At 61.7% G+C, this 54708-nt stretch carries 58 protein-coding genes and 2 pseudogenes (1 of these 60 cut by a window edge); 26 read left to right on the top strand and 34 right to left on the bottom strand.

What is annotated here, in order from left to right; translation table 11 throughout:
• From pheT to infC, 7 genes are all read right to left on the bottom strand, one after another.
• Positions 1-1282, bottom strand: partial view of a phenylalanine--tRNA ligase subunit beta gene (gene pheT, locus RG540_RS21960; RefSeq protein WP_038592468.1) — the 5' portion only. 1142 nt of this gene lie to the left of the window's left edge; the window shows 1282 of its 2424 coding nt (coding positions 1-1282); its start codon is at positions 1280-1282; its stop codon lies off the left edge, out of view.
• Between the two features lie 43 nt (positions 1283-1325).
• Positions 1326-1601, bottom strand: coding sequence for a DUF2442 domain-containing protein (locus RG540_RS21955; protein WP_038592465.1), 276 nt, complete (start codon positions 1599-1601; stop codon positions 1326-1328).
• Complete coding sequence (locus RG540_RS21950) at positions 1576-1818, bottom strand: DUF4160 domain-containing protein (protein WP_038592462.1); 243 nt, start codon at positions 1816-1818, stop codon at positions 1576-1578. Before RG540_RS21950 ends, RG540_RS21955 begins: the two co-directional genes overlap by 26 nt.
• Before the next feature lie 3 nt (positions 1819-1821).
• A complete protein-coding gene (gene pheS, locus RG540_RS21945) occupies positions 1822-2904 on the bottom strand; it encodes a phenylalanine--tRNA ligase subunit alpha (RefSeq protein WP_038592459.1) in 1083 nt (360 codons plus the stop codon).
• A 155-nt stretch (positions 2905-3059) separates the two neighbouring features.
• A complete protein-coding gene (gene rplT / locus RG540_RS21940) occupies positions 3060-3464 on the bottom strand; it encodes a 50S ribosomal protein L20 (protein WP_037079680.1) in 405 nt (134 codons plus the stop codon).
• A gap of 39 nt (positions 3465-3503) precedes the next feature.
• Positions 3504-3707 (bottom strand): 50S ribosomal protein L35, encoded by a 204-nt coding sequence (gene rpmI / locus RG540_RS21935; protein ID WP_007751830.1) that lies wholly within the window; start codon positions 3705-3707, stop codon positions 3504-3506.
• 198 nt (positions 3708-3905) lie between these two features.
• Entirely contained in the window at positions 3906-4442 is a 537-nt protein-coding gene (infC, locus tag RG540_RS21930) for a translation initiation factor IF-3 (protein WP_038548290.1), read from the bottom strand.
• A gap of 181 nt (positions 4443-4623) precedes the next feature.
• Between infC and RG540_RS21925 the strand changes: the two genes are divergently transcribed.
• From RG540_RS21925 to RG540_RS21915, 3 genes are all read left to right on the top strand, one after another.
• Complete coding sequence (locus RG540_RS21925) at positions 4624-5427, top strand: alpha/beta hydrolase (RefSeq protein ID WP_038592456.1); 804 nt, start codon at positions 4624-4626, stop codon at positions 5425-5427.
• Positions 5428-5557: 130 nt separating this feature from the next.
• Positions 5558-6172: a transglutaminase-like cysteine peptidase gene (locus RG540_RS21920; RefSeq protein ID WP_038592453.1), complete on the top strand. Its 615-nt coding sequence runs from the start codon at positions 5558-5560 to the stop codon at positions 6170-6172.
• 140 nt (positions 6173-6312) lie between these two features.
• The gene (locus tag RG540_RS21915; protein ID WP_162182807.1) at positions 6313-7893 is read left to right on the top strand and encodes a sensor histidine kinase; all 1581 of its coding nucleotides are present in this window, start codon (positions 6313-6315) and stop codon (positions 7891-7893) included.
• Between the two features lie 143 nt (positions 7894-8036).
• Here the strand turns inward: RG540_RS21915 and mbfA are convergent, their stop codons facing one another.
• Positions 8037-9020, bottom strand: a complete 984-nt coding sequence (gene mbfA / locus RG540_RS21910) for an iron exporter MbfA (protein ID WP_038592448.1) — start codon at positions 9018-9020, stop codon at positions 8037-8039.
• A 240-nt stretch (positions 9021-9260) separates the two neighbouring features.
• Between mbfA and RG540_RS21905 the strand changes: the two genes are divergently transcribed.
• Positions 9261-10367, top strand: coding sequence for a TRAP transporter substrate-binding protein (locus tag RG540_RS21905; protein ID WP_038548272.1), 1107 nt, complete (start codon positions 9261-9263; stop codon positions 10365-10367).
• Between the two features lie 54 nt (positions 10368-10421).
• Here the strand turns inward: RG540_RS21905 and RG540_RS33035 are convergent.
• Positions 10422-10676 (bottom strand): annotated as a pseudogene (locus RG540_RS33035) (helix-turn-helix domain-containing protein); the annotation flags it as partial.
• A 35-nt stretch (positions 10677-10711) separates the two neighbouring features.
• Between RG540_RS33035 and RG540_RS21900 the strand changes: the two are divergent.
• The 6 genes from RG540_RS21900 to RG540_RS21875 all read left to right on the top strand — a co-directional run bounded on the left by RG540_RS21900 (position 10712) and on the right by RG540_RS21875 (position 14108).
• A complete protein-coding gene (locus RG540_RS21900; protein WP_080725002.1) occupies positions 10712-11299 on the top strand; it encodes an SDR family NAD(P)-dependent oxidoreductase in 588 nt (195 codons plus the stop codon).
• A gap of 160 nt (positions 11300-11459) precedes the next feature.
• On the top strand, positions 11460-12566 hold the full coding sequence (locus RG540_RS21895) for a TRAP transporter substrate-binding protein (protein ID WP_038592445.1): 1107 nt from the start codon (positions 11460-11462) through the stop codon (positions 12564-12566).
• A gap of 357 nt (positions 12567-12923) precedes the next feature.
• Positions 12924-13133: a cold-shock protein gene (locus tag RG540_RS21890; RefSeq protein ID WP_007770461.1), complete on the top strand. Its 210-nt coding sequence runs from the start codon at positions 12924-12926 to the stop codon at positions 13131-13133.
• A gap of 126 nt (positions 13134-13259) precedes the next feature.
• Positions 13260-13547, top strand: a complete 288-nt coding sequence (locus RG540_RS21885; RefSeq protein WP_038592443.1) for a hypothetical protein — start codon at positions 13260-13262, stop codon at positions 13545-13547.
• Positions 13548-13602: 55 nt separating this feature from the next.
• Positions 13603-13845, top strand: coding sequence for a 30S ribosomal protein S21 (rpsU, locus tag RG540_RS21880; RefSeq protein WP_037079713.1), 243 nt, complete (start codon positions 13603-13605; stop codon positions 13843-13845).
• A 41-nt stretch (positions 13846-13886) separates the two neighbouring features.
• On the top strand, positions 13887-14108 hold the full coding sequence (locus RG540_RS21875; protein WP_038592440.1) for a hypothetical protein: 222 nt from the start codon (positions 13887-13889) through the stop codon (positions 14106-14108).
• Between the two features lie 60 nt (positions 14109-14168).
• Here RG540_RS21875 and RG540_RS21870 read toward each other — a convergent pair whose 3' ends face one another.
• Both RG540_RS21870 and RG540_RS32900 read right to left on the bottom strand, forming a co-directional pair.
• Positions 14169-15383 (bottom strand): MFS transporter, encoded by a 1215-nt coding sequence (locus RG540_RS21870; RefSeq protein WP_038592437.1) that lies wholly within the window; start codon positions 15381-15383, stop codon positions 14169-14171.
• Positions 15384-15583: 200 nt separating this feature from the next.
• Positions 15584-15754, bottom strand: a complete 171-nt coding sequence (locus RG540_RS32900) for a hypothetical protein (RefSeq protein ID WP_167551681.1) — start codon at positions 15752-15754, stop codon at positions 15584-15586.
• 188 nt (positions 15755-15942) lie between these two features.
• Here RG540_RS32900 and RG540_RS21865 point away from each other — a divergent pair, with 188 nt between their 5' ends.
• The 4 genes from RG540_RS21865 (at position 15943) to RG540_RS21850 (ending at position 19747) form a co-directional block, all read left to right on the top strand.
• Complete coding sequence (locus RG540_RS21865; RefSeq protein ID WP_038592434.1) at positions 15943-16551, top strand: TetR/AcrR family transcriptional regulator; 609 nt, start codon at positions 15943-15945, stop codon at positions 16549-16551.
• A gap of 57 nt (positions 16552-16608) precedes the next feature.
• Positions 16609-17802, top strand: coding sequence for an MFS transporter (locus RG540_RS21860; RefSeq protein WP_038594444.1), 1194 nt, complete (start codon positions 16609-16611; stop codon positions 17800-17802).
• Between the two features lie 111 nt (positions 17803-17913).
• The gene (locus RG540_RS21855) at positions 17914-18987 is read left to right on the top strand and encodes an alpha/beta hydrolase family protein (RefSeq protein ID WP_038594441.1); all 1074 of its coding nucleotides are present in this window, start codon (positions 17914-17916) and stop codon (positions 18985-18987) included.
• Positions 18988-19126: 139 nt separating this feature from the next.
• Complete coding sequence (locus tag RG540_RS21850) at positions 19127-19747, top strand: HAD-IA family hydrolase (RefSeq protein ID WP_038592431.1); 621 nt, start codon at positions 19127-19129, stop codon at positions 19745-19747.
• A 49-nt stretch (positions 19748-19796) separates the two neighbouring features.
• Here the strand turns inward: RG540_RS21850 and RG540_RS21845 are convergent, their stop codons facing one another.
• The 3 genes from RG540_RS21845 to RG540_RS21835 form a co-directional block, all read right to left on the bottom strand.
• The gene (locus RG540_RS21845; protein ID WP_046600492.1) at positions 19797-20159 is read right to left on the bottom strand and encodes a hypothetical protein; all 363 of its coding nucleotides are present in this window, start codon (positions 20157-20159) and stop codon (positions 19797-19799) included.
• A gap of 135 nt (positions 20160-20294) precedes the next feature.
• The gene (locus RG540_RS21840; protein WP_038592428.1) at positions 20295-20816 is read right to left on the bottom strand and encodes a GNAT family N-acetyltransferase; all 522 of its coding nucleotides are present in this window, start codon (positions 20814-20816) and stop codon (positions 20295-20297) included.
• Between the two features lie 26 nt (positions 20817-20842).
• Entirely contained in the window at positions 20843-21418 is a 576-nt protein-coding gene (locus RG540_RS21835) for a helix-turn-helix domain-containing protein (RefSeq protein WP_038592425.1), read from the bottom strand.
• A gap of 175 nt (positions 21419-21593) precedes the next feature.
• Here RG540_RS21835 and RG540_RS21830 point away from each other — a divergent pair, with 175 nt between their 5' ends.
• The 4 genes from RG540_RS21830 to RG540_RS21820 all read left to right on the top strand — a co-directional run bounded on the left by RG540_RS21830 (position 21594) and on the right by RG540_RS21820 (position 26205).
• Positions 21594-22847: an MFS transporter gene (locus RG540_RS21830; protein WP_038592422.1), complete on the top strand. Its 1254-nt coding sequence runs from the start codon at positions 21594-21596 to the stop codon at positions 22845-22847.
• Positions 22848-22928: 81 nt separating this feature from the next.
• Positions 22929-24755, top strand: coding sequence for a translation elongation factor 4 (gene lepA / locus RG540_RS21825; RefSeq protein WP_038592419.1), 1827 nt, complete (start codon positions 22929-22931; stop codon positions 24753-24755).
• A 105-nt stretch (positions 24756-24860) separates the two neighbouring features.
• Positions 24861-25040: a type II toxin-antitoxin system CcdA family antitoxin gene (locus RG540_RS31780; RefSeq protein ID WP_244446703.1), complete on the top strand. Its 180-nt coding sequence runs from the start codon at positions 24861-24863 to the stop codon at positions 25038-25040.
• A 217-nt stretch (positions 25041-25257) separates the two neighbouring features.
• Positions 25258-26205, top strand: coding sequence for a flagellin N-terminal helical domain-containing protein (locus RG540_RS21820; protein ID WP_038592416.1), 948 nt, complete (start codon positions 25258-25260; stop codon positions 26203-26205).
• Between the two features lie 168 nt (positions 26206-26373).
• Here the strand turns inward: RG540_RS21820 and RG540_RS21815 are convergent, their stop codons facing one another.
• Both RG540_RS21815 and RG540_RS21810 read right to left on the bottom strand, forming a co-directional pair.
• Complete coding sequence (locus RG540_RS21815) at positions 26374-26625, bottom strand: hypothetical protein (protein ID WP_038592413.1); 252 nt, start codon at positions 26623-26625, stop codon at positions 26374-26376.
• A 140-nt stretch (positions 26626-26765) separates the two neighbouring features.
• Positions 26766-27254: a MarR family winged helix-turn-helix transcriptional regulator gene (locus tag RG540_RS21810; RefSeq protein WP_038592410.1), complete on the bottom strand. Its 489-nt coding sequence runs from the start codon at positions 27252-27254 to the stop codon at positions 26766-26768.
• 124 nt (positions 27255-27378) lie between these two features.
• On the opposite strand from RG540_RS21810, the gene RG540_RS21805 reads away from it, so the two are divergent.
• The 4 genes from RG540_RS21805 (at position 27379) to RG540_RS21790 (ending at position 32038) form a co-directional block, all read left to right on the top strand.
• Positions 27379-29313: an FAD-binding monooxygenase gene (locus tag RG540_RS21805; RefSeq protein WP_038592406.1), complete on the top strand. Its 1935-nt coding sequence runs from the start codon at positions 27379-27381 to the stop codon at positions 29311-29313.
• A gap of 137 nt (positions 29314-29450) precedes the next feature.
• Entirely contained in the window at positions 29451-30104 is a 654-nt protein-coding gene (locus RG540_RS21800; protein ID WP_038592403.1) for a TetR/AcrR family transcriptional regulator, read from the top strand.
• A gap of 19 nt (positions 30105-30123) precedes the next feature.
• Positions 30124-30999, top strand: a complete 876-nt coding sequence (locus RG540_RS21795; protein ID WP_038592400.1) for an amidohydrolase family protein — start codon at positions 30124-30126, stop codon at positions 30997-30999.
• A gap of 25 nt (positions 31000-31024) precedes the next feature.
• Positions 31025-32038: a Bug family tripartite tricarboxylate transporter substrate binding protein gene (locus RG540_RS21790; protein WP_080725001.1), complete on the top strand. Its 1014-nt coding sequence runs from the start codon at positions 31025-31027 to the stop codon at positions 32036-32038.
• Between the two features lie 303 nt (positions 32039-32341).
• On the opposite strand, the gene RG540_RS21785 is transcribed toward RG540_RS21790, so the two are convergent.
• From RG540_RS21785 to RG540_RS21740, 9 genes and pseudogenes are all read right to left on the bottom strand, one after another.
• A complete protein-coding gene (locus RG540_RS21785; RefSeq protein ID WP_038592394.1) occupies positions 32342-33148 on the bottom strand; it encodes a crotonase/enoyl-CoA hydratase family protein in 807 nt (268 codons plus the stop codon).
• Positions 33148-34005 (bottom strand): hydroxymethylglutaryl-CoA lyase, encoded by an 858-nt coding sequence (locus RG540_RS21780; protein WP_038592391.1) that lies wholly within the window; start codon positions 34003-34005, stop codon positions 33148-33150. Before RG540_RS21780 ends, RG540_RS21785 begins: the two co-directional genes overlap by 1 nt.
• Complete coding sequence (locus RG540_RS21775; protein WP_038592388.1) at positions 33998-36013, bottom strand: acetyl/propionyl/methylcrotonyl-CoA carboxylase subunit alpha; 2016 nt, start codon at positions 36011-36013, stop codon at positions 33998-34000. Before RG540_RS21775 ends, RG540_RS21780 begins: the two co-directional genes overlap by 8 nt.
• A 258-nt stretch (positions 36014-36271) precedes the next feature.
• A complete protein-coding gene (locus RG540_RS21765) occupies positions 36272-37879 on the bottom strand; it encodes a carboxyl transferase domain-containing protein (RefSeq protein WP_038592382.1) in 1608 nt (535 codons plus the stop codon).
• On the bottom strand, positions 37879-39042 hold the full coding sequence (locus RG540_RS21760) for an isovaleryl-CoA dehydrogenase (RefSeq protein WP_038592379.1): 1164 nt from the start codon (positions 39040-39042) through the stop codon (positions 37879-37881). Before RG540_RS21760 ends, RG540_RS21765 begins: the two co-directional genes overlap by 1 nt.
• Positions 39043-39184: 142 nt before the next feature.
• On the bottom strand, positions 39185-39547 hold the full coding sequence (locus RG540_RS21755; protein ID WP_038592376.1) for a hypothetical protein: 363 nt from the start codon (positions 39545-39547) through the stop codon (positions 39185-39187).
• A 92-nt stretch (positions 39548-39639) separates the two neighbouring features.
• A complete protein-coding gene (locus RG540_RS21750) occupies positions 39640-40500 on the bottom strand; it encodes a C40 family peptidase (RefSeq protein WP_038592372.1) in 861 nt (286 codons plus the stop codon).
• Between the two features lie 35 nt (positions 40501-40535).
• On the bottom strand, positions 40536-40877 hold the full coding sequence (locus tag RG540_RS21745; RefSeq protein WP_038592369.1) for a MarR family transcriptional regulator: 342 nt from the start codon (positions 40875-40877) through the stop codon (positions 40536-40538).
• An 85-nt stretch (positions 40878-40962) separates the two neighbouring features.
• Positions 40963-42353, bottom strand: a pseudogene (locus tag RG540_RS21740) (leucyl aminopeptidase family protein).
• Between the two features lie 140 nt (positions 42354-42493).
• Between RG540_RS21740 and RG540_RS21735 the strand changes: the two are divergent.
• The gene (locus tag RG540_RS21735) at positions 42494-43327 is read left to right on the top strand and encodes a tetratricopeptide repeat protein (protein ID WP_038592366.1); all 834 of its coding nucleotides are present in this window, start codon (positions 42494-42496) and stop codon (positions 43325-43327) included.
• Positions 43328-43665: 338 nt separating this feature from the next.
• Here the strand turns inward: RG540_RS21735 and RG540_RS21730 are convergent, their stop codons facing one another.
• The 9 genes from RG540_RS21730 to RG540_RS21690 form a co-directional block, all read right to left on the bottom strand.
• Positions 43666-44643: a type II secretion system F family protein gene (locus tag RG540_RS21730; RefSeq protein ID WP_038592363.1), complete on the bottom strand. Its 978-nt coding sequence runs from the start codon at positions 44641-44643 to the stop codon at positions 43666-43668.
• Positions 44644-44655: 12 nt separating this feature from the next.
• Positions 44656-45669, bottom strand: a complete 1014-nt coding sequence (locus RG540_RS21725; protein ID WP_038592361.1) for a type II secretion system F family protein — start codon at positions 45667-45669, stop codon at positions 44656-44658.
• A gap of 13 nt (positions 45670-45682) precedes the next feature.
• Complete coding sequence (locus tag RG540_RS21720; protein WP_038592358.1) at positions 45683-47170, bottom strand: CpaF family protein; 1488 nt, start codon at positions 47168-47170, stop codon at positions 45683-45685.
• A 15-nt stretch (positions 47171-47185) separates the two neighbouring features.
• Positions 47186-48481, bottom strand: a complete 1296-nt coding sequence (locus RG540_RS21715; RefSeq protein ID WP_038592355.1) for an AAA family ATPase — start codon at positions 48479-48481, stop codon at positions 47186-47188.
• A 21-nt stretch (positions 48482-48502) separates the two neighbouring features.
• Positions 48503-49183, bottom strand: coding sequence for a CpaD family pilus assembly protein (locus tag RG540_RS21710; protein ID WP_038549951.1), 681 nt, complete (start codon positions 49181-49183; stop codon positions 48503-48505).
• 51 nt (positions 49184-49234) lie between these two features.
• A complete protein-coding gene (locus RG540_RS21705; RefSeq protein ID WP_038592351.1) occupies positions 49235-50776 on the bottom strand; it encodes a type II and III secretion system protein family protein in 1542 nt (513 codons plus the stop codon).
• 13 nt (positions 50777-50789) lie between these two features.
• Positions 50790-51602: a Flp pilus assembly protein CpaB gene (gene cpaB, locus RG540_RS21700; protein ID WP_038594435.1), complete on the bottom strand. Its 813-nt coding sequence runs from the start codon at positions 51600-51602 to the stop codon at positions 50790-50792.
• Between the two features lie 114 nt (positions 51603-51716).
• Positions 51717-52229 (bottom strand): A24 family peptidase, encoded by a 513-nt coding sequence (locus tag RG540_RS21695; RefSeq protein ID WP_038549947.1) that lies wholly within the window; start codon positions 52227-52229, stop codon positions 51717-51719.
• Between the two features lie 139 nt (positions 52230-52368).
• Positions 52369-52557 carry a Flp family type IVb pilin gene (locus tag RG540_RS21690; protein ID WP_038548170.1) on the bottom strand — a complete coding sequence of 63 codons (189 nt, stop codon included), beginning with the start codon at positions 52555-52557 and terminating at the stop codon, positions 52369-52371.
• A 419-nt stretch (positions 52558-52976) separates the two neighbouring features.
• Between RG540_RS21690 and RG540_RS21685 the strand changes: the two genes are divergently transcribed.
• The 3 genes from RG540_RS21685 (at position 52977) to RG540_RS21675 (ending at position 54698) form a co-directional block, all read left to right on the top strand.
• A complete protein-coding gene (locus RG540_RS21685; RefSeq protein WP_038549945.1) occupies positions 52977-53369 on the top strand; it encodes a pilus assembly protein N-terminal domain-containing protein in 393 nt (130 codons plus the stop codon).
• 100 nt (positions 53370-53469) lie between these two features.
• Complete coding sequence (locus RG540_RS21680; RefSeq protein ID WP_038592349.1) at positions 53470-54105, top strand: TadE/TadG family type IV pilus assembly protein; 636 nt, start codon at positions 53470-53472, stop codon at positions 54103-54105.
• A complete protein-coding gene (locus RG540_RS21675) occupies positions 54105-54698 on the top strand; it encodes a TadE/TadG family type IV pilus assembly protein (RefSeq protein WP_046600376.1) in 594 nt (197 codons plus the stop codon). The genes RG540_RS21680 and RG540_RS21675 overlap by 1 nt, the downstream gene beginning before the upstream one ends.
• Positions 54699-54708 lie beyond the last annotated feature (10 nt).

The following is a 54708-nucleotide window of genomic DNA, read 5'->3' as shown; positions in this document are numbered from 1 at the left end:
TATGGCGGCTCTCCTCGGTCGAGACTTCGAGGCCGGTCAGGCGTTTCACTTCCGCATAGGGGAAATCGACGATCTTCGGCTGATATCCCTTGTAACCGACGACTTTCGCTTCCGCGGCGACGCCGCCGCAGAGTTCCAGCACCAGCTGGGTGGTGCGGTCGAGGCCGAGGACCATGTATTCCGGATCGACGCCGCGCTCGAACCGGTAGCGGGCATCGGTGATGATGCCGAGCGAACGGCCGGACTTGGCAATGTTGATCGGGTCCCAGAGCGCCGACTCGATCAGCACGTCGACTGTGTTCTCGTCGCAGCCGGAATGTTCGCCGCCCATGATGCCGCCGATCGATTCCACGCCGTTGTCGTCTGATATAACGACGTTATTGGGGTTCAGCTTGTATTCACGCGTATCGAGCGCCAGCACCGTCTCGCCGTCCAACGCGCGGCGCACCGTCAGGTCGCCCTTCACCTTGGCGGCGTCGAAGACGTGCATCGGCCGGCCGTGGTCGAAGGTCATGAAGTTGGTGATGTCGACCAGCGCATTGATCGGGCGAAGGCCGATCGCCTTCAGCCGTTGCTGCATCCAGAGTGGGCTCGGGCCGTTCTTGACGCCGCGCACCAGGCGAAGGCCGAAACCGGGGCAGAGCCGCTCGTCGTCGAGAATGATCTTGAGACCGACGGAGGTCTGGCCTTCGGTCTTGAAGTCCGGCTTCGCATGAGGTTTCAGCGTGCCGAGGCCAGCCGCGGCCAGATCGCGGGCGATGCCGTGGATCGAGGTGCAGTCCGGGCGGTTCGGCGTCAGGTTGATCTCGATGACCGGGTCGTCGAGGCCGGCATAAGAAGCGAACGGCGTACCGACCGGCGCGTCCTCGGCCAAATCGATGATGCCGTCGTGATTGTCGGACATGTCTAGCTCTTTTTCCGAGCACATCATGCCGTGGCTTTCGACGCCGCGGATATTGCCGACTGCCAGCGTCACGTCGATACCCGGAACGTAAGTTCCAGGTTTCGCGAATGCACCGATCATGCCGGCGCGTGCGTTGGGGGCGCCGCAGACGACCTGCACCGGCTTGCCGTCGCCGGCATCCACCATCAGCACCTTGAGGCGGTCGGCGGACGGATGTTTTTCGGCCGACAGCACCTTGGCGATGACGAACGGCTTATAGGCCGCCTTGTCGTCGACATCCTCGACTTCGAGACCGATCGCCGTCAGGCGGTCACAGATTTCATTGAGGGTCGCATCCGTTTCCAGATGATCCTTCAGCCAGGAGAGTGTGAATTTCATTGTCTTTGTTCTCGTCTCAAAATCATAGGAGTATCGTGCTCGATTAAGCAGCCTTCTCCGGAGCCTTGGCTTTGGGATATTTCCAACCAGCCAACATGCCGCGGATGGATAGATCCTCATCGACATCCGGCCAATGAACCCCGGCAAGCATGAGCTCGATATTATTCCTCTGTGCCGGCGAGGCGTCATAAAGGCTCGGATACCACCAAAGCGGGGTTATCACTTCACGTCCGTCCGCGAGCCGGACGTGCACATTGTGCAGATCGCACCATGCCTCGACGGGTCGTTCATTTTCAGGATACAGACTTGGAGAATTCATCCCATGCCTCCACAAACTGGCCGTGGTGATCTGTAACAACTTCCATAATACGCTTGAGATCTCCGGCGTTAAAGCCCTTCGCCTCGACCAGTTCGATAGGCTCCAACCAGATCTTCGCAGTGCCACCGTGTCCTGCAACATGGATATGCCGCGGCTCTCCCATGTCGAAACCGTAGAAATGGAAACGGAGGCCGTATTTGCGAAGAACGGTCGGCATCTTTTACTGACTCAGGCCGCCGAACAAAGTCGGCATGTCGAGCGGGCGGAAACCGTAGTGGTTCATCCAGCGGACGTCGGCGTTGAAGAAGTCGCGCAGGTCCGGCATGCCGTATTTCAGCATGGCGATGCGGTCCAGCCCCATGCCCCAGGCGAAACCCTGGAATTCGTCCGGATCGAGTCCGCCGGAGCGCAGCACATTCGGGTGCACCATGCCGCAGCCGAGGATTTCCATCCAGTCGCTGCCCTCGCCGAACTTGATGATCGGGCCGGAGCGGTCGCACTGGATGTCCACTTCGAAGCTCGGCTCGGTGAACGGGAAGAAGGACGGGCGAAAGCGCATGGTGACGCTGTCGACCTCGAAGAAGGCCTTGCAGAATTCTTCGAGGATCCAGCGCATGTTGCCGACATGCGACTTGCGGTCGACGACAAGGCCTTCGACTTGATGGAACATCGGCGAATGGGTCGCGTCACTATCCTGGCGATAGGTCTTGCCGGGAATGATGATGCGGATCGGCGGCTTCTGCACTTCCATCGTGCGGATCTGCACCGGCGAGGTATGGGTGCGCAGGACCTTGCGCTCGCCATTCTCGTCGGGCTGGAAGAAGAAGGTGTCATGCATCTCGCGGGCCGGATGACCTTCCGGGAAATTCAGAGCCGTGAAATTGTAATAGTCGGTCTCGACATCCGGACCTTCGGCGATCGAGAAGCCCATGTCGCCGAAGATGGCGGTGATTTCGTCGACGATCTGGCTGATCGGATGGATGCGGCCGCGTTCGGCCGGCGAAGAGCGCACCGGCAGCGAGATGTCGATCGTCTCGGCCTTGAGGCGCGCTTCGATTGCCGCGTCCTTCAGCACCGACTTCCGCTCGGTGATGGCGTCGGTAATCTCGTTCTTCAGCGCGTTGATCGCCGCACCGCGGGTCTGGCGCTCTTCCGCCGACATCGAGCCCAGCGTCTTCAGGAGCTCGGAGACCGAGCCCTTCTTGCCAAGCGCGCCGACGCGCACGGCCTCGATCGCCGCCTCGTCACTGGTGCCGGCGATTTCCGCCAGAAGCGAAGTTTTCAGGTTTTCCAGATCGGACATGGTTTCTTCCGTTTGATGCTCGGCGAGATCTATTGCGAGGTCGTGACGGCTGTTTGTCGGAATGACGTGCGCAGTGCAAAAGAAAAACCCGCGCCAGCCGTAACCAGCGCGGGTTTCCCAAAATCAGTAAAGCTAATTAGCTTGGGAAGCGCTGGTTAACGAACCGCGCTTTCAAACTCGTTGGTGGTGCCGGCTTCCTTGAGGTAATCAAGCGCCTTCTTGGCAGCAGCAACCAGAGCGCCGAATGCTTCCGGCTCATGGATTGCCATGTCGGAGAGGACCTTGCGGTCGACTTCGATGCCAGCCTTGTTGAGACCGTCGATGAAGCGGCCGTAGGTCAGGCCGGATTCGCGGACGGCAGCGTTGATACGCTGGATCCACAGAGCGCGGAAATTGCGCTTCTTGACGCGACGGTCGCGCGTGGCGAACTGACGCGAACGATCGACGGCAGCCTTGGCGGCCCGGATCGTATTCTTGCGGCGGCCGTAGAAGCCCTTGGCTGCCTTCAAAGTCTTGGTGTGTTTGGCGCGGGAAGTGACGCCCCGTTTTACGCGTGCCATGTCATGATCTCCTTAACTGATCCAAAAGTGACGAGGGTCTCAGAGACCGTTCGGCAGGTAGTTCTTGATAACCTTCTTGCCATCGGGTTCGGCAAGGATCATCGTTCCGCGTGCATCGCGGATGAACTTGTTGGACCGCTTGATCATGCCGTGGCGCTTGCCAGCGGCTGCTGCAACGACTTTGCCGGTCGCGGTGATCTTGAACCGCTTCTTGGCAGCCGATTTCGTCTTCATCTTGGGCATTTTGCTACTCCAGTTTTGTATCGAAACCACAGACGATGCTGGTTTCAAGCATTTAGAACAGCCACGGCATGCCCTGCCGGACCGTTCGGAACGCGCGCTTATAACCGCAGTCGGTCAAAAGCGCAATGGGAAAGAAGACATGACGAAAATCCGGCGGCCAAGCCAGCCGGTCCGTCGAAAAGGCATCCGGTGCGGCGCTTATTTCGGCGCCAGCACCATCATCATCTGGCGGCCTTCGAGCTTCGGCTCAGCTTCCACCTTGGCAATTTCCAAAGTATCGTCCTTCACCTGAAGCAAAAGCTTCATGCCGAGTTCCTGGTGGGCCATTTCGCGGCCGCGGAACTTCAGCGTCACCTTGACCTTGTCGCCCTCTTCAAAGAAACGGTTCATCGCCTTCATCTTCACGTCATAGTCATGCGTGTCGATGTTGGGCCGCATCTTGATTTCTTTGATTTCGACGATCTTCTGCTTCTTGCGGGCTTCTGCCGCTTTCTTCTGGTTCGCATATTTCAGCTTGCCCAGGTCGAGGATCTTGCACACTGGCGGCTCGGTGTTCGGCGAGATCTCAACGAGATCAAGGCCGGCGTCCTCAGCCATCTTGAGAGCCTGCTCGGTCGGAACGATACCAAGGTTCAAGCCTTCGGCATCGATAAGCTGGACCTTGGGAATGCGAATTTCCCGGTTGGAGCGCGGCCCGTCCTTAACAGGGGCATCGGTTTTGAATGGTCTGCGGATGGTCGTATTCTCCTAGATTGTTTCGGACCGCAGCGACACATTGACAGCGTCCGGCTTGCGGCCGACGGCAATGTCGTGATCGCTACGGCGAAGTCAATAGCATAGCCGCGCGAAAAAATCACCTGCTGTCCTATGCCTAAGAATCTGTTTTATAAGCGCGGCAAAACCTCAGGATTTCGCCATGACCGACGCAGCCAACCTCACCCGCAAAACGATCACCGTAGGCGCCGGAACGCTTGCGCGGGGGATCGCGATCATCCATCGGGCCGCGCGCAAGAAGACGTCGGGACCGGCCTTCGTCTGGCTCGGCGGCTACCGGTCGGACATGACCGGCACCAAGGCCGTCGAACTCGACGCGCTCGCCGGCGAACTTGGGCTCTCATCCATTCGCTTCGATTATTCCGGCCACGGGGCGTCCGGCGGCGCCTTCCGCGACGGCACGATCTCGCGCTGGCTGGAAGAGGCGATCGCCGTTCTCGACGATATCAGGCCGAAACGCGTCATCCTAGTCGGCTCCTCGATGGGCGGCTGGATTACGCTGCGCCTCGTGCAGGAACTGAAGAAGCGGAAGAGGGCCGCGAAGGTCGACGGCATCGTCCTGATCGCACCAGCGCCGGATTTCACGGCGGAACTGATCGAACCAATGCTTACCGAGGTCGAGCGGCAGTCGCTTAGCGAACGCGGCTATTTTGAGGAGCGCTCCGAATACAGCACCGAACCCAATATCTATACGCGCGACCTGATCGAGGATGGCCGCAAAAACTCGGTGATGACAGGGATTATCGAGACCGGCTGCCCGGTCCATATCCTGCAGGGCATGAAGGACCCGGACGTGCCCTACGCCCACGCGCTGAAACTCGTTGAGTTCCTGCCGGCCGACGATGTCGTGCTGACGCTGATCCGGGATGGCGACCACCGGCTTTCCAGGCCCCAGGATATCGAAAAATTGAGATCCGCAGTCTCGGCCCTAATACTTAATGATTAAATTTTGGGCTGATACAAAAATGTTGCAGCCTTAACCATAATGCGAACGGTGACACGTTAACAAAAGTCATCGATTGACTCTTTCTCCCGTACGCCCTTAACCTTTCATTAGGATTTGAAGGGACGGGTCCATGAAGATAGCCTTGCAGGCGCGGCGTTTCGCCGTGATCCTAGTTAGCGTACTTGTACCAGTGAGTGCTGCAGTTCCGGCTCCAAGACCAATGGCCGCCATGGTCACGGGCGCCGTCACCTCCCAGCCGATCGGCCATTACGAATTCTGCCAGAAATATGCGGCGGAATGTTCGATCAAAAGCCGTTCCGCTCCTTCCCCCAAAGTCAGCGCCAAAGGCTGGGCTACAGTCCGTCAGATCAACCGGGCCGTGAACGCCCGCTACATCGCCAAGACCGACCGGGAAGTCTACGGCCGCGAAGAGGTCTGGAGCTATCCGACGAATTTCGCCGACTGCGAAGACTATGCACTCGAAAAGCGCAAGGAACTTGCCGCTCAGGGCTTTGCCCTTTCCGACCTCCTGATGACCGTCGTCCGCAAGCCGGACGGCGAAGGCCACGCGGTGCTTACGTTGCGCACATCCGATGGCGACTTCATCCTGGACAACCTCGATAACGAGGTGAAGCCCTGGTTTGCGACATCCTACACCTTCCTGAAGCGTCAAGCCTCGTTCAACACGGGACGTTGGGTCACCATCGAAAACGGCCGCGACCTGCTTGTCGGCGCGTTGAAATAAGTCACACACTTAAGTACAAGTTAATATTCGCCTGCAACCGTAGAGGCTGCGGGCGAATGTTTTTGGTATCGGCATATCGGAAGACGTTTCCTCAATGCAGCCAACCTGCTAGGAGGGAATCTCTGAAACCGGAGCGGGTTGTGCGTGACGAGGTGAAAACAGGTTTGCCACGCGCGGCCCGTGTAACGAGGCCTGCCCTCCCGATCCTGCTGACGGGTGTGTTTGCCCTTGTCCTGCTGGCAGTCGCCGGCCTTATTGTCCTCGAAAACTACCGAAATGCCCTGAAGGAAGGCGAAGCTCGCGCCCTTTCGTCCGCGCATGTGGTCGCCGCCCACCTCGAATGGATGATCGAGGCGAGCGACCAGGCCCTGCGGCGCATCGAAACCGAGGTGGGCGACAGGCCCATCGATGCCTCGCCCAATCTTGCGGCCGACCTGTCGCGGGCTGTCGGCCAACTGCCGGCCGGTTTTCAGTATTCGCTTCTGGACGATGCCGGCGTCATCCGCTTTTCCAGCGCAGGCGGGGATGTCATTGGAAATGTATCCGACAATCAAAGCGAACGCGCCTATTTCGCGAGGCTGAAGGATGGCCAGGAGCTGACTTTCACCCGGCTGCTCGACAACGAACGTGCCGGCAAACCATCCTTCACCGTCGCACGGCGGATCGACCGGGACGGGATTTTCCGGGGCGTCGCCAGCATTACCATCCCGAACGAGAGCCTGGACGGTTTCTGGGCCTCGATGGGGCTTGGGCCGAACTCCACGATTCTGATCATCAGGGACGACGGCTGGCTGATTGCTCGACGTCCGGCGACAACGCGCCCGATCGATCTCAGCACGACCGCATGGTATCCGATGACGCGTCAAATGCCCTCCGGCTTCTACCATAGTCCGGTCTCGCCGATCGACGGTCATGCCCGCATCGTCGCCTTCTGGAAGGTCTCCGGTTGGCCGCTCATCGCCCTTGCGGCAATCGCACAGGAGGAAATTCTCGACCAGTTCTGGCGCAATCTCTTTTCGGACACGCTGGTCATGCTGCCGTTGATGGCTCTGCTGGTCCTCGGCGCCTTCTGGATCAACCGCCTTCTCTACCGGACCGCCGTCCGCAACGAGGAACTGGAGCAGGCGGTGGAGCGCAACCGTTTCCTGCTGCGGGAAATTCATCACCGGGTGAAGAACAATCTCCAGGCGGTGCTGGCGCTCGTGCGGCTGCAGGCATTGCCGGTCGATGCGCGCGACGACATGACGAGGCGCATCGCGGCGATGATCGCCGTGCACGAGCAAATCTACCAGAACGACCAGTTCGAACAGGTCGAGGTGGCGCCCTATGCCACCAAGCTGATCACCGACATCGCCTCGGGCTACGAGACGCCCGTCGTGCTCGATCTCAGGCTGCAGACGCTCACTGTCGATCGCGAACAGGCTTTGCCACTTGGGATGATCATCAACGAGGTCGTTTCCAACTCGTTCAAATATGCCTTTATCGGTCGTCAAAGCGGCAAGCTCTCGGTCGAACTCCGCGAAGACGACGACAATCTGAGCCTCGTCATCCGCGACGACGGTCCCGGCATCGAGGCCTTCAATCGGACCGGCGGCATGGGCAGCAAACTGATTGCCAATTTCGTCAAACAGCTCGGCGGGCATTTCACTACCCACAACGACGGCGGCGCGGTGTTTTCGCTCGAGGTGCCCCGGGTCAGGGTGCCGCAACAGGCGGCGTGAGGCCTCCTCAGCAGATTCCTGACCGCGCGTTTGAGCTCAGGGAATGTGCCGCACCGGATCCCGGCCCTTCGCTTTGGGCTCAGGGCGTTCGAAGCTGCAATCGATTCACCGGATCGATTGCTCGGGCTCCGCCCGATCGCTTCTCACCCATTCCCGATCAAGATACCTGCGGCCAGCACCAGCGATCCGCCGAACACCACCTGGACGACGGCTCTCAGGAAGGGCGTTTCCATGTAGCGGTTCTGGATGAAGGCGATCGCCCAGAGTTCGAAGAAGACGATGATCGCGGCGACGATCGTCGCGGTCCAGAAATGCGGGATGAGGTAAGGCAGCGTGTGGCCGAGGCCGCCGAGCGCCGTCATGATGCCGGAGGCAAACCCACGCTTGATCGGCGAACCGCGTCCGGAAATCTTGCCGTCGTCGTGGGCGGCTTCGGTAAAGCCCATGGAAATGCCGGCACCGACTGAGGCCGACAGGCCGATCAGGAAGGTCGACCAAGTGTCGCCGGTCGCAAAGGCCGCTGCAAAGATCGGCGCCAGCGTCGAGACCGAGCCGTCCATCAATCCTGCGAGACCGGGTTGCACATAAGTGAGGATGAACTGGCGGCGGGCGGTTTCGTCTTCCTCGGTCTTCACGTCGTCGGTCACGTGCTTGTCGCCGAGCATGCGGGCGATATCCTCGTGCCCCTGTTCGGCAATCGCCAGATCGCCGAGCAGCTGCCGCGTCGAGGCGTCGGAAACCTGCTTTACAGCTTCGGTATAAAACCGGAAAGCCTGTTGCTCCATGGCTTCCGCCTGTTCCCGGATGGTGTCGAGCGATAGGTTGCGGGTCAGCCAATCCGGTTTGCGTTCGTAGAAGCCACGCACATGTTCGCGGCGGATCAGCGGGATGCGCTCGCCGAAGCGTGAGCGGAACATCTCGATCAGCATGTTCTTATGGGTCTGCTCGACCTCCGCCATGTCTTCGAACACCTTGGCAGATGCGGGAAACTGATCCTTGAGATTGTCCGCATAAGCGAGATAGATCCGCGCATCCTCCTCTTCCGAAGCGATGGCGAGCGCCAGGATTTCCTTCTCGTCGAGGGAGGCGAATGGGCGCTTGGAACTGGAAAGAAGACGGGCGAGCATGAAAAACCTCTTATTAGAATTGTTCTAAACTAAAGCCCCGCTTGAAAACTTCAAGGGATTTCTGCCTCCCCGCGATCGAAAGACAGCGGGAAGGCGTCACGCAATATCCGGAAAGGTTTGCTGCGGCGCAGCGTAATCTTCTGGATTTTTTTCTTGCCGTTCCCGAAATGAAAGGACTATGAGCTGCTCCGCGCGGGCCAAAATCCGGGCACCTCCCAAAGTTTAGAAGGCATAGATCCCATGAACCGCAGAAACTTCTTCCGGCAGGCAGCGACCGCCGGCGTGGGCGCCGCTGCAGCGACCGCGCTCGCAGCGCCTGCCATTGCCCAGGAATCTCCGAAGATCACCTGGCGGATGACCTCGTCGTTCACCAAGAATACCGACATTCTCTGGTCCGCGGCCACCGACATCGCCGAAAGCGTCAAGGAAGCGTCGGACGGCAACTTTACGATCCACACCTTTGCCGCCGGCGAAATCGTGCCGCCGCTGCAAGCGGCGGATGCCGTTTCCAACGGCACTGTCGAAATGGCGCATACCTGCGCCTATTACTATATCGGCAAGGATCCGACGTTTGCGCTCGGTACCGCCGTTCCGTTCGGTCTCAACGCCCGCCAGACCAATGCATGGTTCTCGGTCGGCGGCGGTAACGAGCTGCTCAACGACTTCCTGGGCAGCTACAATCTCTTCGCGCTGCCGGCCGGCAATACCGGTGCCCAGATGGGTGGTTGGTACCGTAAGGAAATCAACACGATCGAAGACCTGAAGGGCCTGAAGATGCGGATTGCCGGCCTCGCGGGCCAGGTGATGCAGAAACTCGGCGTCACGCCGCAGCAGATTGCCGGCGGCGACGTCTATGCGGCGCTCGAAAAAGGCACGATCGACGCCACGGAATTCGTCGGTCCCTATGACGACCAGAAGCTCGGTTTCGTGAAGGTCGCGAAGTACTATTATTATCCGGCCTGGTGGGAAGGTGGCCCGGCCGTCCACGCCTTCATGAACAAGGAAAAGTTCAACGCCCTTCCGAAGAGCTACCAGCGCATGATCAAGGATGCATGCGCCAATGCCAACCAGAACATGCTCTCCCGCTACGACACCAGCAACGCCAAGGCGCTGCGTCAGCTTGTTTCGGAAGGTGCGGTCCTGAAGCCGTTCAGCCCGGAAATCCTCGAAGCCAGCTACAAGGCTGCGCTCGAAGTCTATGCCGAACTCAACGCCAAGAACGCCGCCTTCAAGAAGATCTACGACAGCCAGCAGGCCTTCAAGAAGGAAGGCTATCTCTGGAACCAGATCGCCGAATACAGCTACGACACCTTCATGATGGTGCAGCAGCGCAAGGGCACGCTGTAAACAGCGTCCGTTCGTGACATCAAAGCCCGGAGCATTACTTCGGGCTTTTTTTTATCAACCTTCGACCAGCTCGATATCGCCAGCCATCCGGTCGCGCAGGCGCCCGACATCGCGGGCCGGCGAGGCGCCGAACTGTCGGGAATATTCGCGGCTGAACTGGGTGACGCTTTCTTAGCCGACCGAAAAGGCAACACGCGCCGTATCGCCCGCTTCCGCCAGCAGCCGGCGGCGGGCTTCGTGCAGGCGAATGCTCTTCTGGTACTGGATCGGGCTCATGGCAGTCACGTCCTTGAAGTGGCGGTGAAAGCTGCGATGTCGGCCGCGGTGAGGACGCCGTCCGGAAACTGCGCGACCAGGGGCTCGACGCGCATGTCCTGCAACTCGACGTCACCAGCAACGAAAGCGTCACCTCGGCGATTGCGGAACTCCGCCGGCAGACCGACCATCTCGACGCGCTCGTCAACAATGCCGGTGTCGCCGACAGCTTTACGCACCAGCCCTTCGATGAGCCGATCGACGTCGTAAAAGCCGTCTACGAGGTGAATACGTTCGGGCCGATCCGCATGACTCAGGCGGCGCTGCCCCTGCTCAAGGCATCCGGCGCGGGACGCGTCGTCATGCTGAGCAGCGAACTCGGCTCGCTCCAGGCTCTGCTCGACCCGCAAAACCAGTTCTACAAGATCAATGCGCTTGGCTATAATTCGTCCAAGACAGCGCTCAATGCCGTTACCGTGTCGTTTGCCAAGGCGGCGGCGCCCTTCGGCATCAAGGTCAACGCGGCCGATCCGGGTTATACAAAGACCGACATGAACGGCCATTCGGGTTATCGCACCGTCGAACAGGCGGCGGAAGCGCCGGTGCGGCTTGCCACGCTGGGTCCAGACGGCCCGACGGCCGGCTATTTCTTCGACGACCAAACTCTTCCCTGGTGAATGCGAACTTTGTCAGCGCAATTGCCCGGTCGGCCTCGATGTTGGCCGGGCAACAGTGCGACTTTTTGGAATTTCCTTGCCGTTCCCGAAATGAAAGGATTATGAGCGAAATCGACAGGGCCCGGACTGGCCGCGCACTTTTCGCTTCGAGGAGAATTTCATGGATCGCAGACATTTCTTCAAGCAGGCCGCCACCGCCGGGGTCGGCGCCGCTGCCGCAACCGCACTTGCCGCTCCGGCAATTGCCCAGGAAAGCCCGAGGGTCAGCTGGCGACTGACATCCTCCTTCCCGAAAAGCCTCGACATCATCTTCAATGCCGCCAACCAGATCGCCGACAGCGTCAGGAACGCCACTGACGGCAAGTTCACGATCCAGACATTCGGGGCCGGCGAAATCGTGCCGCCGCTGCAGGCGGCAGACGCGGTTGCCAACGGTACGGTCGAAATGGCCCATACCTGCTCCTATTATTACATCGGCCAGGACCCGGCATTTGCGCTCGGTACCGCCATTCCCTTCGGCCTCAACGCCCGCATGACCAATGCCTGGTTCACGGCCGGCGGCGGCAACGACCTGATCAACGAATTCCTGGCGCCGCGCAATCTCTATGCCCTGCCCGCCGGCAATAGCGGCACCCAGATGGGCGGCTGGTTCCGCAAGGAAATCAACACGATCGACGACCTCAAAGGCCTGAAGATGCGCATTGCAGGCCTTGCAGGCCAGGTCATGCAGAAGGTCGGTGTCACCCCGCAGCAGATCGCCGGCGGCGACGTCTATGCGGCGCTCGAAAAGGGCACGATCGATGCGACCGAATTCGTCGGCCCCTATGACGACCAGAAGCTCGGCTTCGTGAAAGTCGCCAAGTACTATTATTATCCGGCATGGTGGGAAGGTGGCCCGGCCATGCACGCCTTCTTCAATCTCGAAAAGTTCAAGGGCCTGCCGAAAAGCTACCAGCAGATCATCACCGATGCCTGCGCCGCGGCCAACATGAGCATGCTCGCCAATTACGATGCTCACAACGCCACGGCGCTGAAGAAGCTGGTTGCCGAAGGCGCAGTGCTGAAAGCCTTCAGCCGAGAGATCATGGATGTCTGCTTCAAGGCGGCAATGGAGACCTATGCCGACCTTTCGGCCAAGAGCCCGGCCTTCAAGAAGATCTACGACAGCCAGCAGGCCTTCAAGAAGGATGCCTACCTCTGGGCCCAGATCGCCGAATACTCCTACGACACCTACATGATGACGCAGCAGCGCGCCGGCACGCTCTGACCAGATCGTCGCATGACATGCACCACGCCCGGAGCGATCCTCCGGGCGTGGTGTTCGAAAGCCGGCCGCCGCCGCCTCAATATCGGTCGCCGAACCGGCCAAAGCGGTTGCTAATTTCAATATTGCATTGTAATATCATGTCGTTGAATGAGAAATTCGACGCCGCCGTTGAGCTCCCGGAAAATTAAATCTCCGTGGCAGCATTGATTATCAACGGATAAAGCTTATATTGACGCTATCGAAAATTGCTTGCGACCTTTGTTCCCGGGCCTGGTGCTCAGTCAGATTTCCTCTCAAATATCGATCAAAGCGGATGGAATACTGTCCGCAATCTCTAACGATTGAAAGGAAATCGTTATGAATACTGGCACCGTAAAGTGGTTCAATAGCACCAAGGGTTTCGGCTTCATTCAGCCTGATGACGGCGCGACGGACGTTTTCGTTCACGTTTCTGCTGTCGAACGCGCAGGCATGTCTTCCCTGACGGAAGGTCAGAAGATCTCCTACGAGATCGTTCGCGACCGCAAGTCCGGCAAGAGCTCGGCCGACAACCTCCGGGCCGCATAAGAATGTCATTCGCCTCGGCTGACCACGGATGTACTGGCAGCGACGGCTTGAATGACGGGAAGAGGTCGGGGTAACGCCCGGCCTTTTTGTTTTGCTCCGGCTTTCGGCCGGTCCAAGGAGAACACGATGAGCGCAAGTGTCTATACCATAGGCGATAACATCGTCCTCAAGGCCGGCCTGACCCGGACCGCCACTGGCGATCGGACATGCCGTGTCGTGGGCCTTTTGCCGGCAGCCGACCGCGGCGAAAACCAATACCGCGTACGTTTCGGCACAGAGAATTTCGAGCGCCGCATCGTTGAAAGCGATATCGACACTTCGGAGACGGCCTCTTCCGCCAGGAAGGACGAGGCTTTGGAAGCCGCCCCGCGCGGCCCCTGGTTGAAGCCGGCCAGCATCCGTATCGGAAAGTAAGTCATTCAACCCTTTGATCGAAAGCGGGATCTGCCCGCAATGGAAAGGATATAGTTTGCAGGTTCTAGTCAGAGATAACAACGTCGAGCAGGCCCTTCGGGTTCTGAAGAAGAAGATGCAGCGCGAAGGCGTGTTCCGCGAGATGAAGGCGCGTAGCGCCTATGAGAAGCCCTCTGAAAAGCGGGTGCGCGAAAAGGCTGAAGCTGTGCGGCGTTACCGCAAGCTGGCCCGCAAGAAGATGCAGCGCGAAGGCCTCCTGCCGGCTCCCAAGAAAGTGATCCGTCCGGCGCGCGGATAATTTGTCGACCGCACGGACATCCCATCAGGAAGGAGGATATTATGGCCGCAACCAAGGACGAATTCTTCAATCCCACCAAGCTTTCCGCGCGTGACAAAGCTGCCGCGACAGATCACACCGCGCGCTCCATCATTTCGGCGGAAGCGACCCAGCGGGAAAAGAAAACCGAGAAACTGAGGCAGCTTCGCCTTGAACGCGAAGCGGCGGAGCCTGTTCCGGCCCCGGTTCGAGCCAAGGGCCGCAAGGCCTCGGCCGATCACTGAATTTCAAAAGCCCGGAATTTTCCGGGCTTTTTGATTTGTGGCTCAGCATATGTGAGCCGCTCAAGCGGCCTGAAGCTGCGCCGGCTGGCGTGGCAGCGGCGGAAAGGCGAGAGCGATCGCCACCGCCCCGAGACCGACTAGCGCCGAACCGAAGAACAGCCAGTCATAATTTGCGAAATGATCGAAGGCCCAGCCGCCGGCGAGAGGTCCAAAGGCCATGCCGAGGCTCGACAGCATGGTCGCCGCCCCGAACACGGTACCCATGATCTTCGGTCCGAAATAGTCGCGCGCCAGCACCGCATAGAGCGGCATGACACCGCCATAGGTGCCGCCGAAGATCACCGCCAACATGTAGAACTGGCTGAGATCGCTCACCATCGTGTAGGCCGCAATGACCACGGCCTGGATCATCAGTCCGCCGATCAGCACCGGCTTGACGCCCAGCCTGTCGGCCAGAAGCCCAAACAGAATGCGGCCGCCAAGGCCCGCCGCCCCCTCGACGCTGTAGATGCTGACGGCCGACATCGGCGCCACGCCACAGAACATCGCGTAGCTCACCATGTGAAAGATCGGTCCGGAATGGGCCGCGCAGCAGGCGAAGAAGGTAAACCCGAGCACCAGGAATTGCGGCGAGCGGAACACCCGCGACAGCGGCATGCCGGCACCTTCGGCCTGAGGTTCAGACGCCATGCCACCCGCGGCGGCCACGGCCGGCGGATTGCGGACGAGGAAAGCCGTCGGCAGGAGCAGGATCCAGGCACCGATGCCGATGAACAGCATCGCCAGGCGCCAGTCGTCATAGGCGGTGATCAGCCAGCGGGCAAAGGGCGAGATTGTCATCGGCGCCATGCCCATGCCGGCGGATACCAGCGAGACCGCAAGGCTGCGATGCTCGTCGAACCAGGACATGGTGACGGCGATCATCGGTGCGAAGAAGGCGCTTGCGGCAAGCCCGATCAGACAGCCATAGATCAGCTGGAAGGCAAGGAGGCTCTGCGCCTGGCTGGCAAGCACCAGCGCCAGGCCGAGAAGCGCGGCTCCGATCAGCACGACGACACGCGCGCCGAAACGGTCGCTCAACGTACCCCACATGAAGCCGCCGAGGCCCATGACGACAAAATTGAGCGTCATGGCACTCGAAATGCCCGCATGAGACCAGCCGGTCGCCTTGGCGATCGGCTCCAGAAAGATGGCCAGCGAGAACATCGTGCCGACGGCGACGCAGCCCATCAGGGCGCCGGCTGCGACGATGACCCAACGATAATTGTTACTCATGTCTACTCCCATATGTCACAGGTTCCGAGATCCGGACGGTTTGCGCAGCATCGCTATGCCCATCCTTGAACCAAGGACGTCCGGGGGCCTTCTCTCCCGACAGAGCCGACCGATTTTTTCGCAACCGGATTTTTGGATCATAGAACGAGAAAGCCCCGCAAGCGGCGGGGCTCTCCAAAATCTCCTGATGGTGGTGACGTCTAGCTGCTCCCGGTGTTGGGACGGTTCTTGCCGACATTGGTGTTGGTGGATGCCGTCTTGCCGTCCGGGTTCTGGCCATAATAGGTGCCGCCGAGGTGGCCACCGGCACTGGTGTTCTCGACCTGGCGTTCGGCGCGTTTTACGGCTTCCTGTACGTCACTCTTGCTCATGTCTGCCTCCAGCTTTTGCGGTTGGTGACAGGGACGTAACCGCCGGACGCCTGAAGTGTTCCCGCTAATCGTCGGATCCCGCGCGCTGGCCGACATCGAAGCTTCATACATCACGGGCAGGTTTTCCCTTGACGAAGCGCAAAGACGCCTCTATTTGGAAACGATCGTTTCCGAAATAAGCCAATACCATGGATATCAAGACAGCGACGCGCCCGCCGGGTCGTCCCCGCGAATTCGAGATCGAAGATGCACTCGACAAGGCGATCATCGTCTTTTCCGAGAGGGGTTATCACGCGGCCTCGATTTCCGAGCTGAAGGACGCCATGGGGCTTGCCGCCGGCAGTCTCTACAAGGCGTTCAAGGACAAGAAGGCGATCTTTCTCGCAAGCTTCGACCGCTACAAGCAGGTCCGCAATGCACTTCTCGACCAGGAACTGGCCGAAGGCGCAAACGGCCGCGACAAGGTTTCCCGCATGCTGCGCTTTTATGCCGAGGCCTCGCACGGCCAGAATGGCCGGCGCGGCTGCCTCGTTGTCGGTACGGCGATCGAACTCGCAGTCTACGATGCCGACGCAGCCGAACGGGTGGGCCGCTCCATGGCCCGGACCGAAGCCATGATCGACGGCCTCATTCGCGAAGGCCAGGCGGATGGCTCCATTCCACCGGCGATCGACCCGCTCACCACCGCCCACGTCCTGCTCTCTGTTACGCAAGGCCTGAGAGTGCTCGGCAAAACCGGGCCGAACCGGGACCGCGCCTTTTCCGTGGTCGATGCGGCCATGAAACTTCTCGACTGATTTTTCAATGCAATCCTTCCTCCCAAGGAGCTTCCCATGACCACCAATACCGCAACGATGGCCACGCCGGCGGCGGCTTCCGGCTTGTCCGCCGCGATGACCTTCGTCATGGCCGCAGCCTGCGGCCTCATCGCCGCCAATCTCTATTATTCCCAACCGCTCGCAGGGCCGATCGCCGCCTCGATCGGCCTGCCGGCGCATGCGACCGGCCTTATCGTCACGCTGACCCAGATCGGTTACGGCCTCGGCCTGCTGCTGGTCGTGCCGCTCGGCGACCTTCTGGAAAACCGCCGGCTGATCCTCACCATGATCGGCGTGGTCACGGTGGCGCTGCTCGGCGCCGGCCTGTCCACCGCGACCATCCCGTTCCTCGCCGCGTCGCTGGCGATCGGCATCGGCTCCACCGCCGTGCAGATGATCGTGCCGTTTGCCGCCAGCCTGACCAATGATGCCAATCGTGGCCGGGTGGTCGGCAATGTCATGAGCGGGCTGATGATCGGCATCATGATGGCCCGGCCAGTCTCGAGCTTCGTTGCCGAGTTCTCCTCCTGGCACATCGTCTTTTTCCTGTCGGCAGCGGCGATGATCGTGCTCGGCTTCGTGCTTGCCGCGCGGCTGCCGAAGCGCATGCCGCAGACGAAGCTCTCGTATTTCGGCCTGCTCGGATCGATGGGTCGCCTTTACGCCACCCAGCCGGTTCTGCGCCGCCGAGCTTTCTACCAGGCCTGCCAGTTCGCCACTTTCAGCCTGTTCTGGACGGTGACGCCGCTGGTTCTCGCCGGCCCCGCCTTCCATCTCAGTCAGGCCGGCATCGCGCTGTTTGCCCTGGCTGGTGTGGCCGGCGCCATCGCCTCACCGATCGCCGGACGCCTGGCCGACCGGGATCTCGGCCGGCCTGCGACGATCTTCGGGATCGGAGCCGTCGCCGTCGCCTTCCTGATCACCCATATCGCCCCTGAAGGCTCGGTCGTGGCACTCGCGCTGCTGACGCTTGCCGCCATCCTGCTCGATTTCGGGGTAACGATGACGCTCGTGATCGGCCAGCGGTCGATCTACAATCTCGGCGCGGACCTGAGAAGCCGGCTCAACGGCCTCTACATGGCGACCTTCTTCTGTGGCGGCGCGATCGGCTCCGCCGTCGGCGCCTGGGCCTTTGCCGAAGGCGGCTGGCTGCTTGCCTCCTCGCTCGGCCTTGCCCTGCCGGTCATCGCCTTCCTCTATTTCCTGACGGAAAAACGCGCCAAGGTTTAAGGCGATAGGACAAGATCACGTTCAAGGACGACCTCGAACGTGATCGAGGTCGTCAACGTGCCATCCTCCTGCCAGGGGTCAGCCTTCGTTTCTCAGATCAACGAGGCTTCCATGCGACCCACCCTTCGCTTTTTTGCTCTTCTGCTGGCGGGTATCAGCAATTCATCCGCCCTTGCCGCCGATCCCGTCGGCGTCCGGAAAATCAGTGTGGTTTCGCCCGAACACGATCGGGCACTTGCGGTAACCGTCTGGTATCCGTCAAAGGGTGACGGCGAAACGACGTCCATCGGCGACAACCGGATTTTCGAGGGATCGCCTGCATCGAAGAACGCGTCCCCCGAAAGCGGTCGCTTTCCGCTCGTGCTCCTGTCCCATGGCTCCGGCTCCCGCGCCGAAGGCATGGCCTGGATTGCCACCAGGCTCGCCGAGGCGGGCTTCATCGTCGCCGGTCCCAACCATCCCGGCACCACGAGCGGCGATTCCACGCCGGCCGCGACGCCGAAGATCTGGGAACGCACTCAGGATCTTTCCGACATCATCACCGCATTGACCGGCGAAGCCCCCTGGAAGGCGGCAATCGACACAGAGCATATCGGCGTTCTCGGCTTCTCGCTCGGCGGCAGTACGGCGATGGAGCTTGCCGGCGCACGTGCCGATCTCGATGCCTACAAACGGTATTGCGATGACTATCCGGCCATGATGGATTGCATCTGGTTCCGAGGCGGGCGCGGTTTTGCCGATGGCGAGCAGGTCGCGGTCAAAAAATTCGATCTCGAAAGCATCGACAGGGCACGCTTCGAACGATCGAACCGCGATCGGCGCGTCACTGCGGCCGTCATGGTCGATCCGGGTCTTGCGACGGCTTTCACGGCCGGCAGTGTGAAAGCCATCGATATTCCGGTGACCGTCGTCAATCTCGGCAGCGTCGGGCAAATCCCGGTCGCGGTGCTTTCGGACGTGCTGGGGAAACAGGCCCCGAATGCCAGCTATGCGCAGGTGAACGATGCCAACCATTTCAGTTTCCTGCCCGTCTGCAAACCGGGTGCGGCCGAGTTCCTGAAATCCGTCGAAGAGACCGATCCGATCTGCGATGAAAACACCAGCCGATCGCGGGCCGATATTCACCGGGAACTGACCGGCCTCATCGTTTCGGCTTTCGAGCGAGGCCTCAAACCCAGCCGCTGAGCGAAAAGTGCGCTCTTCGGGTTTTCGTCATTCAGCGGAGTGGGCAATACTATCCGCTGAACGTCATCATCCGGCTATCATCCACCGATAGGAAGCGGCGTCCAAAACTATTCCCGTTTTCAGATCTGGAAAATAAGCAATGAAAATTCTGATGGTCGACGTCGACGGCGTGCTCGTTCACGGGCGTCCCGGCGACGGATTGCCGTTCGCAACCGATCTCGAACGGGATCTCGGCCTGCCGCTGGACGTGTGGCAGCGGGAATTCTTCAAGCCTTACTGGCCCGACATCGTCATCGGCCGGGAGCCGATCGAGCCTCGCCTCACCGCGGTGCTTCGGGAGATCGCCCCGCATCTCGAAGCGGAAACGCTGCTCCAGTACTGGTTCGAAAACGATTCCCGGCTGGACCGGAAGCTGCTCGACGATCTTGCCGTGTTCGGAGAAACCGGCTTGGCGCTTTATCTCGCCACCAACCAGGAACATCGGCGCGCAGCCTATCTGATGGATGAACTCGGCCTCGCCCGCCATTTCGACGGTATTTTCTATTCCGCCAAATTCGGCCATCGCAAGCCGGCGCAGGATTTTTTCCGCCTCGCCACCGCGGAAACGGGTGCGTCGCCCGACGAGATCCTCTTCCTCGACGACACGCTCGAAAATGTGGAGGCCGCCCGAGTGTTCGGCTGGAACGCGGTCCACTGGACAGCCGGTATGACGCTGGAAGCAGCCATCGCCCCGTTTGCGGCAGTTGAAGAAAACCGCTGAGGCGAAGGGATCGGCCGGCCGAGCGGCCGATCCTGTTTCAGACCCCTACTTACTCAACCAGATTGATTTCCTCGGTCTCGCCGCCGCTGCAGACGTAGCAGCAGTCTTCGCAAGCTTCCTTGTTGTTCGGACCGGTGCCCCAATAGGTCTGCTTGTCGCCGGAGACCCAGGCGCCGTAGCAGATGTTCTCGCCCTGCTGGCAGGAGAGGTGGATCTGCTTGGATTCGCCGTCATCCAGATAATAGACCTGATTGCCGCCCGGCCAGACATGCTTGCGGTCCTGGCTGTAAAGCTCGACCTCGACGGCGTTCGGATGCTCGTTGCGCATCACGAAGCTCACGTCCGCAGACAGCGCTTGTCCAGCGGTGGAGCAGATGGTTGCCGTCAAAACCACCAGGGCTGCGCGGCGCATCGCCGGCAGCGAATTAAAAATCAACATGAAGCCCCCTAATGATAGCGCCTGATCAGCGGCGCCCGTTCATATGCCCTGATTTGCAAGAATAAATCGAGATGGAGGGGGACGTCCTGGTAGATTTTTCTTGGACCCTCAAGCAACCCTCTTGTAAAACAGCGTGGTGGCGCAGAAACCGCCCTGCGGCCACATGGCATAATCCGGAATGACTCCGACCCGCTCCCAGCCGAAGCGCGGATAGATCTTTTCCGCCTCGCTGCCGGTCGCCGTGTCGAGCACCAGAAGCGTGCGGCCGCGCCGTGCGGCTTCCGCTTCCACCGCCTCCATCAGCCTGCGCGACAGGCCGAGCCCTCGGGCGGAGCGATGCACGAGGAGCTTCATCAAGTCGCCGCGATGCGGCTGGTTCGGCTTCGAGGCAAGGCCCACCTGCACCGTGCCGACGACCTTGCCCTCCACTTCGGCCACCGCGAGGATGATGCCGCCTTTTTCGACCGCATCGGCAATCTCCTGCCAATAGCCGACTGCATCCTCCGGCGCGAAGGGCAGCATGAAACCGAGCGAGGCCCCGCCATTGACGCAGTCGGACAGGGTCTCGGAGAGATCGGTTATGGCAGCGCGGGTTTCGCCGGCATTGAGGATGCGAATGATGACGGTCATCTTGAAAAATCTCCTGATGAAAATGCTCAGCGGCCGCGGTCGAGGATGACCGCATACCGGGCCGGCTGGTCGGATGGATTGTGGAAGTCGAAGGCATCGCCGATATCCATGTAGAGGCAATCGCCGGGCTGCAGCCTATGGACGGTTTCGCCGATGATCATCTCCAGCACGCCTTCGAAGAGCCAGACATGCTGGGTCATCACCCGGCTTTCCTCGCGCGGCGGAAAGCTGACCCGCGCATGGGCGGGGAAATCCACCTCGACGATATCGACGCGCGACGGCGTGCCCGGCGGTGAAACCGAGCGGCGCAGATAACCCGTATGCGGATCGCGCCACAGCTTCTGCTCCGCCCTGCGGCTGAGCGGAGAGCTCTGCGGTTCGTCATCGGCGAAGAAGGCGGAGAGGGAAAGTCCGAGCGCTTCCGACAGCCTTGCCAGCAGCGCGGCGGTCGGGCTCGCCTCCGCCCGCTCCACCCGCGAAATCATCGCACGGCTGACGCCGGAGCGGCTCGCCAGATCGTCCAGCGTCAGGCCGGCGCGGGCGCGCAGGCTCTTCAGCCGCTCGCTGATGGCGTTCTCGATGTCATGATCCGTCGTTTCCATGATTTGAGAATTGCATTCTCTTATAATAGAATCAAGCGGTACGATGATGGAACCGTCGAATTTTATAAGCGATGGCGCTTCCGCGATAGCTCCTGTCATGGTCCATCGGCTATGGAGCAGTATCGGGCTTCAAGTCGGCGGAACCTGCCGACGCCCGCGCTTGCGGAGAGACGAGATGAACGGCCAGACAATCGAGACGGCGTCGCCCCTGTCGATCGCCAGCATCGTCGTCTCGATGACGATCGCCGCCATCGGCAGCGGCATCATGTCCGCCTATGTTCCTTTCGTGCTGACGCAGACGGGCGACACCTGGGCCGCCAGCGCCGCCGTCCCGACGCTCGCCTTTGGCGGCCTGGTCGGCTGCCTCGTCGGCGGCCCGCTGATCCGCCGGGTCGGCCATGCGCGCCTGTTCTCGTGCTCGATGGCGATGGTGATCATCGCCGCCGTGCTGATCGCCACCAACCCGCCGCCGATCTACTGGGTGCTGGCGCGCGGCGTCTATGGGGCAGCCTCCAACGTCAATTTCATCATCGCCCAGAGCTGGCTCAACCACGCCGCCTCCAACGAATGGCGCGGCCGGGCAATGTCGTTCTTCTACATGGCTTTCGTGCTGGGGCTCGGCGCCGGCGCCTGGTTGTTCGGCCGTATTCCGACGGATGGCAATCTGGCGCCGCTCGCCGTGGTGTTCGTCACCGCGCTCGCTATCCTGCCGATCGGGCTGACCCGCCTGCCGAACCCGCCGGCGCCGGCCAATGTCAATGTCGACATCAAAATGGCCTGGCGCATCTCGCCGGTCGGGCTGATCGGCGTGCTCGCGTCCGGCGGCCTTTCCATGGTGATACAGGGCTTCGTGCCGATCTACGCCACCACCAGCCACGTGGCGCAGACGGATGTGGCGCTGCTGATGCTGGTGATGCAGACCGGCCTGCTGTTCGTGCAATATCCGCTCGGCATGCTGTCGGACCGCATCGACCGCCGCTTCGTGCTCTTGATCACCTGCGCGCTGATCGTTGCGGCAGGCGCCGCGGCGCTGTTCGTCTCCTTCTCGATGATGATCGTCCTGATGCTCGTCTTCCTCATCTTCGGCGGCGCGGTCGAGACCGTCTATTCGGTCGCCAATGCGCATGCCAACGACCGCGCCGATCCCGGCGACTTCGTGCCGCTCTCCTCGACGCTGCTGGTCGCCTGGTCGACGGCGGCGACCATCGTGCCGCTCGGGGTGACGCTGCTCACCCCCGCTTTCGGCCAGCACACCTTCATCTATGCGGTGATCCTGGTGGCGATCGCCTATGGGACTTACGTGATCTGGCGCCTCAAGGAACGCGTGGGCGTGCCGGCCGACGAACGGGAGAATGTCGGGCTCAGAAGCGCACAGCTTCCGAACGCCTCCGTCATGACCGGTCCGGAGACCGAAAAGCCCGCCAAATAGCCCACGCCGCCGGGCTTTATCCTCAACGAAAGGTTATCTTTCCGCTTTGCGGCAGGGATTCGCGCTGCTATATGCGCGACCATGAGCACCAATTCCACCCGCACTCCGCTTGACCATATCCGCAACTTCTCGATCGTGGCGCATATCGACCACGGCAAGTCGACGCTGGCCGACCGGCTGATCCAGACGACCGGCGGCCTTGCCGAGCGCGACATGTCGGAACAGGTGCTGGACTCGATGGATATCGAGCGCGAGCGCGGCATCACCATCAAGGCCCAGACCGTGCGCCTGCACTACAAGGCGAATAACGGCGAAACCTATATCCTGAATTTGATCGACACGCCCGGCCACGTCGACTTCGCCTACGAGGTCTCGCGTTCGCTGTCGGCCTGCGAAGGTTCGCTGCTCGTCGTCGACGCGTCCCAGGGCGTCGAGGCGCAGACGCTCGCCAACGTCTACCAGGCGATCGACAACAACCACGAGATCGTCACCGTCCTCAACAAGATCGACCTGCCGGCGGCCGAACCCGACCGTATCCGCGAACAGATCGAGGAAGTGATCGGCATCGACGCGTCGCAGGCCGTGCTGATCTCGGCCAAGACCGGCCTCGGCATTCCCGACGTGCTGGAAGCGATCGTCCACCAGCTGCCGCCGCCGAAGAGCGAACTCGGCGAAAAGGGCCCGCTGAAGGCGCTGCTGGTCGACAGCTGGTACGACACCTATCTCGGCGTCATGGTTCTGGTACGCATTCTCGACGGCGTGCTGACCAAGGGCCAGACCATCCGCATGATGGGTACCGACGCCAAATACCAGGTGGAGCGCGTCGGCGTTCTGACCCCGAAAATGCTGGCCGTCGACAGTCTTGGCCCGGGCGAGATCGGTTTCTTCACCGGCTCGATCAAGGAAGTCGCCGATACGCGCGTCGGCGATACGATCACCGAGGACAAGAAGCCGACGGCGCATGCGCTGCCGGGCTTCAAGCCGGCTCAGCCGGTGGTGTTCTGCGGCCTCTTCCCGGTCGATGCGGCCGATTTCGAGGACCTGCGCGCCGCGATGGGCAAGCTGCGCCTCAACGACGCCTCGTTCTCCTTCGAAATGGAAAGTTCGGCAGCGCTCGGCTTCGGCTTCCGCTGCGGCTTCCTCGGCTTGCTTCATCTGGAAATCATCCAGGAGCGCCTGGAGCGCGAGTTCGACCTCGACCTGATCGCCACCGCGCCTTCGGTTGTCTACAAGCTGACGATGACCGATGGTTCCGAGCGCGAGCTGCACAATCCGGCGGACATGCCGGATGTGGTCAAGATTTCCGAAATCCAGGAGCCGTGGATCAAGGCAACGATCCTGACGCCCGACGATTATCTCGGCGGCATCCTGAAACTCTGCCAGGATCGGCGCGGCATCCAGACCGAACTCACCTATGTCGGCAAGCGCGCCATGCTCACCTATGAGCTGCCGCTCAACGAAGTGGTGTTCGACTTCTACGACCGCCTGAAGTCGATCTCCAAGGGTTATGCCTCGTTCGACTACCATCTGCACGGCTATCGCGAAGGCAACCTCGTGAAGATGTCGATCATGGTCAACGGCGAGCCGGTCGACGCGCTCTCCATGCTGGTCCACCGCTCGGCCGCCGAAAAGCGCGGCCGCGACATGTGCGAGAAGCTGAAAGACCTGATCCCGCGGCACATGTTCAAGATCCCGATCCAGGCGGCGATCGGCGGCAACGTCATCGCCCGCGAAACGATCTCGGCTATGCGCAAGGACGTGACCGCAAAATGCTACGGCGGCGACGCCACCCGCAAGCGCAAGCTGCTCGACAAGCAGAAGGAAGGCAAGAAGCGCATGCGCCAGTTCGGCAAAGTCGACATCCCGCAGGAAGCCTTCATTGCCGCGCTGAAGATGAAGGACGACTGATCTTTCCAATGACAGTTTATGCGCATATATTTTGCGCTGAACTTGGAGGTTGGAATGTCCCAGCCCGCCCGCAAATCGACTAGGCTTTTGTGAGACGGCAACCTTATTGCCGAGGCTCGCGCGCTGAAGATCGACCTCTCGCAGTCCGCCGAGGAAGGCATCGCCAAGGCCCTCAAAGCCGAGCGGGAGCGCCTTTGGCGGCTGGAAAGTGCCGAGGCAATCCGGTTTCACAATGAGTATGTCGAGAAACACGGCCTGCCGCTGGCAAAGTATCGCCGGTTCTGACGACGCGGTTTGATCTTATCGTCACCTCAGCCCGCCCCTCAAAAAATCCGCCAATCACTAAAACCTTAATAAATCCTGCAAACGCTTTGAAATCTCGCTGCTGCACAGTGATTGCAGGTGATGAGTTCGTGCGCTGATATGGCGCCAGCTCAAGGGCATGACGCCGATCTTCACTGCCTGAGCCCGTAACGTGTCCTTCCCACCTGCGAGACGCTTCATGAGCAGCATTTCCTACAATCAGTCGGCGGCGTCTGCGCTGTTGCTGCTGACCGGCTCCGCCAAGGCGCTGGAGCGCAACACGATCCAGGTGGCAACCGGCCGCAACGTCAATACGGCATCCGACAACGCCGCCTATTGGTCGATCGCCACCTCCATGCGTTCCACCGGCATGTCGCTCTCGGCGGTCGGGGACGCATCGGGCCTTGCAGCCGCGATGGCGGATACGGCGTCGCTCGGCATGGAGGCTGCGACCGGCCTCGTTTCCGAGATCAAGGCAAAACTCATCCTGGCGCGCTCGCCGGGCGTGGACCGAGACGCAATCAATGCGGAGATCGGCCAACTCAAGGATCAGTTGGGCATGGTCGCCGAATCGTCGTCCTTCAACGGCGAGAACTGGCTGAGTTCCGCCGGGACGCCGGGTGTCAAGTCGCTGCTGGCATCCTCATCGACAGGCCCCGACGGCACCACGGCCCTCAACACGATCGATTTCGATACCGCCTCGACGACGCTGGTCGGCAGTAGTGACGCCGCCGACGGGCTTCTGACCAAGGCCTATTCGGGCACCACCGACAACGGCACCGCCTACGAATATTACCTTCTCGACACGGGATCGCAGGGCTCGGCAACCGCCAGCGAAATCAAGATCTCGAATTCGACCACCGAAGACGAGCTGGACGGGATGATCTCCGCCACCGACAGCATGCTTTCGGGCCTCACCTCCGCCGGCGCCAAACTCGGCTCCACTTCGAGCCGCATCGGTGCCAATACGGAGTTCCTCTCCAAGCTGCATGATGCGATCGACCGCGGTGTCGGGCGCCTGGTCGATGCCAACATGGAAGAGAGCGCCGTCAGGCTTGCCGCCACGAAGGTGCAGCAGCAACTCCAGACGATCGGCCTCAGCATCGTCAACGAGCAGTCGAAACGCATTCTCGACCTCTTCCGCTGATACCTCCCCGATATCCGGCCCTTGGGTATGCTCGGGGGCCGGATGTTTCGTTCGCTCGCGGGGTAAGACCCAGCGGGAAGGCATCCCCGCTCTTTTTATTCCTGTCCCTGCGACAAGAAACCAGACGCGATGGCGTCGGAGCACCTTCAGCGCAGGGCCACGCAATTGTCAGTGGCGCCCCGCATGCAGTGGGCGCGGCATGTCGGAATGGGTGATCCAGACGCGGCCATCGAACGCCACTTCGCCGTGATCGAGCTTGTTGCTGGCGATCCTCTCGATGAGGCCGAGCTTCGAGCAGACGTCGCCGATCCTGCCGTCGTTGACGACGCAGACGGCCTGGCATGTGCCGCCGTCGCGCATCACCAGAACGGTGTGGTGGCTGTTTCGCACGATCTTGTTGGGCAATGTCACGAGCGTCATGCTCTTCTCCCTGCTGTATCCAAGTTACGGCTGGCGTGCCGACAGAGGAGGCTCGACCAATATGGTCAACAAATGGTTAACGGAGCGGGATTGATACGCCGCGTACTCCGCGAGCCGGGCGACGCCTTGCCCGAAGCAGGTCAGGTGACCGGCTTGGTCTTGGCGGCGTCCGAAACCTCGCGCAACGGTGCGCGGCTCAACTCGTTGCCGGCGGCAATCGCCTTGCGCAAAAGCCGCAGCAGTTCGTCCGTCTCTTCTGCCGTCAGGCCGCGCACCATCAATTCCTGCGCCGCCTCCACCGCCGGCGCTATGCCGTCGAGCGTCTTCCGCCCCTCGTCGGTGATCTGCAATTCGCGGGCGCGCCTGTCCTTGGTGCTGGCATTGCGCACCAGCAGGCCCTTCTGCACCAGCCGGTCGATGACCCCGGTAATCGTCGTCCGGTCGTAGGCGATCAGCCCCGCAAGCGTTACCTGATCGATCCCGGGATTGGTGCTGATCGCCGCAAGCGCCGCGTATTGGACGGGTGTCAGGTCGTAGCCGGCTTGCTCGACCTCGGCATGGAAGACCGCCACGGCGATCTGCTGGAACCGGCGGGCCAGATGCCCCGGCATGTCATCGTTGTCTTTCACCAAACTCTCCAAAACCATCGCAAGCTTGACACGTATACTGATAATCAGTATACTGATCAATATTGGATCCGCCGAATCCATTTCCGCGGACGCCATCAAGAAACATGCGGAGGAAACTGGTTCCATGCAATTCCATCTGAATGGGTTCGAGCCCGGCGACCCGGAAATCTTTCACCCGGAGGATCGATACGCTGCACCTGTCGAGGCAGGGCCGCTTCCTGAGGAAGTCGATGTCCTGATCGTCGGCTGCGGTCCGGCAGGCATGACGCTCGCCGCACAGCTGTCGGCCTTTCCCGACATCAGGACCTGCATCGTCGACCAGCGATCCGGCCCGCTGCTGCGCGGCCAGGCCGACGGCATTGCCTGCCGCACGATGGAAATGTTCCACGCCTTCGGTTTTGCCGAGCGCGTGCTCCAGGAATCCTACTGGGTCAACGAGACCACGTTCTGGAAACCTGACGACGCAAAACGGGAGAACATCGTCCGCAGCGGCAGGATCGACGATACCGAGGATGGGCTTTCCGAATTTCCGCATGTCATCCTCAACCAGGCGCGCGTGCAGGATTTCTTCCTCGACGTCATGCGCAAATCACCGACCCGGCTCGAACCGCATTATTCGCGACGCCTGATCGATCTGGAGACCGACCCGGCCGCCTCCGACTATCCGGTGACCGCGAGGCTGGAGCGCCTCGAGCCCTCCCACGAAGGTGAAATCGAGATCATCAAGGCCCGTTACGTCGTCGGCTGCGACGGGGCGCGCAGCACGGTGCGCAAGTCGATCGGCCGGGCGCTGCACGGCGATTCCGCCAATCACGCCTGGGGCGTCATGGACGTGCTCGCCGTTACCGATTTTCCCGACATCCGCCTCAAGGCGCTGATCCAGTCCGCCGGCGAAGGCAGCATCGTGCTGATTCCGCGCGAAGGCGGCTACATGGTCCGCATCTATGTGGAGATGGACAAGCTCAACGAGAACGAGCGGGTCGCGAGCCGCAACATCACCGTCGACAAGCTGATCGCGGCCGTGCAGCGTGTCCTGCATCCCCACACGTTCGAGGTGAAGGAGGTCGCCTGGTGGTCGGTCTACGAGATCGGTCAGCGGCTTACCGACAAGTTCGACGACGTGGCCGAAGACGCGATCGGAGAGCGTCTGCCCCATGTCTTCATCGCCGGTGACGCCTGCCATACCCACAGCCCGAAAGCCGGCCAGGGCATGAACGTCTCGATGCAGGACGGGTTCAATCTCGGCTGGAAACTGGCGGCCGTCCTGCAGGGACGGAGCAGGCCCGATCTGCTGCACAGCTATTCCGCCGAACGCCAGACCATCGCCAAGGAACTGATCGACTTCGACCGCGAATGGTCGGCCATGCTGAGCGCGCCGCTGAAATCCCCGGATGATCCGGATGGCGACGGCGTCGAGCCGGCGGAAGTGCAGAAATATTTCGTCCGGTCGGGGCGTTATACCGCGGGTACAGCGACCCGCTACACGCCGTCGGTGCTGACCGGCGAAGCCACCCATCAGCATCTCGCCAAGGGGCTGACGATCGGCACGCGGTTCCATTCGGCGCCGGCGATCCGCCTGGCCGATGCCAAGCCTACGCAACTCGGCCATGCCGCCAAGGCGGACGGCCGCTGGCGCATCTATGCCTTTGCAGGCGCGGAAGATCGCGCGGCCCCCTCCTCGCGGCTGCGGGCGCTTTGCGATTTCCTGGCGGGCTCCCCCACCTCGCCGGTGAAGCGACATACGCCGGCCGGCCAGGACATCGACTCGGTGATCGATTTCCGCGTCGTCTTCCAGCAGGCCCATCGCACGCTTGCCGTCGAAACCATGCCGACTTTCCTGCTGCCCCGGAAGGGCCGTTACGGGCTCCGCGACTACGAGAAGATGTTCTGCCCCGACTTCAAGAGCGGGCAGGATATTTTCGACATGCGCGGCATCGATCGGGAACAGGGCTGCATGGTCCTGGTGCGGCCGGACCAGTATGTCGCGCATGTGCTGCCGCTCGACGGATATGCCGAGCTGTCGGCGTTCTTCGATGGCTTCATGGTGCCGCAGAACTAGCCCGCTTCCGGTGTGGGAATTGGTTTTTTAGAGACTAATTTCCGCGGCAAACAATCTCCGCCCTCATGGCGCCATTTCGATTGACGGCTAATTTGTACAACCGTACAAATTGCGCGGACAATTGACAATGGATCTCCATGCGCCCGAATTTGAGGGAAGCCTTGCTCAGAAACGCCGTGACCCTGTTTTCCCGCAGCGGCTACAATGCCGTGTCGCTGCGGGACATCGCCAAGGCGTCCGGAGCCAATGTCGGCAGCCTGACCTACCATTTCGGCTCGAAGGCGAAATTGCTGCGGGAGGTCTACGAGCGCCACACGGTGCCGATGAACGCCCGTCGCCGCGAGCTTCTGGGCGAAGCGCTGCGGATCAGCGATCCCGATCAGCGGCTGATGGCGATCCTGCGCGCCTATGTCGTGCCTGCCTTCGTTTCCTCGTCCGAGGGCGATGGCGGCGGTGCCGAATTCACCCGGATGCGGGCGGTGCTGTCGGCAGAAGGAAACCCCGACGCCCAGGCGATCATCGCGGACGCATTCGACGAAACCAGCCGTGCCTTCATCAAGGCCTTAGCCGACTGCGTGCCGGGTGCATCATTGAGCGGGCTCGTCTGGCGCAGCCAGTTCCTGCTCGGCTCGCTCTATTACGCCCTGATCAATCCAGACCGCGTGACGCGTCTTTCGGGCGGCACGGTCGATGGGAACGATCGGGAAGCCGCCGTCGATCAACTCGTCGAGGCAAGTTATGCGAGCTTTCGAAGCCTCGGCGTCGAAACCAGGCAATCCGCTGCAATCTGAAATGCGCATGGGAGGAGAAATGAACGAACATCGCCAGGAGAGCGGTCACGGGACGGCAACCGCGCGGCGGAAACCGAACTTCATACTGCCTGTAAATAGCTGCGACGCGCATTGCCATGTGTTCGGCCCGGGCGCCGTGTTCCCCTATGCCCCCAACCGCAGTTATACGCCGGAGGATGCGCCGAAAGAGGCGCTGGCAAGGCTCCACGACCGGCTTGGCATCGACCGCGCCGTCATCGTTCAGGCGAGCTGCCACGGGACCGACAACCGCGCCATGCTCGACGCGATTGCCTGGCGGCCTGATCGTTATCGCGGAGTGGCTATCGTCGACGACAGCTTTGACGACCGCGCCTACCAGGCACTCCACGACGGCGGCGTGCGGGGCGTCCGCTTCAATTTCGTCCGCCACCTCGGCGGCGCGCCTGACATGGACGTCTTCGGCCGGGTGATCGATCGCATCAAGGGTCGCGGCTGGCATGTGGTGCTGCATCTCGACGCCGCCGACATCGTGCCACTTTCGGACATGATCGCCCGACTGCCAGCGCCCCTCGTCATCGACCACATGGGTCGCATCGACACCAGCCTCGGCACCGACCAGCCGGCGTTTCAAACGCTGCTGGAACTGGTGCGGCGGGAAAACTGCTGGATCAAGGTCTGCGGGTCGGAACGTATCTCCCGCTTTCCGTTCGATACGGCGGTACCTTTTGCCAAGGCGCTGCTGGAGGCAAGCCCTGACCGGTGCCTCTGGGGCACCGACTTTCCGCATCCCAACCTCAAGGAGCCCGTCGACGAGGCCGATCTCGTGGATCTCGTGCCGAGGTTCGCGCTGACGGAAGAGGATCGGCGGCGGCTGCTCGTCGATAATCCAGCACGTTTATACGGTTTCGCCGCCTGAGCGGTCTTTAGAGGAGGAGGAAAGAATGGATTACAAAACTATGGGGAGATCGGCGAGCCGGTTTCGACAGCCGGCGCGATGGATGAAGTCTCTGGCTGTCGCCGTGACCCTGATACTGCCGACCGGCGCCATGGCGCAGGACGCTTATCCGTCGAGAGACATCACCCTGGTTCTGCCCTTCGGCCCCGGCGGGATTGCCGACATCACGGCGCGCCTGGTTGCCGAATCGCTCGGCAAGAAGCTCGGCAAACAGATCGTCATCATGAACCAGCCGGGTGCCGGCGGTTCGGTCGCCGCCCGGGCGGCGCTGAACGCTCCGGCAGACGGTTATACGCTCGCCCTGCTTTCGAACGGCACGGCGATCAGCGTTCCGCTCTTCAAGAACCTGCAATTCGATCCGGTCGCCGATTTCGTGCCGGTATCGAGCCTTGCCTATTTCGATTTCGTGTTCGTCACCAAGGCGGATGGCAAATTCAAAACCCTGAAGGATGTGCTGGAAGCCGCCAAGGCCAAGCCGGGCGCGCTCAATGTCGGGACGATCAATGTCGGCAGCAGCCAGAACCTGGCAGCCGAACTCTTCAAGTCGACATCCGGGATCGATTTCACCATCGTGCCTTACAAAGCCACGCCCGATCTTCAGGTCGCCCTGCTCGGCGGCGAACTCGATGTGATCATCGACAGCCAGACAGCCCTGAAAGCTGCCCTGCAGCAGAACCAGGCGACCGCCATCGCCTCATCCGGCCCGACGCGCTCCAGCCTCTCGCCAAACGTCCCGACCGCCGCGGAAGAAGGCGTCAAGGGTTTCGACGTGACGTCCTGGAATGCCATCTTCGCACCGAAAGGCACGCCGCCGGAAGCGGTGAAGAAGCTGAACGCCACGCTCGTCGAAGTCCTGGCCGACCCTGCCCTCAAGAAGCGGTTCGCGGATCTCGGCGTCGAAGCCCGTTCCAGCACGCCGGAGGAGATCGGTGGCCGCCTGAAGGCCGACATCCAGAAATGGTCGGACGTGATCCAGAAGGCGGGCATCCCGAAGCAATAACGCTCGACTGGTCCCGGAGAGGCACTTCGGGGCTAGAGCCTTTCAGGGTTAAATTGAAGCGTTCTGCCGGAGCAGGTTTTCGTCAGGGCAGAGGCGATTGGCGAAGGGCATACCCCGATGTACGTCCGAGCCGATCGCCTCTGATCCTGGCGGAAAGATGCCCGGCCCTTCGGGTTGGCTGAAACGGGCCGCCTGATCGACCGGCCGGCTTGGCCGTAGAGCATGGCTACGACGCGCGCCGGCCGGTCGATCATCCGACTCCGTTTGAGCCAACAGAACGATTCAATTTAACCCTGAAAGGCTCTAGTCCTTGCCTGCCTTGGGAGCCGCCCAGGGCATCGGCCGACGATTGAGAAACGTCTCGATGCCGGCGCGGCCCTCGGCGCTTTCCCAACGGTCGGCAAGCAAGCCGGTGCTGTAGCCGACCGGATCTTCGACCGCCTGGCGGGCGAGACTTTGCACAAGGCCCTTGGCGCTGGCGACGGCGCCGGGAGCGCAATCGAGAAAAGCCGAAACCTCCTCTTCCACCGCCGCAGCGAGTTCGTCGGCGGTGCGAACGACGGACACGAGACCGATCTCGCGGGCCGTGACCGCATCGAAGCGGCGGGCGTTGAGGAACAGCCGGCGGGCATGGCCTTCACCGATCCGGCGCACGACGTAGGGTCCGATGGTGGCGGGGACCAGGCCGAGCCGTGTTTCAGTGAGCGCAAACCAGGCGCTGTCGGCCGCGACAACGATATCGCAGACGGCCATCAGGCCGATACCGCCACCGAAGGCATTGCCCTGAACCCGGCCGATCAGCGGTTTCGGCAGGTCGTCGAGCACCTTCAGCATGAGAGCAAGTTCCGTCGCCCCCTCGATCTTGCCGGCGCGATCCCTCGCCGCCTGGTCGCGCATCCATTGCAGATCGCCCCCGGCGCAGAATGTGGAGCCGGCGGATGTGAGAACCACGACGCGCACCGCCTCGTCGGCCGCGAGCTTGCCGGCCGCGTCCGCCAGCTCGGCGATCATCCGGGCGTTCATAGCATTGTGCTTTTCGGGCCGGGCGAGGGTCAGTGTCACCACTCCGCGGGTATCCCGTTCCAGCGTCAGCGTCTCGTAAGCCCCCATCAGCGCGGCCCCCTCAAACTCCGTGCGAAATCCTCGGCTTCGGACAAGCGGTCGCGGTCGATGCGGGTTTCGAAACCCAGGGCATGCAGATGATCGACCGTCTTGCCGGTCGCAACATTACCCTCCGCCCCTGGCGCATAGGGGCAGCCGCCAAGGCCGCCGGCCGCGGCGTCGAAAACGCGCAGGCCTTTTTCGAGCGAAACGGCGATGTTGTCGAGCGCCCGGCCGTTTGTATCGTGAAAATGCCCGGCGAGATGTGCTGCCGGCAGGCGCTCGAGGACCACATCGAGCATGGCGGCGACCCGATCCGGCGTGCCGGTGCCGATCGTGTCGGCCAGCGCCACCTCACCGCAGCCGAGCGCATGAAGCTCCGTTGCCACCCGTGCCACCTGGACCGGCGGCGTCGGACCATCGAAAGGACAGTCGACGGCGCAGGAGACGTAAGCGCGGACCGGGATCCCCTCGCGGCGGGCACTGTCGATCATCGGCGCGAACCGCTGAAAACTCTCCGCGATGCTGCAATTGATGTTGCGGTGGCTGAAGCCTTCGGACGCCGAGGCGAAGACGGCGACTTCATCCGCTTTGGCCGAGACGGCCGCCGCATATCCCCGCACGTTCGGTGTCAGCACTGTGTAGAGCGTGCCCGGCCGACGGGTAATGCCGGCCATGACCTCCGCGCCATCGGCCATCTGCGGTACCCAGTCGGCACGCACGAAGCTCGTCACCTCGATCTTCTCGAAACCGCAGGCCGAAAGCAGGTCGACCAGCCGGATCTTATCGGCAGTGGAAATGAGCCGCTTCTCGTTCTGCAGGCCGTCTCGCGGCCCCATCTCGTGGATGCGGACGAATTCAGCCATCCTGCGGCTCCCCAGATTCCGGCTCTCCAAATTCCGGCTCCAAGATCAGCAGCACCGCGCCTTCGATCACCTGCTCGCCCTGCGACACAAGAACCTCGGCAATCGTCCCATCGCGCGGGGCGGCAAGCGTCAATTCCATCTTCATGGCTTCCATGACGACAAGGGCCTCGCCCTTCGCGACGGCGGCTCCCGGCGTGGCACGAAGGAGTTTCACAAGGCCCGGCATGGGAGCAACGATGTGATCGCTGCCGGCGGCAATCTCATCCTCGCCGGCAAGTGGATCGATGAGGCCGAAGTGCCAGTTCTCGCCATCGCCGAAGATCGTCAGGTCACGATGGCCAGGCACGAGATGAAACCGGCGTTTACGGCCGTCGACCTCCAGGAGATAGGTATCTTCGCCCAAACGAGAAAGGCCGAAATCGACCTGTCTACCGTCGACGATGGCCGCATAAGCGCCCTCCCCGGTCGATCCGAACGAGATCGGCACGTGCTGGCCGCGGTAATCCAGTTCGACGAAGTCGGATGCTTCCGACCATAACCGGAATCCGGACAAGCGGCCCCAGGGATCGCTGACGGTCTTCGGCTCGAGTGCGCCGGAAAGCTTCAAGGCGGCCAGCGCCATTGTCTCGCGAGCCGGGGCCTGACCGATCGTCAATTCGGCCAGATGCCGGTCGATGAGACCTGTCTCCGGCCGGCCTTCGACGAAATCAGGCTGAATTGTTAACCGCCGAAGGAACGATGCGTTGGTGGTGACGCCGGTGGCGCGGACCTCGGCAAGGGCGGACGACAGCAGCGACAGCGCCGTCTGGCGATCCGGCCCGCGGGTGATGATCTTGGCGATCATCGGATCGTAGAAGGGAGAGATACGGTCGCCGGTGCGCACGCCGCTGTCCACACGCGCCAGTTCCTCCGGCAGGTCCAGATGCGCAAGCCTGCCGGTGGCGGGCAGAAAACCCCGCTCGGCATCCTCCGCATAAAGCCGCGCCTCGAAGGCCCAGCCGCTGATGAAAAGCTCGTCTTGGCTGCGCGGAAGAGGCTCGCCAGACGCGACGCGAAGCTGCCATTCGACGAGATCGACGCCGGTGATCGCCTCGGTCACCGGATGCTCCACCTGCAGCCGGGTGTTCATCTCCATGAACCAGAAACGGTCGGCCTTCAGCCCATCGGAGGCATCGGCGATAAACTCGATCGTGCCCGCGCCGGAATAGGAGATTGCCATCGCCGCCTTGACGGCCGCTTCGCCCATGGCAAGGCGCATCTCCTCCGGCATGCCGGGAGCAGGAGCCTCCTCGATGACCTTCTGGTGGCGGCGCTGCAGCGAGCAGTCGCGCTCGAAGAGATGCACGACATTACCGTGGTCGTCGCCAAAAACCTGGATCTCGATATGGCGTGGATGGGTAATGTATTTCTCGATCAGGCAGGCGGCATCGCCGAATGCGGCCGAAGCCTCGCGTTGCGCCGAGGCGAGTGCTTCCCTGAAGTCGGCCGCGCTTTCGACCCGCCGCATGCCCTTGCCGCCACCACCGGCGCGCGCCTTGATCAGCACCGGGAAGCCGATGCGCTCGGCCTCATCCAGCAGGAAATCCGGGTCCTGTTCGGCGCCGTGATAACCCGGGACGACCGGTACGCCCGCCTTTTCCATCAGCGCCTTGGCGGCGTCCTTGAGGCCCATGGCGCGAATGGCGTCGGAGGATGGGCCAATGAACCGGATGCCGGCGGATGTTACCGCGTCGGCGAAGTCCGGGTTTTCCGAGAGGAACCCATAGCCGGGATGGATTGCGTCGGCACCTGTCCGCAGTGCCGCGTCAATGATCGTTTCGCCTTGGAGATAACTTTCCGCGGCGGGGGACGGACCGATATGGACCGCCTCGCCGGCAAGCGACACATGCAGGGCATCCCGGTCGGCGTCGGAATAGACGGCGACGGTCGCGACACCCAACCGGTGGCAGGTGCGGATGATGCGGCAGGCAATTTCGCCACGATTGGCTATGAGGACTTTTCTCAGCATTGGGCGGTCCCCGCAATGGGCGAGCGGTGCGGCAAGCTCCCGATCTCCCCCCTTGAGGGGGAGATGTCATCGGAGATGACAGAGGGGGGTGGAGCGGCGGACTCAACTAAAGAGGAGTATGCGGCGCTACCCCCCTCTGCCCTGCCGGGCATCTCCCCCTCAAGGGGGGAGATCGAAATGCGGCGCTGTTCTCTCGTCCCGTCATGGCTCGGAGGGAGGGCAAGCCTAAGGATGTTCATCAAATCCGACATCCGTCCCTCACATCCGGAACACGCCGAAGCGTGTTTCTTCGATCGGTGCATTCAACGCGGCGGAGAGGCTCAAGGCCAGGACCTGACGGGTCTTGGCCGGGTGGATAATGCCGTCGTCCCAGAGGCGGGCAGCGGCATAAAGCGGGTGGCTCTGTTCCTCGAACTGGTCGAGCACCGGCTGTTTGAAGGCCGCTTCCTCGTCCGCGCCCCACGTCTTACCGCCGCGCTCGATCGCCTCGCGCCGGACAGTGGCCAGCACGCCGGCGGCCTGCGGGCCGCCCATCACTGAGATGCGGCTGCTCGGCCAGGTCCACAGGAAACGCGGCGAATAGGCCCGGCCGGCCATGCCGTAATTGCCGGCGCCGAAGGAGCCGCCGACCAATATCGTGACCTTGGGCACCGAGGTGGTCGCAACCGCGGTCACCAGCTTGGCGCCGTGCTTGGCGATGCCTTCCGCCTCGTATTTGCGGCCGACCATGAAGCCGCTGATGTTCTGCAGGAAGACGAGCGGGATTTTCCGCTGCGAGCAGAGTCCGATGAAATGAGCGCCCTTCTGGGCGCTTTCGGAAAACAGCACGCCGTTGTTGGCGATGATGCCGACGGGGATGCCGAAGACATGCGCGAAACCGCAGACCAGCGTCATGCCGAACCGTGCCTTGAACTCGTCGAATCGCGAGCCGTCTACGACGCGGGCGATCACCTCGCGGATGTCGTAAGGCGTGCTCAGGGAGGACGGGACGATCGCGGCGATCTCTTCCGGATCGTAGAGCGGCTCTTCGGGCGTCGCCAGCATCACGGTATCCGGCTTGCGGGTGTTCAGCCCTGCGACGGCGCGGCGGACCAGCGCGAGCGCATGGGCGTCGTCGCGGGCGAGATGATCGGCCACACCGGAGAGGCGGGTGTGCACATCGCCGCCGCCCAGATCCTCGGCCGAGACTTCCTCGCCCGTAGCTGCCTTCACCAGCGGTGGGCCGGCGAGGAAGATCGTTCCCTGGTCCTTGACGATGATCGCCTCGTCGGACATCGCCGGCACATAGGCACCGCCGGCGGTGCAGGAACCCATGACGGCGGCGATCTGGGCGATGCCCTTCGCCGACATGCGGGCCTGGTTGAAGAAGATGCGGCCGAAGTGATCGCGGTCGGGAAATACCTCGTCCTGGTTCGGCAGGTTGGCGCCGCCGGAATCAACCAGATAGACGCAAGGCAGCCGGTTCTCCTCGGCGATCTCCTGGGCGCGCAGATGTTTCTTGACCGTCATCGGGTAATAGGTGCCGCCCTTCACCGTGGCATCGTTGGCGACGATCATCACCTCTCGGCCCTCAACCCGGCCGATACCGGTGACGATGCCGGCCGCCGGGCTCGCGCCGCCGTACAGCCCATGTCCTGCGGTGGTGCCTATTTCGAGGAAGGGCGAACCGTGATCCAGCAGCCGAGCGATCCGCTCGCGCGGAAGCAGCTTGCCGCGCTTCACATGCCGCGCCCGCGCTTCCTCGCCACCGCCGGCTTCGGCGAGCGCGACGGCCGCCTCGACCTCGGCAAGCTTTGCCTGCATCGCGGCGCGGTTCGCTTCGGCAGCTTCGCTCCTCAGATTGACCGCAGACCGGATGACAGTCATCAGACGGTTTCCTTGAAGAGTTCGCGGCCGATCAGCATGCGGCGGATTTCGGACGTGCCGGCGCCGATCTCCATCAGCTTGGCGTCACGCAGCAGCCGGCCGGTCGGGTTGTCGTTGATATAACCGTTGCCGCCGAGGATCTGGATTGCCTGCAGTGCCTGCTGGGTCGCCTGTTCGGAGGCATAGAGGCAGCAGGCGGCGGCATCCTGGCGCGTCACGGCGCCGCGATCGCAGGCGGCGGCCACCGCATAGACATAGGCACGGGCGGAATTCATCGCCGTGTACATGTCGGCGACTTTGGCCTGGATCAGCTGGAACTCGCCGATCGATTGGCCGAACTGCTTTCGCTCGTGGACATAGGGCATCACCACATCGAGGCAGGCATGCATGATGCCGATGCCGATGGCCGAAAGCACGACGCGCTCGTAGTCGAGCCCCGACATCAGCACGCGCACGCCGCCACCCTCGGCGCCCATGACGTTTTCGGCCGGCACTTCGCAATCCTCGAATACCAGTTCGCAGGTGTTGGAGCCGCGCATGCCGAGCTTGTCGAGCTTTTGGGCGGTCGTGAACCCCCTGAACCCTTTTTCGACGAGGAAGGCGGTGATGCCTTTCGAGGCGGCGGTCGGATCGGTTTTGGCGTAGACCACCAGGACCTCTGCATCCGGGCCGTTGGTGATCCACATCTTGGTTCCGTTGAGCACATAGCGATCGCCGCGCTTTTCGGCGCGGAGCTTCATCGAGACCACGTCGGAACCGGCGCCTGGCTCGGACATGGCGAGCGCGCCGACATGCTCTCCCGAGCAGAGTTTCGGCAGGTAACGCGCCTTCTGATCGGCATTGCCATTGCGGTTGATCTGGTTGACGCAGAGGTTGGAATGAGCGCCGTAGCTGAGCGACGTGGAGGCCGAGGCGCGGGCAAGTTCCTCGACGGCGACCACATGAGCGAGATAACCGAGGCCCGTGCCGCCGAATTCCGGGTCGGCGGTGATGCCGAGCAGGCCGAGCGAACCCAGTTCAGGCCAGAGATCTCGGGCAAATTCGTTGCTGCGGTCGATTTCGTCGGCGCGAGGCTTGAGTTTTTCCTGCGCGAAACGGTGGACCGTCTCACGAACAGCGTCGACCTCCTCGCCGAGCGCAAAATTCATGCTTGCGTGGAACACCCTGCATCCTCCCGGTGTACCAAGTTCAGTATGTCAGAAAGTAGTGGGGCAGCGGCGGCAGGTCGTCAATGGCTGGACGAGGCTGCGACGCGACATCGCAAGATACGGTCTTCCGGTTGGCCCCCATTGAACGAAGATTGCCCTATTCGGGCAGATGATAGGGGTGAATGCCGGGAGCCCATTCGTTATTCGGCATGCGCGTGCCGGTATAGGTCACTCCGCTCGGCGACTTGCAGCGGTAGATCCGGGTCGGCATGACATCGCCATAGAGAATGTCGAAACCGCCACGGCTGCGATAGACGTTCTCGATATCGCTGGTGCAGTCATAGGCCTGTTTCTTCACGCGTTCTTCCTCGGGCACGACGCCGGGCAGGTTGCGGAAATAGGTCTGCGTATCCTTGGGGAAGGCCTGGGGCTCGGCTGCGAATACCTCAGCCGGAATCAGCGCGGCGACAAGCAGCGCCACGAGCATTACGGCCGGCAGTATCCATGCACCTTTGAGCATCAATCGACTCCTCATCCACGAAACCTGCGGACGATTCAAAGATATGGACGGCAGGAGGCCCGATCCATGGGCCGGGGACCACGTTTGCGTGATCATCGGCGGTTATCCAAACGGCGATAGCCGGTGGGCTGCTGGTAGAGCCATCCGATCCGCTGAACGGCCGCCTCGAAATTCTCGCGGGCGACGCTCATCGTGTGGCCATTGGCGTGGAGAAGCGTCTCGGCATTCTCCATGATGCCGACATGACCTTTCCATAGAACGAGGTCGCCGCGACGAAGTTCCCCGCGCGTGATCTCTTTGCCGATCGAGGCCTGCATATCCGAGTCGCGCGGGGCGGATTGGCCGGTCATCATCAGGGCGAGCTGCACGAGCGCCGAGCAATCAAGACCGAAACCGGAACGGCCACCCCAGAGATAGGGTGTCTCGATGAATTTTTCGGCGACGGCGACGTAGTCCTCATCCAAGGTTTCGGCGATGGGCAGGCAATGGCGGGCGATCACGGCCTCGCCGCTCGCGAGGACGAAATAACGGGTGCCGCGGGTTTCCGCCTCTCCGACAACGGTGACGCGGCTGCCTATCGACAGGGCGCCAACCGGCGGCTTGCGGAGCTCCGGCTCCGGATAAAGGAAGGTGCGGGGCACGGCGACGCGGTGGGTGGGTTCGTCCGGGTTTCCGAGCATCGCCTCTGGCAGGTAGCCGACATAGCCGTCCTGATCGGCCTGCACCCAGGCAAAACCCTCGGCGCGGTCGAAAACTCGGACGGTTTCGCCCCACAAAAGTTCGGTATCGATGCCGCGGGCAAGGTCCGGTGCCGGGCGCAGCTGGGCCACCGGCACGGCGATGCGTGCCGGCTCGCCGCGGACGAACTGGCCTGCCTCGACGCTGCCCTTCAGCGTCTCGTCTGCAAGGTCGGGGCGGAAGGCGTGCAGGCGTCTGTCGAGCAGCTTGGTCATTTCAAAATCCCTTCGGGCGCCTTATGCCAAACCCATCACTGGCGGCCTTCCCGAATGATCAGGTCGCCCAGCTTTTCCAGATAGAGCGCACCCGCCACCGTGCGCTTGATCACCACGTTGCGGCGGTCCCGCTCGTCGCGCTGGCGGTCCACCAGACCCATCTCGCCCATCGTGTCGAGCGCGCGGGTGATGACCGGCTTGGTGACGCCAAGCGTCGCCGCCAGCGCGCGCACCGTGTGCGGCGGCGGCACGAGGTAAATATGCAGCAGAATGGACATCTGGCGCAATGTCAGATCGCGGCCGTCGTGGCGCACCTGCTCCAGCGATACCCGGTGCCAGAGGCCCAGCGCTTCCGTGGCGGTCAGTTCAACCGGCATCACCACCTCGGTTCCAAATCCGGCCTCGGTTCACAATCCGACGAATTTTAGGCCGAAGTTCTTACCGGTTTGTTTCGGAGCCGGTTTATTTCGCCGCCATGTCGCGGATCGTGCGATAGAGCGCGCGGATCGCAAACGCCTCGCCGCCGACCGGTGCCTGCGGCTTTTCGGCCGCCACCCAGCCGTAGATGTCGAAATGCACCCAGCTCCTGGTGGCGGTGACGAAGCGCTTGAGGAAAAGCGCTGCCGTGATCGCACCGGCCATGCCGCCCGAGGGCGAATTGGTGATATCGGCGGCGCGGGAGCGGATGTCCTTGTCGTAGCCCATCCACAGCGGCAGGCGCCACATTGGATCGCCTTCAGCCCGGCCCGCGTCCATCAGCTTGCCGGCAAGCGCCTCGTCGTCGGTGAAATAGGGCGCAAGCTCAGTGCCGAGCGCGACGCGGGCAGCCCCCGTCAGCGTCGACATGTCGACCATCAGGTCCGGCGGGTTTTCGTCCGCATAGGCGAGCGCGTCGGCAAGGACCAGCCGGCCTTCGGCATCGGTATTGTCGATCTGCACGGTGATGCCCTTGCGGCTCCGATAGATATCGCCGGGGCGGAAGGCATTGCCGGAAATGGAGTTTTCGACCGCCGGCACCAGAACCTGCAGGTCGACCTTGAGACCGGCATCCATGATCATCAGGGCAAGGCCCATAACGTTGGCCGCGCCGCCCATGTCCTTTTTCATCAGCGCCATGTTGGCGGCACCCTTGATGTCGAGGCCGCCGGTATCAAAGCACACCCCCTTGCCGACCAGGGTGACGCGCGGATGGCCCTTCTCTCCCCAGCGCATTTCGAGCAGCCGTGGAGCTGAGACGCTGGCGCGCCCGACGGTATGGACGAGCGGGAAATTCTGGGCGAGCAGGACCTCGCCGACGATCGACGTGACGGTCGCGCCGTAATGTTCGCCAAGCGCCCGGAAGGCCGCTTCCAGCTCGATCGGCCCCATCTCGTTGGTCGGAATATTGATGAGATCACGCGCCAGGAAAACGCCGGCAAGCTGGCGCTCGACATCGGCGGCATCGGTCGTGACCGGGATTGCAAGCCGGACGTCCTCGGTTTTTCAGACTTGTAGCGGCTGAAACCGTAGGTGCCGAGGCCGTAGCCAAGAGCAAGATGCGCATCGCCAAGCGCCGAGGTCTCGACATGCCAGTCGCCGGCAGGCAAGAGCTTCGAGAGTTTTCCCGTAATGAACGGTGCCTCGGCGGGATCGCCGCCAAGGCCGAACAGGGCGCTGCCCACTTCATTGCCCGCGGGTACCAGAAGCAGCGCACCAGCTTCCGCCTTGAAGCCCGATGCCTTCGCCCAGGCGAGCGCCGCCGCATCGAGCTTTCCAGCCTCCAGGTCGGAGGGCGTCACGGCGTGGACCGGCCTTGACGTCGCCCCTTTTGCGCTGAAGGGAGAGGGACGTTCGATATATTGATAAGGAGTCATGGGCCGGCCTTCGGAAGCTGTTGGAATCGCTCGTCTTAACGATCTGTTAGGGTTAACAGTTTATTGCTGGAGTGGAAATGCGCTATCTGCCCGCTCCCTATTCGGAAGACGTGGCACCGGACCGAACGAGACCGCACCCCATGACCGCTTCCGCAGCCGTGACGCTTCGCAAGACCCGCCTCGCCCAGACCGCCGCCTTCGCCCTTCTCACCGCTCTTTCGGTCACCGGCTGTGCGACGAACCGGGACGTGGCGACGACGGGCTCGATCCCGAGGGCCTCGGCCGCCTCCATGGACGGCATGAATGCGGACGCGCTTGCAGGCACCGAGAAGTCGGTTGGCGAGAGTTATGCCCGTGATCCGAAGAACAAGGAAATCGGGCTGCGCTACGCGACAGTGCTCGGCATGACGGGTAAGAGCGCGCAGGCGCTTGCGGTGATGCAGCAGGTGGCGATTGCCCACCCGGCCGACCGCGACGTGCTGGCGGCCTATGGCAAGGCTCAGGCCGGTGCCGGCCAGCTCGAACAGGCACTCGCGACCATCAACCGCGCGCAGACCCCCGATCATCCGGACTGGCGGCTCTATTCCGCCGAAGGTGCCGTGCTCGACCAACTCGGACGCTCGGCGGAAGCCCGCCAGAAATACCGCATGGCGCTCGATACCCAGCCGAACGAGCCGAGCGTGATGTCCAATCTCGGAATGTCCTACGTGCTTTCCGGCGACCTGAAGACCGCGGAAACCTACATGCGCAATGCCGCCGGCCAGCCGGCCGCCGACAGCCGCGTCCGCCAGAACCTGGCGCTGGTGGTCGGCCTGCAGGGCCGCTTTTCGGAAGCAGAACAGATCGCCCGCCGCGAACTCTCGCAGCAGCAGGCCGATGCCAACGTCACCTATCTGCGCTCGATGCTATCCCAGCAGAACGCCTGGGCGAAGCTCTCCGACAAGGATGGCAAGGGCAAGCCCAACACGAACTGATCGGGCTTCTTCCGTCATTCCAACAAAAGCCGGCCTTGCGCCGGTTTTCTCGTTTTCGGCAATGGTCCTGTCGGAACGCCTTAGATAAGGCGCGAGATCACGGTGATGATTCCGCCGATCAGGACGAGGTTCACGCAAAGTCGTGTCAGCATCTTAATATCCTCCGAACATGTTTCGCTCGTGGACCGGCCGATCTGGAAGACCCGGCCGTCTCGAACTGATGGAGGGATATTGGACCGGTCCTGCTGAACGCCGTCTGAAACGGGAGTTCATATCATGTTCAACAATGGGCACGCGCGCCGGTGCCGGTCCAACGCCGAAGGCGCAGAAAACCGCGATTAGTGGAACTTGTCGGCGACCTGGATGCCGGCCGGACCAAGGATGACGGCGATCAGGACCGGCAGGAAGAACAGGATCATCGGCACGGTGAGCTTCGGCGGCAGGGCAGCCGCCTTCTTTTCCGCCTCGTTCATCCGCTCGTCGCGGCCTTCCTGGGCAAGTACGCGCAGCGCCGAGGCGATCGGCGTACCGTAGCGTTCCGCCTGGATCAGCGCCTGGGTAACGGCCCTGACGATATCGAGCTGGGTGCGGATGCCGAGATTTTCGAGCGCCGTGCGGCGGTCCTGCAGGAAGGAGAGCTCAGCCGTCGTCAACACCATTTCCTCGGCCAGGGGCGGCGACGCCTGCGCCATCTCCTCGGCCACGCGGCGCATCGCCGCTTCCATGGAAATCCCCGATTCCACGCAGATCAACATCAGGTCGAGCGCGTCGGGCCAGGCCCGCTTGATGGAATGCTGGCGTTTCTTCACCCGGTTGGAAATGTAGATATTCGGTGCATAGAAGCCGATATAGGCGATGACGATCGCCGCCAGCATGCGGATCGGGAACGGCCGGGTAGCGAGGTTGCCGAGCACGAAAATCCACACGATAGCGGCCGCAAGGAAAACGAAGGGCAGCAGGAAACGGGCCAGCAGGAACATGTTGAGGGCGTTCTGCGACCTCAGACCGGCGGCACGAAGCCTGTTGACAGTGTTGTCGTCCACCAGCGCCTTGCGCAGATTGAAGCGCTCGACGATCTGCCGGACCGACTGATTGTTCTGCGCACGCAGCGACGTCTTCGACTGTTCGGAATTCATGCGGGCGCGTTCGCGGGCGCGGATCTGTTCGCGCTCGGTGGAGACGGCCTTCATGCGCTTGTCGAGATCTCCTTTTTCGAGGAAAGGGCTCGCCAGCGTGTAGAGGGTCGCGAAAACCGCCACGGCCACCAGAATGGCGAGCAACGTGATCGGATCGGTAAGCGTCGTTGCCAGTCCCATCGCACCGTCCCCTCAGATATCGAAGTTGATCATGTTGCGCATGACGAAAATGCCGATCGACATCCAGACGCCGGAAGCCAAAAGGATCAGGTGCCCGCGCGGATCGGTGAAGATGATCGAGATGTACTGAGGCGAGGTGAGATAGACGAGCAGCGATACGATGAAGGGCAAAGCGCCGATGATCACCGCCGAAGCCTTGGCTTCCATCGACAACGCCTGCACCTTGGCCTTCATCTTCTTGCGCTCGCGCAGCACCTTGGAAAGGTTGCCGATCGCTTCAGAAAGATTGCCGCCGGCCTGGCCCTGAATGGTGATGACGATCGCAAAGAAATTCACCTCCGGCAGCGGCATGGTCAACATCATGCGGGTGCAGGCTTCGGGAATGCTCAAGCCCACCTGCTGGGATTCGATGACGCGGCGGAATTCCGTCTTCACCGGCTCCTGGCCGTCGGATGCGATCAGTCGCATTGAATCGTTGAGCGGCAGGCCGGACTTGATTGATCGCACCATGACGTCGAGCGCATTCGGAAATTCCTCCAGGAACTTCTTCTGGCGACGCTTGACCAGGAAACCGACGATCCAGCGCGGCAAGCCGAGCGCGCTGACGAAGGCGGCACCAACGGCGGCGAGCAAGGGCAGGCCGGCGATCAGGGTGACGAGGAAGACGAAGACGCCGAAAAGAACACTGAACATATAGAAGCGGCCCATCGTCAGGGACAGGCCGGTCTGGGCGAGCTTGGATTTCAAGCTGCCGTCGCCCATCTTCCTGTTCTTCTCTTCCTGCTTCTTCTCCAGGTCCTTGATCGAATCCTGCATGGACTTGCGGCGCTTGGAAAGCTCCTGCACCCGGTCTCGCGCGTCCTTGACCTTGTTGAGATCGGTTTCCGCCGACTTCACCCGGTTGAGCCGGCTGTCTGCCTTCTTTTCCACTTCCATGCGGGAGAACAACAGCCCGTAACAAACCGCCGCCGCGGCGACCGCCACGAGGGCGATGATCGCCACGACATTGATATCCAACCCGAACATGGAATTCTGCTCCTTAGTCCTTGGTTTTTTCCATCGCGTCGAGCGCGGCGGAAAGACGCTTTTCCTCGTTGTAATAACGAGCGCGGTCCCAGAAATGCGGCTTCATGATGCCGGTTGCCATATGCTTGCCAATCAGGCGGCCATTGGCGTCCTCGCCATCGATCTCGTAGCGCATCAGGTCCTGGGTGATAATTACGTCGCCTTCCATGCCCATCACCTCGGTGATCTGGGTGATACGGCGCGAACCGTCGCGCAAGCGGGCCGCCTGAATGATGACGTCGATCGAACCGCTGATGATCTCGCGCACGGTCTTGGCCGGCAGCGAATAACCGCCCATGGCAATCATCGATTCCATTCGGCTCAGGCATTCGCGCGGCGTGTTGGCGTGGATCGTACCCATCGAGCCGTCGTGGCCAGTGTTCATCGCCTGCAGCAGGTCGAATACTTCCGGTCCGCGCACTTCGCCGACGATGATGCGTTCGGGGCGCATGCGCAGGCAATTCTTGACGAGATCGCGCATAGTGATCTCGCCCTCGCCCTCGATGTTCGGCGGACGGGTTTCGAGACGGACCACATGCGGCTGCTGAAGCTGCAGCTCGGCGGTATCCTCGCAGGTGATGACCCGCTCTTCCCTGTCGATATAGTTGGTCAGGCAGTTCAGCAGCGTCGTCTTGCCGGAACCGGTGCCGCCGGAGATGACGATATTGCAGCGGACCCGGCCGATGATCTGCAGAAGGACGGCGCCTTCCGGGGTGATTGCACCGAACTTGACGAGCTGGTCGAGGGTCAGCTTGTCCTTCTTGAACTTACGAATGGTGAGTGCCGGCCCGTCGATGGCGAGCGGCGGCGCGATGACGTTGACGCGGGATCCGTCCGGCAGGCGCGCGTCGCAGATCGGCGAGGATTCGTCGACGCGGCGGCCGACCTGGCTGACGATGCGCTGGCAGATCGACAAGAGTTGGGAATTGTCGCGGAAGCGGATGTCGGATTCGATCGTCTTGCCGGCGACTTCGATGAAGGTCTGCCCGGCACCGTTGACCATGATGTCGGAGATGTCGTCGCGGGCAAGCAACGGCTCCAGCGGGCCATAACCCAGAACGTCGTTACAGATGTCCTCGAGCAGTTCCTCCTGCTCGGAGATCGACATCGCGAAGTTCTTGATGGTGATGATATCGTTGACGATATCACGGATTTCCTCGCGCGCGCTTTCGGCGTCGAGCTTGGCGAGCTGGGAAAGATCGATCGTATCGATCAAGGCCGAGAAGACCTGGCTCTTGGTATCGTAATAGAGTTCCGTGCGCGCAGGGCGCTTTCGGGCTGTCGATTGCGGCGCGAGCGGCGGCGGCGAAGAGATCTGCTGCCGCTGGGTCACGGGATCGCGCATCGGCTCGGCAAGGATTTCCGGAGCGGCGGACCGCGCCACGGCGGGCGCTGGCGCAGCCGGCGGCGGCGCGACGCTGCCGCTCTTCCCAAATCCCTCGTTTCCGCGTTTTCCAAACATACCGGTTTCCTGGTGTTATGCCTTCTTGCGCCCGAGCATGCCGAGCATCTTGCCAAGCCCACCCTTCTTCACCTTCTTCATGGCGACCCGACCCGTGACGATGTGGGCGATCTGCGAGAAGGTTTCGGCAGCTGGCGATTTCGCGTCGATTTCGGAAATCATGCGGCCGCTATTGGCGGCATTGCCGAACAGCTGCACGTCGAACGGCAGGATGGCGATCGGCTCCATCTCCAGCGGCTCGATGAAATCGTTCGGAGCGATCTCCGGACGCTTCGGCATGCCGACCTGGTTGAGGATCAGATGCGGCGCACGGTCGTTCGGCCGAAGCTTCTTCAAGGCATCGATCATATTCTTCGTGTTGCGCAGGTTGGCGAGATCCGGCACCGCGCAGATCACCACCTCGTCGACCTCCGACAGAACCGCCCGCGTCCATTCCGTCCAGCCATGCGGAACGTCGAGAACGGCCATCGGTGCGCTGCGCTGCAGGAGCTCGATGATCGGCGTGAACGCGTTGCGATCGAAATCATAGGCGCGATCGAGCAGCGAGGGAGCCGCCAGCAGCGAGAGATGCTCGGAGCACTTGGTCAGAAGGCGATCGAGGAAGACCTCGTCCAGGCGTTCCGGCGCAAAGACCGCTTCAGCGATGCCCTGGGCCGGATCCTGGTCGAAATCGATATTGGCCGTGCCGAAGGGAAGATCGAGGTCGGCAAGGATGGTCTCGGTCGAGAACAGGTTCGAAATACCGAAAGCACAGTTGTGCGCGATGGTCGAGGCACCGACGCCGCCCTTGGCACCAATGAAGGCGATCGATTTGCCGAGCGGCTCGGCTTCGGGATCCACGAAAATCGCCGAGATCGAAGCCAGCATGTCGGGCATCTGCACCGGGCCGACGAGATATTCCGAGATGCCGTTGCGGATCAGCTCGCGATAGAGCGAAATGTCGTTGTAACGGCCGACGACGATGACCCGGGTCGAGGGGTCGCACACTTCCGCAAGCGGCGTGAGCTCATGCAGCAGGTTCTTCGGCTCGGCGTCGGTTTCCAGAATGATGAGGTTCGGGGTCGGCGTGGACGAAAACATGTTGGCGGCGGCACTGGTGCCACCGATGGTCACGCGCAGGTTGACCTTGGCCATGCGGCGATCACGGGCCATGCGGTCCATCGTGCGCTGCATCGCCTCGCTTTCGCAGAAGGAATGGATGGAGATGCGCGGCAGCGGGCGCAGCGCATCGAAATCGCCGGGACGATCGGCGTCCTCGGCAAACCCTTCACCCTGACCGGGAGTGCGGATTTCGTAGTTGATCGCGCTCATTGTTTTCTCCGGTTCCCTGGCTTACGGCGTCGTTGTGCCACTGGATTCCCCGCGATAATCGCTGATGACCTTGGCGCGCTGCGCTGCGTCGATCGGCGTGATGGCGCGCGGGGCGATGAGGTCCGTGGGATTGGCGACCTGGGCTGCAAGATTGTTCTGGCTGGCGCAGCCGAAATTGTACCAGTTCTTGTTGCCGAACGTGTTGTCCGACAGATCCGCCGGCCACTCGCCGCACTGGCCGGTCATCGCCTTGGTCGTCACGTAGGAAAGCCGGATCGGCGCTGCGTCGCCATTCGGCGAGGCTGCGTAGCTGCTCATCAGTATCCGCTGCGGCTTGATGCCGGAACGCGTGAGTTCACGGCGGATATCGCCCGCCAGATGTTGCGCGGCACCGGAATTATAGGAGCCGTACGGCACCTGGATCTGCATTACGCCGGCAGGCGACGCCATGAAGTTCTGTGCAAATCCCTTGACCGTATCGCGCATCCCGGTCGTCAGGCGGACATCGCCCGAGGCGATCGGAATATCGAGGGTCGACTGACCTTCCGCCAGGACGATCGGATGGCGGGTGCGATAGTCGTCGGGGATGGCGCCGGTGGTGAGCTGGCTGTTGCCGCAGGCCGACAGGAGCATGCCGGATGCCGCGAGCGCGAAGGCTGCGGCAATCTGGCGGCGACGGGACCTGGTTGTAACCTTGGTCATGGCATCCTGTCCTTCGGCGGAGATTTTCTGCGTTTCAATGTCCATGACCGCTCACTTGTAGATAAAGCCGACGGCGCCGTGATATTGGCCCGTCGCGACGGGCTCCTTGCGGCCGTAGATCTTGTTGACGCGGTTCAGGAAGAAGGTCGCTGCATCGTTTTCCGGATTGAAATTGTCGTCCGGCCGGGCGATCTCGCTGCGCGCAACGGGACGGACCAGATACGGCGTCGCGATGATCACGAGTTCGGTTTCGTTGCGGACGAAATCCTTGCTGCGGAAGAGCGTGCCGAACACCGGCACTTTGGAAATGCCCGGCAGGCCGGACATCGCCTGTCGGACGTTGTCCTGCACCAGGCCGGCGATCACAATGGAGCCGCCGGAGGGCAATTCGACGGTGGTCGAAGCCTCGCGCTTGCGGATCGACATGTAGGTATTGCCGGGGATCCGCAGCGAGGCACCATTACCCGTCGCGGCAGAACCTTCGTAGGTTGGCTCCGACACATTGGTTTCGATCACCAGGCTGATGCGCCCGGGCGACAGAACGACGGGCTTGAAGTTCAGCTCGATGCCATAGTCGACCGTGTTGACCGTCTGCGTGACGGTCCCCTTTTGGCCATCGACCTCCTGCTGGGCAGGCAGGCGGAATTCGCCGCCGACGTAGAACTTTGCCTGCTGGCCCGAAATGGCGGTCAGGCTGGGTTCGGCAAGCGTGCGCATGACGCCGGCCTGCTCCATGGCGTTCATGTAAGTCGAAAGAGCGACATTGCCGATGTTCCCGGACAGGACGCCTTGAGCAGCCAAGCCGACGGCATTTCCCAGATTGGCGGGATTGGCAAAGGAAATCGAGCCCTTGGGACCGGCCACCGAGCCATTGAAACCAAGCTGCTTCAACACCTGCCGGCTGACTTCCGCAACCGTCACCTTCAGCGTGACCTGGTCTTCACCCTCGATCGTCAGGAGGTTGACGATCTGAGATTTCTGTCGGTTTTCGGCGAAGATGTCCGCATCGCCGTTATTGCCCTGAGCCGTGATGTTTCGGGTGGTCGCCTCGCCGCCCTTGAGGAAGGCGGTGGTGAGCTTTTCCGCCTGCGCCGAGTCCTGCGGCGTGCGCACGCTTCCTGACAGCACGATGTTGTCCGAGATGATCTCGACCTTGATGTTCGATTCCGGCAGGAACCGGCGAAGGTTCTGCTCGAGGCCAGAAATGTCACGTTCGATTGCCACGTCCAGGCTGACGATTTCCTCGCCGTTGGGCCCGAAGACGAAGATGTTGGTCTGGCCAACGGTCTTGCCGAACAGATAGATGCGGCGGGAGGTGCGCGTCACCGCGTCAGCCATGCTCGGGTCGGCGACCAGAATATCGTGAGCGTCGGAAGGCAGGTCGACGACCAGGGCCTTGTTGAGGCCGAGCTGCAGTCGTTTGCGGATGCCCGGACCACCTTCGTTGATGCGGACGACGCTATTTTCGGCCGCCAAAGCTTGTGCCGGCTCAAAGCTGAACGGGGCGATATTCAAAGAAATACCGGAAAAGGCTAGGCAAAAAGCCAAGCCTGCCGCTGCCGAGCTACGAATCTTGTGTTTCAGACTGTTCACTTGAGCGCTCCGTTCATTTCGCCTGCACCGCCGTCGCCGTGCTCTTGACGATCGCGCCCGATTTGATGACCTGGATATCCGCCTTGCCATCGCCCCCGTGCAGCAAATAGTCAGGGGCGACCGTGTCGGCCTCCTGCGAATCCGCGACAGAGCGCAACGCGAGCGTCAACCGCTGGGCCATCTGCTGGGCGACGGCGATGACCTTTGCCTGATCCGGCGTCAGTTCCAGCGTCGCCGTCGTGCCGACCACCGATTTCTTGCCGTCTTCGCTTTCCTGGACCTGCTGGTCGATCGCGAGGACGCGGACGTTGCTGAGGATGGTTTCGGTAATGTAGTTGCCGCTGTCCTTGTTCTCGCGCACCATGATGATGTCGACGCGGTCATTCGGCAGCACGAAGCCGCCGGCGCCTGTCGCAACAGAGATCTCGGTAGCGACTGCCCGTTTTCCTGACGGAAGCAACGAGGACATGATTCGGCTGGATGAATCGGCAATCTTCTCGGCGCGCATCGGCTCGCCCTTGAACATCGGCATGCGAACCACGACGCCCTGAAGCTCGGCCATCGCGTTCGGCCGTGTAGAATCGGTGATGAAGCCGTCGACGACGCCGCTTGAGGGCCAGGACGCCCACTGCATCGACTTATCGTTCAGCCGGCTGCCGATGGGCAGGTTCTCAGCCGAGACGAGCACCTTGACCGTCGGCTCCTTCTGGATGACCGTTTCCACCAGTTCGGGTGCCTTGGTGCCGGAAAGGCGCATGGCGAGCATGCCGGCGAGACCCGCCGCCACCACGGCAACCGCGAGAATAATGATACGGGTGGGCTTCATGGCCATTCCTTGAGGGAACACTAATTCCCCCGGAGAATGGTCTCCAATGGTGTAATTATAGTTAATGAGACGCTTACAATTCTGGTTAACGCGATCTTTCCATCGCGGAAACCTTTATTGAAACGCCTTCACGGCCAGGAGATGGATCGGCGCAAGCTCGAGGGTCAGGAAGCCGGCGATCGCGATGGCGATACCGTAAGGAATCTTCTTGGCGTTGACGAGGGATGAGGGGAGCGGGATGCCCATGGCCATGACCGACTCCGCCTGCGAGCGCAGGAGCAGGAAAGCAAGCGTCACCGCGCCGCCGACATAACCGACGGTGACGAGGAAAACCAGAAGCGAATGATTGAAGCCGAACCAGACGGCGGTCGCGGTCAGGAGCTTCGCATCGCCGCCACCCATGACATTGAAGGCAAACAGCGCGAAACACGCGCCGAACACGGCAAGGCCGGCGACCAGATTCATGCCGATTTCCGGCCAGGACAGCCCCGCGAGCGGGGCTAGGACCAGAAAAGACACCAGAATAACCGCTGATACCCGGTTCGGGATCGTCATGCTGACGAGATCGAAGATGGCCGCAAGCGCCAGGCAAAGCGGCAGGATTGTAAGAATGGCCAGAGTGATCACGATCATTGCTGAATCCGCCGCCATCAGTCAGGATTTGCACGGCCAGAATGCGCGATCCGCAATCCCTGCTGAACTACGAAATAAGCGAAGCCGCCCCGATTGTGATCGAGCCGGCTTCTGGAATTTGTCACGTCTGCAATCAGCAAGCGGTGGTGCCGGTGCCGCAGTTAAGCTTCTTCGAGATGTTGGTGAACTGGGTGTTCAGCGAGGTGCCGAGGGTGGTCGCACCAGCGATCAGAGCAACGGAGATGAGTGCTGCGATAAGACCATACTCGATGGCGGTCGCACCAGACTCATCTTTCATAAAACGGGCGAAAATCTTGGTCATGGAACTCTCCTACTCCACATTTGTTGTTCAGCACGTCCCGACAACTGTTTCCGTTGTTCGGATGACTGCAATCTACAGACGGACGATTGCCATCGACTTAAGGAACATCATTACCAACCCGTTAATGGAGGATTGCCGGTTGCGTGGTAAACGAAGGGGAAAGAAAAAAGATCGCATTCGACCATACGTTCACTCCCGCTCATAATTGACTAATGTACATTTTTTTACAGAGCTTTAATTTATATGCTGGAAGGCTGATACTCGTTCCATGGGCGGTGATCTCCGCCATTCCGCAATGGTTAAGATGAGATCAAACCCGGCCGCCTGTGCCGCTTAACCTTTCATTCACCAATCACATCCATCCTTGGCCGATAACAACCGCACCCTAAAGGCTGCCCTCAATGCTGTTCCGTAGCGTCATGGTCCGACTCCTCGCCATTTGCGGTGGCGTCTTCGCTGGCGCAGGACATGTTGCCGCGCAGGATCAGGGGGATCTTCTGCGCGTATTCATGAATCACGCGCGCGTGCTGAAACTCGACCGCCCGGTCAGCAAGGTCATCGTCGGCAATTCCAACGTCGCCGATGCCACCGTTGCGGATTCCACCACGATCGTTCTCACCGGCCGCAGTTTCGGCACGACCAACCTGGTGCTGCTTGACGCGCAGGGCAATGCGATTGCCGATGAACGCATCCTCGTTTCCATCGACGAAGGCAACACGGTGCGCGTCTTCCGGCAAACGGAACGTTCCATCCTCTCCTGCACACCCAATTGCGAGCAGCACGCCGAGTTCAAGAACACCGCTTCGCCCTGATCGGGGACAGGTGGTTAAACTGCAGACGATTGCTGCAACGGAATCTCAATAATCGAACCCTAGGATCGGCGTGCTCAAACCGGGCTGTCGGGCGGGAACCATGTGCCAGGATCATGACGATACCAAAAGCGGTGCGCCCGTACCTGTAAAGGGTAGGCGCGGTGCATGGCGGCGGATCATCCGCTCGAAAGACGGAGCAGCGGCGATCGAATTCGCACTGCTCGCCATTCCGTATTTCCTGATCGTCTTTGCGATCGTCGAAACCTTCATCGCCTATACGGGCGAACAGCTTGTCGCCAATGCCGTCGACACGATGGCGCGTAAGCTCAGGACCGGCAATATTACCTATGGGCTCAATCGTGGCACAGACAAGAATCAAACGGAATTCCGCCGCGCTTTCTGCGCCGAAATATCGATCCTGATCACCTGCAGCGACGCAGAAATTACGACGCCGGACAAACTTCTGCTCGACGTCCGCTCGTTCGCGAGCTTCGCATTGATACCGAAGACAATCCCGCGTTCCGGCGGCGATTTCGGCGAGCTCGATACATCTTCCTTCGCCTATGCGCCGGGGCCCGCCAAAAGCATCAACATGCTGCGTGCTTATTACCGCTGGGATGTCGTCACCGATCTGATCCGGCCTTACATCACCAATGTCCGGCCTGCGAACGGCGGACGGCCGAGCTATTTCCTGATCGTCGAGACATCCGCCTTCCGAGCCGAGGACTATCCGTGATGGAAGAGCAAAAGCCGCAGCCACAGTTGCGACATCCGGGCCTGTTGACCCGCCTCAGGCAGTTCATGACCGACAGGCGCGGCGTTGGCGCAGTCGAGTTCGCGCTGATCGCGCCGCTGCTTCTCAGCCTCTACATCACGTCCTTCGAGATCACCATCGGCCTCAGCGTTTCCAAGCGGGTGACGCGCAGCGCCAGCACGATCGCCGATCTCGTGACCCGGGAAACGAGTGTCGACAAGACGATGCTCACGACGATGAAAGACGTCACCGCCAGTCTCTTCGCCCCCTATACGCCCAACACGCTCAGCATCAAGATCACGGGAGTGACGCTCGACGCCAATGGCAACCCGACCGTTGCCTGGTCGTGGAACCAGGATAACGGCAGGCCCTATGTAGCCGGCTCTGCGGTCCCGGTGCCGCCCGATATGCACATAGCCAATTCCTTCCTCGTCCGCGCGGAGGTCTCGGTCCACCATGAACTGTTGATGTTCATGCCCGGCCTTTTGCCAAGCGAGGTTCAGAACATCACCATCGCGCGGGAGTATTTCTACCGCCAGCGCCTTGGGAACAACGTCGCCTGCACCAATTGCTGACGCGCATCGG

The sequence above is a fragment of the Neorhizobium galegae bv. orientalis str. HAMBI 540 genome, assembly GCF_000731315.1.
Taxonomy (GTDB): Bacteria; Pseudomonadota; Alphaproteobacteria; order Rhizobiales; family Rhizobiaceae; genus Neorhizobium; species Neorhizobium galegae.
Note: the sequence above shows the minus strand (reverse complement) of the source record. Positions and strands in the feature narration are given on the sequence as shown.

What these genes read in the sequence shown, in the direction of transcription:
- RG540_RS21805 (WP_038592406.1), top strand. Translation starts at nt 27,379, where the DNA reads ATGCAATTCCATCTGAATGGGTTCGAGCCCGGCGACCCGGAAATCTTT.
- RG540_RS21785 (WP_038592394.1), bottom strand. Translation starts at nt 33,148, where the DNA reads ATGGGGGCTTACGAGACGCTGACGCTGGAACGGGATACCCGCGGAGTG.
- RG540_RS21920 (WP_038592453.1), top strand. Translation starts at nt 5,558, where the DNA reads ATGAAGATAGCCTTGCAGGCGCGGCGTTTCGCCGTGATCCTAGTTAGC.
- rplT (WP_037079680.1), bottom strand. Translation starts at nt 3,464, where the DNA reads ATGGCACGCGTAAAACGGGGCGTCACTTCCCGCGCCAAACACACCAAG.
- RG540_RS21730 (WP_038592363.1), bottom strand. Translation starts at nt 44,643, where the DNA reads ATGGGACTGGCAACGACGCTTACCGATCCGATCACGTTGCTCGCCATT.
- RG540_RS21775 (WP_038592388.1), bottom strand. Translation starts at nt 36,013, where the DNA reads ATGCTGAGAAAAGTCCTCATAGCCAATCGTGGCGAAATTGCCTGCCGC.
- RG540_RS21925 (WP_038592456.1), top strand. Translation starts at nt 4,624, where the DNA reads ATGACCGACGCAGCCAACCTCACCCGCAAAACGATCACCGTAGGCGCC.
- RG540_RS21720 (WP_038592358.1), bottom strand. Translation starts at nt 47,170, where the DNA reads ATGTTTGGAAAACGCGGAAACGAGGGATTTGGGAAGAGCGGCAGCGTC.
- RG540_RS21820 (WP_038592416.1), top strand. Translation starts at nt 25,258, where the DNA reads ATGAGCAGCATTTCCTACAATCAGTCGGCGGCGTCTGCGCTGTTGCTG.
- RG540_RS21765 (WP_038592382.1), bottom strand. Translation starts at nt 37,879, where the DNA reads ATGACTGTCATCCGGTCTGCGGTCAATCTGAGGAGCGAAGCTGCCGAA.
- RG540_RS21750 (WP_038592372.1), bottom strand. Translation starts at nt 40,500, where the DNA reads ATGACCAAGCTGCTCGACAGACGCCTGCACGCCTTCCGCCCCGACCTT.
- RG540_RS21890 (WP_007770461.1), top strand. Translation starts at nt 12,924, where the DNA reads ATGAATACTGGCACCGTAAAGTGGTTCAATAGCACCAAGGGTTTCGGC.
- RG540_RS21955 (WP_038592465.1), bottom strand. Translation starts at nt 1,601, where the DNA reads ATGAATTCTCCAAGTCTGTATCCTGAAAATGAACGACCCGTCGAGGCA.
- RG540_RS21745 (WP_038592369.1), bottom strand. Translation starts at nt 40,877, where the DNA reads ATGCCGGTTGAACTGACCGCCACGGAAGCGCTGGGCCTCTGGCACCGG.
- RG540_RS21795 (WP_038592400.1), top strand. Translation starts at nt 30,124, where the DNA reads ATGAACGAACATCGCCAGGAGAGCGGTCACGGGACGGCAACCGCGCGG.
- RG540_RS21800 (WP_038592403.1), top strand. Translation starts at nt 29,451, where the DNA reads ATGCGCCCGAATTTGAGGGAAGCCTTGCTCAGAAACGCCGTGACCCTG.
- RG540_RS21850 (WP_038592431.1), top strand. Translation starts at nt 19,127, where the DNA reads ATGAAAATTCTGATGGTCGACGTCGACGGCGTGCTCGTTCACGGGCGT.
- RG540_RS21885 (WP_038592443.1), top strand. Translation starts at nt 13,260, where the DNA reads ATGAGCGCAAGTGTCTATACCATAGGCGATAACATCGTCCTCAAGGCC.
- RG540_RS21895 (WP_038592445.1), top strand. Translation starts at nt 11,460, where the DNA reads ATGGATCGCAGACATTTCTTCAAGCAGGCCGCCACCGCCGGGGTCGGC.
- RG540_RS21675 (WP_046600376.1), top strand. Translation starts at nt 54,105, where the DNA reads ATGGAAGAGCAAAAGCCGCAGCCACAGTTGCGACATCCGGGCCTGTTG.
- RG540_RS21680 (WP_038592349.1), top strand. Translation starts at nt 53,470, where the DNA reads ATGTGCCAGGATCATGACGATACCAAAAGCGGTGCGCCCGTACCTGTA.
- cpaB (WP_038594435.1), bottom strand. Translation starts at nt 51,602, where the DNA reads ATGAAGCCCACCCGTATCATTATTCTCGCGGTTGCCGTGGTGGCGGCG.
- RG540_RS21780 (WP_038592391.1), bottom strand. Translation starts at nt 34,005, where the DNA reads ATGGCTGAATTCGTCCGCATCCACGAGATGGGGCCGCGAGACGGCCTG.
- RG540_RS21685 (WP_038549945.1), top strand. Translation starts at nt 52,977, where the DNA reads ATGGTCCGACTCCTCGCCATTTGCGGTGGCGTCTTCGCTGGCGCAGGA.
- pheS (WP_038592459.1), bottom strand. Translation starts at nt 2,904, where the DNA reads ATGTCCGATCTGGAAAACCTGAAAACTTCGCTTCTGGCGGAAATCGCC.
- RG540_RS21790 (WP_080725001.1), top strand. Translation starts at nt 31,025, where the DNA reads ATGGATTACAAAACTATGGGGAGATCGGCGAGCCGGTTTCGACAGCCG.
- RG540_RS21840 (WP_038592428.1), bottom strand. Translation starts at nt 20,816, where the DNA reads ATGACCGTCATCATTCGCATCCTCAATGCCGGCGAAACCCGCGCTGCC.
- RG540_RS21855 (WP_038594441.1), top strand. Translation starts at nt 17,914, where the DNA reads ATGCGACCCACCCTTCGCTTTTTTGCTCTTCTGCTGGCGGGTATCAGC.
- RG540_RS21950 (WP_038592462.1), bottom strand. Translation starts at nt 1,818, where the DNA reads ATGCCGACCGTTCTTCGCAAATACGGCCTCCGTTTCCATTTCTACGGT.
- RG540_RS21815 (WP_038592413.1), bottom strand. Translation starts at nt 26,625, where the DNA reads ATGACGCTCGTGACATTGCCCAACAAGATCGTGCGAAACAGCCACCAC.
- rpmI (WP_007751830.1), bottom strand. Translation starts at nt 3,707, where the DNA reads ATGCCCAAGATGAAGACGAAATCGGCTGCCAAGAAGCGGTTCAAGATC.
- mbfA (WP_038592448.1), bottom strand. Translation starts at nt 9,020, where the DNA reads ATGCTCGCCCGTCTTCTTTCCAGTTCCAAGCGCCCATTCGCCTCCCTC.
- RG540_RS21845 (WP_046600492.1), bottom strand. Translation starts at nt 20,159, where the DNA reads ATGCGCCGCGCAGCCCTGGTGGTTTTGACGGCAACCATCTGCTCCACC.
- RG540_RS21835 (WP_038592425.1), bottom strand. Translation starts at nt 21,418, where the DNA reads ATGGAAACGACGGATCATGACATCGAGAACGCCATCAGCGAGCGGCTG.
- RG540_RS32900 (WP_167551681.1), bottom strand. Translation starts at nt 15,754, where the DNA reads ATGAGCAAGAGTGACGTACAGGAAGCCGTAAAACGCGCCGAACGCCAG.
- lepA (WP_038592419.1), top strand. Translation starts at nt 22,929, where the DNA reads ATGAGCACCAATTCCACCCGCACTCCGCTTGACCATATCCGCAACTTC.
- RG540_RS21830 (WP_038592422.1), top strand. Translation starts at nt 21,594, where the DNA reads ATGAACGGCCAGACAATCGAGACGGCGTCGCCCCTGTCGATCGCCAGC.
- RG540_RS21860 (WP_038594444.1), top strand. Translation starts at nt 16,609, where the DNA reads ATGGCCACGCCGGCGGCGGCTTCCGGCTTGTCCGCCGCGATGACCTTC.
- RG540_RS21710 (WP_038549951.1), bottom strand. Translation starts at nt 49,183, where the DNA reads ATGACCAAGGTTACAACCAGGTCCCGTCGCCGCCAGATTGCCGCAGCC.
- RG540_RS21690 (WP_038548170.1), bottom strand. Translation starts at nt 52,557, where the DNA reads ATGACCAAGATTTTCGCCCGTTTTATGAAAGATGAGTCTGGTGCGACC.
- RG540_RS21755 (WP_038592376.1), bottom strand. Translation starts at nt 39,547, where the DNA reads ATGCTCAAAGGTGCATGGATACTGCCGGCCGTAATGCTCGTGGCGCTG.
- RG540_RS21865 (WP_038592434.1), top strand. Translation starts at nt 15,943, where the DNA reads ATGGATATCAAGACAGCGACGCGCCCGCCGGGTCGTCCCCGCGAATTC.
- RG540_RS21725 (WP_038592361.1), bottom strand. Translation starts at nt 45,669, where the DNA reads ATGTTCGGGTTGGATATCAATGTCGTGGCGATCATCGCCCTCGTGGCG.
- RG540_RS21905 (WP_038548272.1), top strand. Translation starts at nt 9,261, where the DNA reads ATGAACCGCAGAAACTTCTTCCGGCAGGCAGCGACCGCCGGCGTGGGC.
- RG540_RS21735 (WP_038592366.1), top strand. Translation starts at nt 42,494, where the DNA reads ATGACCGCTTCCGCAGCCGTGACGCTTCGCAAGACCCGCCTCGCCCAG.
- RG540_RS21715 (WP_038592355.1), bottom strand. Translation starts at nt 48,481, where the DNA reads ATGAGCGCGATCAACTACGAAATCCGCACTCCCGGTCAGGGTGAAGGG.
- RG540_RS21875 (WP_038592440.1), top strand. Translation starts at nt 13,887, where the DNA reads ATGGCCGCAACCAAGGACGAATTCTTCAATCCCACCAAGCTTTCCGCG.
- RG540_RS21870 (WP_038592437.1), bottom strand. Translation starts at nt 15,383, where the DNA reads ATGAGTAACAATTATCGTTGGGTCATCGTCGCAGCCGGCGCCCTGATG.